The 57,222-nt window shown below is 69.7% G+C and carries 51 protein-coding genes and 1 tRNA gene (1 of these 52 only partly in view); 30 read left to right on the top strand and 22 right to left on the bottom strand.

The window, feature by feature from the left end; all coding sequences use genetic code 11:
- A protein-coding gene (locus ACFVKT_RS33015) for an acyl-CoA dehydrogenase family protein (protein WP_385738399.1) crosses the window boundary here: on the bottom strand, positions 1–391 show its beginning. The gene continues 755 nt to the left of window position 1, outside the view; only the first 391 of its 1,146 coding nucleotides appear in the window; the start codon lies at positions 389–391; the stop codon falls past the left edge of the window.
- Positions 392–464: 73 nt separating this feature from the next.
- Here ACFVKT_RS33015 and ACFVKT_RS33010 point away from each other — a divergent pair, with 73 nt between their 5' ends.
- From ACFVKT_RS33010 to ACFVKT_RS33000, 3 genes are read left to right on the top strand one after another with little or no spacing between them, the layout of a single operon-like run.
- The gene (locus tag ACFVKT_RS33010; protein WP_385738396.1) at positions 465–1,256 is read left to right on the top strand and encodes an SDR family oxidoreductase; all 792 of its coding nucleotides are present in this window, start codon (positions 465–467) and stop codon (positions 1,254–1,256) included.
- Positions 1,257–1,311: 55 nt separating this feature from the next.
- Positions 1,312–1,938: a TetR/AcrR family transcriptional regulator gene (locus ACFVKT_RS33005; RefSeq protein ID WP_385738394.1), complete on the top strand. Its 627-nt coding sequence runs from the start codon at positions 1,312–1,314 to the stop codon at positions 1,936–1,938.
- A gap of 32 nt (positions 1,939–1,970) precedes the next feature.
- Positions 1,971–3,128: an acetyl-CoA C-acetyltransferase gene (locus tag ACFVKT_RS33000; RefSeq protein ID WP_385738392.1), complete on the top strand. Its 1,158-nt coding sequence runs from the start codon at positions 1,971–1,973 to the stop codon at positions 3,126–3,128.
- Here ACFVKT_RS33000 and ACFVKT_RS32995 read toward each other — a convergent pair.
- Genes ACFVKT_RS32995 through ACFVKT_RS32980 form a run of 4 tightly spaced genes read right to left on the bottom strand, consistent with a single transcriptional unit; the run spans position 3,112 to position 6,609 of the window.
- Positions 3,112–4,170: an NAD(P)H-dependent flavin oxidoreductase gene (locus ACFVKT_RS32995; protein ID WP_385738390.1), complete on the bottom strand. Its 1,059-nt coding sequence runs from the start codon at positions 4,168–4,170 to the stop codon at positions 3,112–3,114. The genes ACFVKT_RS33000 and ACFVKT_RS32995 overlap by 17 nt on opposite strands.
- Complete coding sequence (locus tag ACFVKT_RS32990) at positions 4,170–4,922, bottom strand: CoA-transferase subunit beta (RefSeq protein WP_385738388.1); 753 nt, start codon at positions 4,920–4,922, stop codon at positions 4,170–4,172. Before ACFVKT_RS32990 ends, ACFVKT_RS32995 begins: the two co-directional genes overlap by 1 nt.
- Positions 4,919–5,785 (bottom strand): CoA transferase subunit A, encoded by an 867-nt coding sequence (locus ACFVKT_RS32985; RefSeq protein WP_385738386.1) that lies wholly within the window; start codon positions 5,783–5,785, stop codon positions 4,919–4,921. Before ACFVKT_RS32985 ends, ACFVKT_RS32990 begins: the two co-directional genes overlap by 4 nt.
- On the bottom strand, positions 5,782–6,609 hold the full coding sequence (locus tag ACFVKT_RS32980; protein WP_385738384.1) for an enoyl-CoA hydratase family protein: 828 nt from the start codon (positions 6,607–6,609) through the stop codon (positions 5,782–5,784). The genes ACFVKT_RS32985 and ACFVKT_RS32980 overlap by 4 nt, the downstream gene beginning before the upstream one ends.
- A 92-nt stretch (positions 6,610–6,701) precedes the next feature.
- Between ACFVKT_RS32980 and ACFVKT_RS32975 the strand changes: the two genes are divergently transcribed.
- Positions 6,702–7,457, top strand: a complete 756-nt coding sequence (locus tag ACFVKT_RS32975; protein ID WP_385738382.1) for an SDR family oxidoreductase — start codon at positions 6,702–6,704, stop codon at positions 7,455–7,457.
- A gap of 1 nt (position 7,458) precedes the next feature.
- Positions 7,459–8,385 carry an SDR family oxidoreductase gene (locus tag ACFVKT_RS32970; protein ID WP_385738380.1) on the top strand — a complete coding sequence of 309 codons (927 nt, stop codon included), beginning with the start codon at positions 7,459–7,461 and terminating at the stop codon, positions 8,383–8,385.
- Between the two features lie 91 nt (positions 8,386–8,476).
- Here ACFVKT_RS32970 and ACFVKT_RS32965 read toward each other — a convergent pair whose 3' ends face one another.
- Complete coding sequence (locus ACFVKT_RS32965) at positions 8,477–9,223, bottom strand: ankyrin repeat domain-containing protein (protein ID WP_385738378.1); 747 nt, start codon at positions 9,221–9,223, stop codon at positions 8,477–8,479.
- Positions 9,224–9,305: 82 nt separating this feature from the next.
- Positions 9,306–10,202 carry a hypothetical protein gene (locus ACFVKT_RS32960; protein ID WP_385738376.1) on the bottom strand — a complete coding sequence of 299 codons (897 nt, stop codon included), beginning with the start codon at positions 10,200–10,202 and terminating at the stop codon, positions 9,306–9,308.
- A gap of 276 nt (positions 10,203–10,478) precedes the next feature.
- Here ACFVKT_RS32960 and ACFVKT_RS32955 point away from each other — a divergent pair, with 276 nt between their 5' ends.
- From ACFVKT_RS32955 to ACFVKT_RS32925, 7 genes are all read left to right on the top strand, one after another.
- The gene (locus ACFVKT_RS32955; protein ID WP_385738723.1) at positions 10,479–11,261 is read left to right on the top strand and encodes a S1 family peptidase; all 783 of its coding nucleotides are present in this window, start codon (positions 10,479–10,481) and stop codon (positions 11,259–11,261) included.
- A gap of 324 nt (positions 11,262–11,585) precedes the next feature.
- On the top strand, positions 11,586–12,038 hold the full coding sequence (locus ACFVKT_RS32950) for a GNAT family N-acetyltransferase (protein ID WP_385738374.1): 453 nt from the start codon (positions 11,586–11,588) through the stop codon (positions 12,036–12,038).
- A gap of 135 nt (positions 12,039–12,173) precedes the next feature.
- Positions 12,174–12,542, top strand: coding sequence for a chorismate mutase (locus ACFVKT_RS32945; RefSeq protein ID WP_385738372.1), 369 nt, complete (start codon positions 12,174–12,176; stop codon positions 12,540–12,542).
- A gap of 139 nt (positions 12,543–12,681) precedes the next feature.
- Positions 12,682–13,212: a two-component system response regulator gene (locus tag ACFVKT_RS32940; protein ID WP_385738370.1), complete on the top strand. Its 531-nt coding sequence runs from the start codon at positions 12,682–12,684 to the stop codon at positions 13,210–13,212.
- Between the two features lie 79 nt (positions 13,213–13,291).
- Positions 13,292–15,784: an aminopeptidase N gene (gene pepN, locus ACFVKT_RS32935; protein ID WP_385738368.1), complete on the top strand. Its 2,493-nt coding sequence runs from the start codon at positions 13,292–13,294 to the stop codon at positions 15,782–15,784.
- 376 nt (positions 15,785–16,160) lie between these two features.
- Positions 16,161–17,549, top strand: coding sequence for a pyridoxal phosphate-dependent decarboxylase family protein (locus ACFVKT_RS32930; protein WP_385738366.1), 1,389 nt, complete (start codon positions 16,161–16,163; stop codon positions 17,547–17,549).
- Positions 17,546–18,964 (top strand): lysine N(6)-hydroxylase/L-ornithine N(5)-oxygenase family protein, encoded by a 1,419-nt coding sequence (locus ACFVKT_RS32925; protein WP_385738364.1) that lies wholly within the window; start codon positions 17,546–17,548, stop codon positions 18,962–18,964. The genes ACFVKT_RS32930 and ACFVKT_RS32925 overlap by 4 nt, the downstream gene beginning before the upstream one ends.
- A 13-nt stretch (positions 18,965–18,977) precedes the next feature.
- On the opposite strand, the gene ACFVKT_RS32920 is transcribed toward ACFVKT_RS32925, so the two are convergent.
- Positions 18,978–20,801, bottom strand: coding sequence for a bifunctional metallophosphatase/5'-nucleotidase (locus ACFVKT_RS32920; protein WP_385738362.1), 1,824 nt, complete (start codon positions 20,799–20,801; stop codon positions 18,978–18,980).
- 139 nt (positions 20,802–20,940) lie between these two features.
- On the opposite strand from ACFVKT_RS32920, the gene ACFVKT_RS32915 reads away from it, so the two are divergent.
- Both ACFVKT_RS32915 and pyk read left to right on the top strand, forming a co-directional pair.
- Positions 20,941–21,657, top strand: coding sequence for an SIMPL domain-containing protein (locus ACFVKT_RS32915; protein WP_385738360.1), 717 nt, complete (start codon positions 20,941–20,943; stop codon positions 21,655–21,657).
- A gap of 174 nt (positions 21,658–21,831) precedes the next feature.
- A complete protein-coding gene (pyk, locus tag ACFVKT_RS32910) occupies positions 21,832–23,268 on the top strand; it encodes a pyruvate kinase (protein WP_385738358.1) in 1,437 nt (478 codons plus the stop codon).
- Positions 23,269–23,278: 10 nt separating this feature from the next.
- Here pyk and ACFVKT_RS32905 read toward each other — a convergent pair whose 3' ends face one another.
- The gene (locus ACFVKT_RS32905) at positions 23,279–24,025 is read right to left on the bottom strand and encodes a helix-turn-helix domain-containing protein (protein WP_385738356.1); all 747 of its coding nucleotides are present in this window, start codon (positions 24,023–24,025) and stop codon (positions 23,279–23,281) included.
- A gap of 106 nt (positions 24,026–24,131) precedes the next feature.
- A tRNA-Leu gene (locus ACFVKT_RS32900) sits at positions 24,132–24,206 on the bottom strand.
- Between the two features lie 97 nt (positions 24,207–24,303).
- Between ACFVKT_RS32900 and ACFVKT_RS32895 the strand changes: the two genes are divergently transcribed.
- Positions 24,304–24,960 carry an ANTAR domain-containing response regulator gene (locus tag ACFVKT_RS32895; protein ID WP_385738354.1) on the top strand — a complete coding sequence of 219 codons (657 nt, stop codon included), beginning with the start codon at positions 24,304–24,306 and terminating at the stop codon, positions 24,958–24,960.
- A 75-nt stretch (positions 24,961–25,035) separates the two neighbouring features.
- Here the strand turns inward: ACFVKT_RS32895 and ACFVKT_RS32890 are convergent, their stop codons facing one another.
- From ACFVKT_RS32890 to ACFVKT_RS32865, 6 genes are all read right to left on the bottom strand, one after another.
- Positions 25,036–25,752, bottom strand: a complete 717-nt coding sequence (locus ACFVKT_RS32890) for an ABC transporter ATP-binding protein (protein ID WP_385738352.1) — start codon at positions 25,750–25,752, stop codon at positions 25,036–25,038.
- Positions 25,749–26,660 carry an ABC transporter ATP-binding protein gene (locus ACFVKT_RS32885; protein WP_385738350.1) on the bottom strand — a complete coding sequence of 304 codons (912 nt, stop codon included), beginning with the start codon at positions 26,658–26,660 and terminating at the stop codon, positions 25,749–25,751. The genes ACFVKT_RS32890 and ACFVKT_RS32885 overlap by 4 nt, the downstream gene beginning before the upstream one ends.
- Positions 26,661–26,665: 5 nt before the next feature.
- Positions 26,666–28,492: a branched-chain amino acid ABC transporter permease gene (locus ACFVKT_RS32880; RefSeq protein WP_385738348.1), complete on the bottom strand. Its 1,827-nt coding sequence runs from the start codon at positions 28,490–28,492 to the stop codon at positions 26,666–26,668.
- A gap of 5 nt (positions 28,493–28,497) precedes the next feature.
- A complete protein-coding gene (locus ACFVKT_RS32875) occupies positions 28,498–29,430 on the bottom strand; it encodes a branched-chain amino acid ABC transporter permease (protein ID WP_385738346.1) in 933 nt (310 codons plus the stop codon).
- Positions 29,431–29,550: 120 nt separating this feature from the next.
- Entirely contained in the window at positions 29,551–30,780 is a 1,230-nt protein-coding gene (locus ACFVKT_RS32870; protein ID WP_385738344.1) for a branched-chain amino acid ABC transporter substrate-binding protein, read from the bottom strand.
- 895 nt (positions 30,781–31,675) lie between these two features.
- Positions 31,676–32,083 (bottom strand): hypothetical protein, encoded by a 408-nt coding sequence (locus ACFVKT_RS32865; protein WP_385738342.1) that lies wholly within the window; start codon positions 32,081–32,083, stop codon positions 31,676–31,678.
- Between the two features lie 64 nt (positions 32,084–32,147).
- Here ACFVKT_RS32865 and ACFVKT_RS32860 point away from each other — a divergent pair, with 64 nt between their 5' ends.
- Positions 32,148–32,873: a ceramidase domain-containing protein gene (locus tag ACFVKT_RS32860; protein WP_385738340.1), complete on the top strand. Its 726-nt coding sequence runs from the start codon at positions 32,148–32,150 to the stop codon at positions 32,871–32,873.
- Between the two features lie 72 nt (positions 32,874–32,945).
- Here ACFVKT_RS32860 and ACFVKT_RS32855 read toward each other — a convergent pair whose 3' ends face one another.
- A complete protein-coding gene (locus ACFVKT_RS32855) occupies positions 32,946–33,407 on the bottom strand; it encodes a hotdog fold thioesterase (RefSeq protein WP_385738339.1) in 462 nt (153 codons plus the stop codon).
- A 94-nt stretch (positions 33,408–33,501) separates the two neighbouring features.
- On the bottom strand, positions 33,502–35,781 hold the full coding sequence (locus tag ACFVKT_RS32850) for an FdhF/YdeP family oxidoreductase (RefSeq protein WP_385738337.1): 2,280 nt from the start codon (positions 35,779–35,781) through the stop codon (positions 33,502–33,504).
- 166 nt (positions 35,782–35,947) lie between these two features.
- On the opposite strand from ACFVKT_RS32850, the gene polA reads away from it, so the two are divergent.
- Complete coding sequence (gene polA / locus ACFVKT_RS32845; protein ID WP_385738335.1) at positions 35,948–38,674, top strand: DNA polymerase I; 2,727 nt, start codon at positions 35,948–35,950, stop codon at positions 38,672–38,674.
- Between the two features lie 394 nt (positions 38,675–39,068).
- On the top strand, positions 39,069–40,031 hold the full coding sequence (locus ACFVKT_RS32840) for a serine hydrolase (protein WP_385738333.1): 963 nt from the start codon (positions 39,069–39,071) through the stop codon (positions 40,029–40,031).
- Here the strand turns inward: ACFVKT_RS32840 and ACFVKT_RS32835 are convergent.
- Positions 39,952–40,806, bottom strand: a complete 855-nt coding sequence (locus ACFVKT_RS32835) for a DUF4184 family protein (RefSeq protein WP_385738331.1) — start codon at positions 40,804–40,806, stop codon at positions 39,952–39,954. The genes ACFVKT_RS32840 and ACFVKT_RS32835 overlap by 80 nt on opposite strands.
- Positions 40,807–41,205: 399 nt before the next feature.
- On the opposite strand from ACFVKT_RS32835, the gene ACFVKT_RS32830 reads away from it, so the two are divergent.
- The 3 genes from ACFVKT_RS32830 (at position 41,206) to ACFVKT_RS32820 (ending at position 44,252) form a co-directional block, all read left to right on the top strand.
- Positions 41,206–42,909 carry a lytic murein transglycosylase gene (locus tag ACFVKT_RS32830; protein ID WP_385738329.1) on the top strand — a complete coding sequence of 568 codons (1,704 nt, stop codon included), beginning with the start codon at positions 41,206–41,208 and terminating at the stop codon, positions 42,907–42,909.
- Positions 42,910–43,087: 178 nt separating this feature from the next.
- Complete coding sequence (locus ACFVKT_RS32825; protein ID WP_385738721.1) at positions 43,088–43,222, top strand: SPW_0924 family protein; 135 nt, start codon at positions 43,088–43,090, stop codon at positions 43,220–43,222.
- A gap of 37 nt (positions 43,223–43,259) precedes the next feature.
- Positions 43,260–44,252: a DUF3068 domain-containing protein gene (locus ACFVKT_RS32820; RefSeq protein ID WP_385738327.1), complete on the top strand. Its 993-nt coding sequence runs from the start codon at positions 43,260–43,262 to the stop codon at positions 44,250–44,252.
- On the opposite strand, the gene hrpB is transcribed toward ACFVKT_RS32820, so the two are convergent.
- Together hrpB and ACFVKT_RS32810 are read right to left on the bottom strand one after the other, a co-directional pair.
- Positions 44,242–46,746: an ATP-dependent helicase HrpB gene (hrpB, locus tag ACFVKT_RS32815; RefSeq protein WP_385738326.1), complete on the bottom strand. Its 2,505-nt coding sequence runs from the start codon at positions 46,744–46,746 to the stop codon at positions 44,242–44,244. The two genes, ACFVKT_RS32820 and hrpB, sit on opposite strands and share 11 nt — an antisense overlap.
- 4 nt (positions 46,747–46,750) lie before the next feature.
- Complete coding sequence (locus ACFVKT_RS32810; protein ID WP_385738719.1) at positions 46,751–47,563, bottom strand: class I SAM-dependent methyltransferase; 813 nt, start codon at positions 47,561–47,563, stop codon at positions 46,751–46,753.
- Positions 47,564–47,957: 394 nt separating this feature from the next.
- On the opposite strand from ACFVKT_RS32810, the gene rpsA reads away from it, so the two are divergent.
- From rpsA to ACFVKT_RS32780, 6 genes are all read left to right on the top strand, one after another.
- Positions 47,958–49,463: a 30S ribosomal protein S1 gene (gene rpsA / locus ACFVKT_RS32805; RefSeq protein ID WP_385738324.1), complete on the top strand. Its 1,506-nt coding sequence runs from the start codon at positions 47,958–47,960 to the stop codon at positions 49,461–49,463.
- 211 nt (positions 49,464–49,674) lie between these two features.
- On the top strand, positions 49,675–51,282 hold the full coding sequence (locus tag ACFVKT_RS32800; RefSeq protein WP_385738322.1) for a flavin monoamine oxidase family protein: 1,608 nt from the start codon (positions 49,675–49,677) through the stop codon (positions 51,280–51,282).
- Positions 51,283–51,440: 158 nt separating this feature from the next.
- Complete coding sequence (locus tag ACFVKT_RS32795) at positions 51,441–52,379, top strand: PAC2 family protein (RefSeq protein WP_385738320.1); 939 nt, start codon at positions 51,441–51,443, stop codon at positions 52,377–52,379.
- Positions 52,380–52,434: 55 nt separating this feature from the next.
- Positions 52,435–53,040, top strand: coding sequence for a dephospho-CoA kinase (coaE, locus tag ACFVKT_RS32790; protein WP_385738318.1), 606 nt, complete (start codon positions 52,435–52,437; stop codon positions 53,038–53,040).
- Between the two features lie 12 nt (positions 53,041–53,052).
- Positions 53,053–53,436, top strand: coding sequence for a DUF3592 domain-containing protein (locus ACFVKT_RS32785; RefSeq protein ID WP_385738316.1), 384 nt, complete (start codon positions 53,053–53,055; stop codon positions 53,434–53,436).
- A gap of 291 nt (positions 53,437–53,727) precedes the next feature.
- Positions 53,728–54,108, top strand: coding sequence for a tetratricopeptide repeat protein (locus ACFVKT_RS32780; RefSeq protein ID WP_385738314.1), 381 nt, complete (start codon positions 53,728–53,730; stop codon positions 54,106–54,108).
- A gap of 102 nt (positions 54,109–54,210) precedes the next feature.
- Here ACFVKT_RS32780 and ACFVKT_RS32775 read toward each other — a convergent pair whose 3' ends face one another.
- The gene (locus ACFVKT_RS32775; RefSeq protein WP_385738312.1) at positions 54,211–54,477 is read right to left on the bottom strand and encodes a DUF6343 family protein; all 267 of its coding nucleotides are present in this window, start codon (positions 54,475–54,477) and stop codon (positions 54,211–54,213) included.
- Positions 54,478–54,529: 52 nt separating this feature from the next.
- On the opposite strand from ACFVKT_RS32775, the gene ACFVKT_RS32770 reads away from it, so the two are divergent.
- The 3 genes from ACFVKT_RS32770 (at position 54,530) to ACFVKT_RS32760 (ending at position 57,161) form a co-directional block, all read left to right on the top strand.
- The gene (locus ACFVKT_RS32770; RefSeq protein WP_385738310.1) at positions 54,530–55,561 is read left to right on the top strand and encodes an acyltransferase domain-containing protein; all 1,032 of its coding nucleotides are present in this window, start codon (positions 54,530–54,532) and stop codon (positions 55,559–55,561) included.
- Between the two features lie 221 nt (positions 55,562–55,782).
- The gene (locus ACFVKT_RS32765; protein WP_385738308.1) at positions 55,783–56,472 is read left to right on the top strand and encodes a class I SAM-dependent methyltransferase; all 690 of its coding nucleotides are present in this window, start codon (positions 55,783–55,785) and stop codon (positions 56,470–56,472) included.
- A gap of 224 nt (positions 56,473–56,696) precedes the next feature.
- On the top strand, positions 56,697–57,161 hold the full coding sequence (locus ACFVKT_RS32760) for a DoxX family protein (RefSeq protein ID WP_385738307.1): 465 nt from the start codon (positions 56,697–56,699) through the stop codon (positions 57,159–57,161).
- Positions 57,162–57,222 lie beyond the last annotated feature (61 nt).

Raw genomic sequence — 57,222 nt, 5'->3', positions numbered from 1 at the left:
CGGGCTCGGACCACACCTGTGCCCAGATGGTCTCGCCCGTGGCCATCGACGGCAGCACGCGCGCGCGTTGCTCCTGCGTTCCGTGGTCGAAGAGGGTGGGGGCCAGCAGGTTGATGCCGTTCTGGCCGACCCGGCCCGGCGCGCCCGCCGCGTAGTACTCCTCCTCGAACACCAGCCACCGCACGATGTCGACGCCCCGGCCGCCGTACTGCGTCGGCCACGACACCACCGACCAGCGGTCCGCGGCGAGTTCGGCCTCCCACGCGCGGTGGGCGGCGAAGCCCTCCTCCGTCTCCAGGGAGGGGAGGGGGACGGGCGGCACGTGGGCCGCGAGCCAGGTCCTGGCCTCGGCGCGGAAGGCCTCGTCGGCGGGGCAGTGGTCGAGATCCATCGGCAGCACCCTTCGGGGGAACCCTGCGGCGACAACCTTCCCTAACAAGTGTTTGGTAGGTTAGCGTGGCGTCATGAGCGACGTCGAGAGTCCGGCGTACGTATCCGGGCACGGGCTGTTGAAGGGGCGTACGGCTGTCATCACCGCCGCCGCGGGTGCCGGCATAGGCGGGGCGACCGTGCGCAGGTTCCTCGAAGAGGGGGCCAGGGTGCTGATCGGTGACGCACACGCGCGGCGGCTCAAGGAGAGCGCCGAGGCCCTCGCGGCGGAGTTCGGCGCCGGGAGTGTCGCCTCGCTGCCCTGCGACGTCACCGACGAGGACCAGGTTCAAGCCCTCTTCGACACGGCCCAAGAACTGCACGGAGGCTTGGACATAGTCGTCAACAACGCCGGTCTCGGCGGGACTTCGGACCTCGTGGACATGGCGGACGAGCAGTGGTCGAGGGTGCTCGACGTGACCCTGGGCGGCACCTTCCGGTGCACCCGCGCGGCCCTGCGGGCGTTCAAGGCGCAGGGCGGTGGCGGAGTCGTCGTGAACAACGCCTCCGTCGTCGGCTGGCGCGCCCAGGCCGGGCAGGCCCATTACGCCGCCGCGAAGGCCGGGGTCATGGCGCTCACCCGGTGCGCGGCGATCGAGGCCGCCGCGTACGGGGTGCGGGTCAACGCCGTCTCCCCGAGCCTCGCCATGCACCCGCACCTCGCGAAGGTGACCACGCCGGAGCTGCTCGAGGAGCTGACGGCGCGCGAGGCGTACGGGCGGTACGCCGAGCCGTGGGAGGTGGCCAACGTGATCGTTTTCCTGGCGTCCGGCTACTCCTCGTACCTGACCGGGGAAGTCGTCTCCGTCAGCAGCCAGCACGCGTAGGGGCGGGGGCGGCCGGCATGCGGGGATACGAGGAGCGCAGGACCACAATGGGCCCGTGCCTACCAAGAAGAAGCCACCGGTGACCGCCTCGCCCGAGCGGCGCCGCGAACTGCTCGACACGGCCGCCGAGGTCTTCGCCGAGCAGGGCTACAACGCCACCACCGTCCGCAAGATCGCGGACCAGGCCGGAATGCTCGCGGGCAGTCTCTACTACCACTTCGACTCCAAGGAATCGATGCTGGAGGAGATCCTGCGGACCTTCCTCGACGAGCTCTGGGACGGGTACGACACCGTCCTGGACGCCGAACTGGGCCCCCGGGAAACCCTGGAGGCCCTGGTCACCGAGTCCTTCCGGGAGATCGACCGGCACCGCGCGGCCGTCGCGATCTACCAGAAGGAGTCCAGACACCTCGCCGCACAGCAGCGGTTCGCCTTCCTCGCCGAGTCGCAGCGCAACTTCGAGAAGGCGTGGCTGAGCACGCTGGAGCGCGGTGTGGCCGCCGAGGTCTTCCGGGCCGACCTCGACATCCGGCTCACCTACCGGTTCGTGCGCGACACCGTGTGGGTCGCCGCGTCCTGGTACCGGCCCGGCGGGCACCACAGCCCGGAGGAGATCGCCCGGCAGTACCTGTCGATGGTCCTGGACGGGATCTCCGTACGCGAACAGCCACCACCGCGCTGACCCCATGTCCGTGAGTCCCTGAGGGAGTTGTCATGGCCGAGGCCTACATCGTCGAAGCGGTCCGTACGCCTGTCGGGCGGCGCAGGGGAGGCCTGAGCGGCGTCCACCCGGCCGACCTCGGCGCGCATGTCCTGGGCGCTCTGGTCGAGCGGTCGGGCGTGGACCCGGCCGCCGTCGAGGACGTCGTCTTCGGGTGCCTCGACGCGGTCGGGCCGCAGGCCGGGGACATCGCCCGCACCGCCTGGCTGGCGGCCGGGCTGCCCGAGGAGGTGCCGGGAGTCACCGTCGACCGGCAGTGCGGGTCCTCCCAGCAGGCCGTGCACTTCGCCGCCCAGGGCGTACTGTCCGGCACCCAGGACCTGGTGGTCGCGGGCGGCGTCCAGAACATGAGCCAGATACCCATCGCCTTCGCCTCCCGCCAGGCCGCCGAACCCCTCGGCCTGACCCAGGGCCCCTTCGCGGGCAGCGAGGGCTGGCGGGCGCGCTACGGCGACCGGCCCGTCAACCAGTTCCACGGCGCCGAGCTGATCGCCGCCAAGTGGGGCATCAGCCGCCTCGACCAGGAGGAGTTCGCCCTCCGCTCCCACCAGCGGGCGGTCCGCGCCATCGACGAGGGCCGCTTCGCCCGCGAGACCGTGGCGTACGGAGAGGTCACGGTCGACGAGGGGCCGCGCCGGGACACCTCGCTGGAGAAGATGGCGGCCCTGAACCCCGTCATCGAGGGCGGTACCGTCACCGCCGCCTGTTCCTCCCAGGTCTCCGACGGCGCCGCCGCCATGCTCCTCGCCTCCGAGCGGGCCGTACGGGAGCACGGACTGACGCCCCGCGCCCGCGTGCACCATCTCTCCGTCCGCGGCGACGACCCCATCCGCATGCTGACCGCCCCCATCCCGGCCACCGCCCACGCCCTCAAGAAGACCGGCATGTCCATTGGCGACATCGACCTCGTCGAGATCAACGAGGCCTTCGCCCCGGTCGTCCTCGCCTGGCTCAAGGAGACCGGCGCCGACCCGGCGAAGGTCAACGTCAACGGCGGCGCGATCTCTCTCGGTCACCCACTGGGCGCCACCGGCGTGAAGCTGATGACGACCCTGCTGCACGAACTGGAGCGCACCGGGGGCCGGTTCGGACTCCAGACCATGTGCGAGGGCGGCGGCCAGGCGAACGTGACGATCATCGAACGGCTCTGAGCAGCTCCAAGCACTTCAACGTCTCCGCCGCCTCCGCCATCACCCGGTCCACCAGCTCCGCGCAGGACGGCAGGTCGTCCAGCACCCCGGCGACCTGCCCGGAGGACATCACCCCGAGGTCGGTCCGGCCGTCCACCATCGCGGATCTGAGCAGCATGGGGGTGTTGGCGGCGAGCAGCACCTGGCTCCAGGACAGGTCTCTGCCGTGCTTCATCGCGAGACCGTCGCGGATCATGGCGGGCCAGGAGAGGCCGGATATTTTGCGGAAGGCGGTGGCCCTGCGGACGGCTTGGACGAGCGCTCTCGTACGGCCGGACCTCTCCAGGGAGTTGACGAGGTCCGTACGCAGCATGCGGTGCGGAAGGCCGTCGACGGCCGTCGTGACTGTGACGTCCCTGACGGTCGCCGCCAGGTACCGCGCCTTCACCGCATCGGGGACCGTCGAGTCGGAGGTCAACAGGAACCGCGTGCCCATGGCGACGCCCGCGGCGCCGAACGCCAGCGCGGCCACCAGGCCCCGCCCGTCATGGAAGCCACCCGCCGCCACGACCGGGATTTCGACCGCGTCCACCACCTGCGGCAGCAGCACCGTCGTCGCCACCTCGCCGGTGTGCCCGCCGCCCTCGCCGCCCTGCACGATCACCGCGTCGGCGCCCCAGGCGGCCACCTTCTCCGCGTGCCGGCGCGCCCCGACGGAGGGGATGACGACCACGCCCGCGTCCTTCAGCTCGGTGATCAGCTCGCGGGAAGGGGCGAGCGCGAAGGACGCCACACGTACGCCTTCATCGACGATGATCCGCACCCGGTCGCCCGCGTCCCCCGCGTCGGCCCGCAGATTCACGCCGAACGGCGCGTCCGTGCGGGACCCGACCTCCCGTACGGCATCCCGCAGTTGGTCCAGGGTCATCGTCGCGGAGGCCAGAATGCCCAGCGCGCCCGAGTTCGCCGTCGCGGAGACCAGCCGGGGGCCCGCCACCCAGCCCATGCCGGTCTGCACGACCGGGTGGCGGACGCCGACCAGCCGGGTGAGCGCCGTGTCCATCAGCGGCTCCCTGTCCTGGCGGCCCCGGGGACCTCACGGTCCCGCGTGCCCTTGGGGTCGATGACCTCACGGACCAACTCCAGCTCCGCCGGGGTCGGTTCGCGGGTGAACGGCACCTCGGCGGGCACGTTCAGCTCGAAGCCCGTCGCTTCCCGGACCTGTTCGAGGGTGACGCCGGGGTGCAGGGAGGCCAGGCGCATCGAGTGGTCGGGGGTGGCGAAGTCGAAGACACCGAGGTCGGTCACCACGCGCGGGATGCGGTGGAAACGGGTGGCGCTCGGACCCGCCGCGGCGGCACGGTCGTACCCCACTCCGCACACCATGTCGACCTTCCCGACGAACACGCGCCGGGAGTGCTTCGGGATCCAGTAACTGGTCGGGTTGTTCAGGGTGTTGACCGGTGCGCCGCGCACGCCGAGCAGCTGGCGCCTGGGCCTGTCCCAGTCGCCGACGCACGAGATGTTCTGGTTGCCGAAGCGGTCGATCTGGCTCGCGCCCATCATCACGTGCCGGCGCCCGCCGGTCACCATCGCCAGATGCTGTCGGTACGGCAGCCAGCCCTCCGGTGTCCCGTCGAGCCCGACGAGCATCGCCTCGCCGTCGGTCAGCAGCAACTCGGGGGAGAAGGTGCGCTTGGCGAGACGGGCGCCGATGGACGGGATCAGGCCCATGGGACTGGCGAGCACCTCGCCGTTGCCCCGCCAGGCCTCGGCGCAGGCGATCACGCAGTACTCCGCCGGGGTCGGGCTCACTGGTCCTGCTCCTTCTGCCAGGCCTGGACGGCGCTCTGGTAGGCATGTTCGTCGCCGCCGAGGAACCGCTCGGCGAACTCGGCGTACGGCATGGTCGCGTACAGCTTCTGGAAGGCTTCGTCGCGGCCGTGGTCCGGGGCGCAGGACGTGAAATGCGCGCCGTTCGGCGCCTCGACGACGCCCGTCACGCCCGACCGCTTGAGCAGCAGGGTCTGCGGCGCGGCCTCCTTGGTCAGCTCCGCCGTGTCGACGACTCGCTCGCAGGAGACGTACGCCGCGTCCGCCGCCTCGCAGAACAGGTCGTCGAAGTACGGGTCCGGGCCCAGGTACTGGCCGTTGCCCAGCCGGTCCGCGCGGTTCATGTGGACCAGGGCCGCGTCCAGCCGCAGGGCGGGCATGGCGACGAACTCCTCTCTGACACCGGAGAGTTCATCGGCGTAGGGCGAAGTGACTGTCCGCAGGCCGGGGTTGACCCGCATCACGTCCGAGCCGAGCCCGGCGCGCACCGGCAGGAACGGCAGCCGGTTCGCGGCGGCGTGCAGTCCCCACATGAACATCGCCTCGTCGACCTCCATCAGCTCGAAGGCCCCGCTCTCGCGCGCCGCGCGGTAGTGCGGTTCGAGCGGGATCGAGTCGAGGGTCACGAACGCGGTCACGAGCTTGCGAATCCGTCCGGCGGCGGCGAGCAGGCCCACGTCCGGGCCGCCGTACGAGACGACTGTGAGATCGGTGATCTCGGAGCGGAGCAGTGCTCTCACCAGGGCCATCGGTTTGCGGCGTGAGCCCCAGCCGCCGATGCCGAGTGTCATCCCGCTCTCCAGACGGCCCACGGCTTCCTGGGCCGACATGGTCTTGTCGCTCACTGGGTGGCCTCCTTGGCGGACTCACGGGACTCACCGGACTTCCCGAGCTCGCGGGACTTGTCGAACTCGCCGGACTTGCCGAAGGTGTCGCGAACGTCGTCGGCCACTCCGCTGAGGCCGGCCTCGAAGGTGAAGCCCTGCTCGAAGCGGTAGCTGCGGCGCACGTCCACGGGATCGATTCCGTTGATGGCTGCCTTGGCGAGCCGCAGCAGACGGCCGTCCTTCGCGGCGATCTCACGGGCCAGCTCCAGGGCGGCCGCGCGCAGTTCGGCGCGCGGCACCACCTTCCACACCGAGCCGTGCGCGTGCAGCTCGGCCGCGGTCACGGTGCGCGAGGTGTAGTACAGGACGCGCATCAGGTGCTGCGGGACCAGACGGGCCAGATGCGTGGCCGCGCCGAGCGCCCCGCGGTCCAGCTCGGGCAGCCCGAAGGTGGCGTCCACGCTCGCCACGATCGCGTCCGCGTTGCCGACGAGACCTATCCCGCCGCCCAGACAGAAGCCCTGCACCGCGGCCACCACCGGCACCTCGCACTCGTACACCGCCGCGAACGCCTCGAAGCAGCCACGGTTCGCGCCGATGAGCGCGCCATGACCTTGCGTAGGGCCGGTGGTGTCCCGCTGTATCTCCTTGATGTCCACGCCCGCGTTGAAACCGCGGCCCTCGGCCGTCAGCACGACACAGTGGGTCCCGGGGTCGCGGCCCGCCGCGCGGACGGCGTCGGCCAGGTCGAACCAGCCCCGCACCGGCAGCGCGTTCACCGGCGGGAAGTCGGCCGTGACGACGGCGATCCCCTTTTCCGGGTTCGAAGTGGAGACACCCATGGGCACATCAGCTACCTTCGGCTATCTTTCCACCAAACGTTTGTTAGGTGAGATTCGAAGCTAGCAGCGAATGCATCCCAGCGGGAGGCCCTGTGGACAACGTGGATCCCGGCGACTCGGGCAGGACCGTCGTCGTCACCGGCGGCACCCGTGGGGTCGGTGCCGGGATCGCACGGGCCTTCGTCGCAGCTGGCGCGAAGGTCGTGGTCTGTGCGCGCCGGCCGCCCGAAGTGCCGGTCGAGGGCGCCGCGTTCACGGCCGTGGACCTGCGGGACCCGTCCGCCGTCCGCGACTTCTTCGACGCCCTGCCCCGGCTCGACGTCCTGGTCAACAACGCGGGGGGCTCCCCCTACCGGCCGCTCGCGGAGTCGGAAGCCGAACGCCACGCGCGCGTGATCGAGCTCAACCTCACCGCGCCGCTGACCGCCTCCCTGGCTGCGCACCGCCAACTCCAGCAGGCCAAAGGGTCGATCGTGATGATCGGCAGCGTGAGCGGGACCCGGCCCTCGCCCGGCACGGCGGCGTACGGCGCGGCCAAGGCGGGACTGGAGAACCTGGCCCGTTCGATGGCCGTCGAGTGGGCCCCCGACGTCCGGGTCAACACCCTCGTCGTCGGCATGGTCCGCACCGAACGCTCGTACCTGCACTACGGCGACGAGGACGCCGTCGCCGCCGTCGCCCGGACCGTGCCGCTGGGCCGCCTCGCCGAGCCGTACGACGTCGGGGAGGCCGCCGTCTTCCTCGCCTCGGCCGCCGCCTCGTACATCAGCGGGGCGAGCCTGCTGGTCCACGGAGGGGGCGAACGGCCCGCCTTCCTCGGTGCCGCAACCGCCAACAAGGAGAGCTGAGATGAGTGGACCGCTGCTGTGCGAGGGGCGTGTCGTCGTCGTCACGGGTGCGGGGCGCGGGCTCGGCCGGGCGCACGCGCTCGCGTACGCCGCCGAGGGTGCGCGTGTCGTCGTGAACGACCTCGGGGTCGGTCTGGACGGCACGCCCGGTGCCGGGTCTCCCGCCGGGCAGGTCGTGGAGGAGATCCGCTCGGCCGGCGGGGCAGCGGTGGCCCACGGCGGTGACGTCGCGACCACCGAGGGCGCCGCGTCCCTCGTCCGCACCGCTCTGGAGACGTACGGGCGCCTCGACACCCTCGTCAACAACGCCGGTTTCCTGCGGGACCGGATGCTGGTCAACATCGAGGAGGACGACTGGGATGCCGTGATGCGGGTGCATCTGAAGGGGCATTTTCTTCCGTTGAAGCACGCCGCCGCGTACTGGCGGGCGGAGGCCAAGGCCGGGCGGCCGCCCCGGGCCCGGGTGGTGAACACCAGCAGCGGCGCGGGCCTGTTGGGGTCCGTCGGGCAGGGGAACTACAGCGCCGCCAAGGCCGGGATCGTCGGGCTGACGCTGGTCGCCGCCGCCGAGTTGGGGCGGTACGGCGTTCAGGTCAACGCGGTCGCTCCCGCGGCGCGGACGCGCATGACCGAGGGGGTGTTCGCGTCGGCGATGGCCGCGCCTGGAGGCGACGGATCCTTCGATGTGATGGCTCCCGAGAACGTGTCGCCGTTGGTGGTGTGGCTCGGGTCCGCCGCGAGTGCCGGTGTCTCCGGGCGGGTCTTCGAGGCCGAGGGTGGGCGGATCACTGTGATGGAGGGGTGGCGGGCGGGGCCCGGGGTGGACAAGGGGGCGCGGTGGACTCCGTCGGAGGCGGGGGATGCCGCGTTGAAGCTGTTGGCGGGGGCGGAGGTTCCTGGGGTGGTGTACGGGGGTGGAATGACGTGAGTTTTTTCGCCCCCTCCGCCCCTGCCCATTCCCGTCACCTGGGGGCTCCGCCCCCCAACCCCCGCTCCCCAAACGCCGGAGGGGCTGAAAATCAGGAACCCGTGCCGCGCAGGACCGCTTCCAGCAGGGTCGCTATCTCCAGGTGCCCCGTCTGCTGGTCGTTCCCCGCTACTGGGCGGCCTTGAGGGTCGAGGAGTTGGACCTCGATGATGTCGCCGCCGGCGTCCGGGTAGCGGTGGGTGACGAAGCGGCAGCCGGGGTCGTAGGCCTGCTCCAGGCCCGCGCGGAGTTCGGCCTCCACGTCGAGGGCCAGCCAGCGGCGGGCCTCCGCAAGGGCCTCGGACCGGGACTGCGCGCCATGCGTGAGGAGAGCGCGTACACAGCCGGGGGAGCCTCGGCGCGCGGCCGCCACCAGCGGGGGTTCGCCGGTCGGACCGGGACGGCCCGGGTCCGCGCCACCCGCGAGGAGGGCCTCCGTCACCGCGACATGACCGCACCGCAGCGCCCACGCCAGCGCCGTGAACCCGTGCTCCTCCACCGTGTCGGGCCCGGCCCCGGCAGACAGCAGGGCCCGTACGACCTCCGTGTGCCCGCCGCACGCCGCCCCGCACAGCGGAGCGTCGGAGCCCGCGCTGAGCCGGTCGGGCGCGGCGCCGGCCGCAAGCAGCAGTCGTACGATGTCGGGCTGGTCGCTGACCGCCGCCAGGTACAGCACCGTCTGGCCGTCCTCGTCGACGGACTCCGGATCCGCGCCGGAACGCAGCAGCCGTACGACCGCGTCCTCGTCACCCTCGTACACAGCGGTGAAGACGAGCGCCGCGGGGTCGTTCTTGCTCATCCTTCGACCCTCGCTCTCGAAGGGCGCCCGAGGCAAAGGCTTTTGGGGTGTTCCGCCTCACTCCTCCCACCCCTCCCGGCGTCTACGTGTCGCACTCCAGCACCGTCCGGCACAGCGCGCAGCGGGCCCGTATCCGGCCGCGCACCGGCACCCTGATCCGCTGGTGGCAGGTCGGGCAGGGGAAGGACACGCGCAGCGGGCCGCGGCCGTCGGGGCTGAAGGTGTAGGGGACGCCGGGTGGTGAGCCGTGGTCGGGATGGTCCTGGGCGTAGCGGCGGTCCTTGGCGTAGCGGCGGCGGCCCGTCCAGCCGGCCGCGGTCAGCGGCGGCTGCTGCTCGTCGCGGCGGGCCTGGGCCATGCCCTTGGTGTACGCCGTGTACGCCTGCGGGCTGGTGAACCAGATCGAGGGGTCCTCGCCGAAGACCAGGGCACGCTTGGCGAGGACGTAGCCGAACTCCTCCGGCGTCAGATAGCCGAGCTTCTGCGAGGAGGCCGCGTCCTCGCGGTAGGCGTCGAGAAGGAGCCAGCCCGCGCCGAGGTAGGCCGCCGCGGTGTCCGTGAGGATCTCGGTGTCCCGGGTACCGGGGAAGGCGAGGTCCAGGCGGTGCAGGTAGACGTGCATGACCTCGTGGGCGAGGGCGGCGCCGATGTCCCGGCGGTGGGTGCGGAACCGGTCGTTGAGCTCGATGAAGTACTCGGGGCCCGCGGCGAGTTCGACGTTCGCCGCGTGGGTCATCTCGCGGAAGCCGATGATCATCCGGGCGTCCGGCAGCCGGTAGTGCCGCACCATCTCGCGGGCCACGCGCTGCGCGCCCAGATGCAGGTCGTCGATGTCGCCGAAGGCCACGTCGGCGGGGGCCACGCTGGTCGCGAAGGTGTGGATGGTGTCGTACGAGAGCCGTCTGTAGAGCGCGGTGATCGAGGCCCGCACCGTGTCGAGGTGCGGGAAGCCGTGCTCGACGGGTCCGCCGTTCGCCACGTCCGCACCCCCTGAAGACGCCGGAACTCACCTCCACTGTAGGCCGGGGTTCCGTCGGGCGGCGGGGCACGGACAGGCGCGGCCAACCGGACATGGCCGGAATGAACCCCTTGCCGGGGTCGTGGCGTGCTCTCCATAATCCGCAACAGCTTGGCAGGAACATGCCATGCGCCCCGGGTCGGTCGGCGCCATCGGTGCCTCGGCCCAGTGCTGTGCGTGACGTGCGGCTACCCGCCGCACGTTCAACCCCCCACGAAGGGAAGCACGTTGAAGTTCCTGAAGAAGTTCACCGGCGTCAAGAGATCGCTCGCCATCGGAGCCGTCCTCCTCGCGGCAGTATCCCTCCAGCCCCTCTCCACCGCACAGGCCGCACCCGCGCCCGTCATCGGTGGAACCCGGGCCGCACAGGGCGAGTTCCCGTTCATGGTCCGCCTCTCCATGGGCTGCGGCGGCGCGCTCTACACCCAGCAGATCGTGCTCACCGCCGCGCACTGCGTGAGCGGCACCGGCGCCAACACCAGCATCACCGCCACCGCGGGCGTCGTCGACCTCCAGTCCACCACCGGCCGCGTCCAGGTCAAGTCCACCTACGTCTACCGGGCCCCCGGCTACAACGGCACCGGCAAGGACTGGGCGCTCATCAAGCTCGCCTCGCCCATCACCACCCAGTCCACCCTGAAGATCGCCACCACCACGGCGTACAACACCGGCACCTTCACCGTCGCCGGCTGGGGATCGGCCAGCGAGGGCGGCGCCCAGCAGCGCTACCTGCTGAAGGCCACCGTGCCGTTCATCAGTGACGCCACCTGTCGCACCTACAGCGGCTACAGCGGTCTCGTCGCCAGCGACGAGATCTGCGCCGGCTACGCCGCGGGCGGCGTCGACACCTGCCAGGGCGACTCCGGCGGCCCGATGTTCCGCCGGGACAGCGCCAACGCCTGGATCCAGGTCGGCATCGTCAGCTGGGGCATAGGCTGCGCCCGGCCCAACGCCCCCGGCGTCTACTCCGAGGTCTCGACCTTCGCGTCGGCCATCGCCAGCGCCGCGGCGACTCTCTGATCCCTGGCTCTTCTGCCGGCACACGTCTGTTCGTGGGCGTCCGCGACCTGTTCTGGTGTCGCGGGCGCCCTGGCGGGCGTATCCGGCCGTGTGTATCGGGCTGTGCACCCGGCACCCGCCGCCTGGCACCCGGCACCCGCCGCCTGGCACCCGGCACCCGCCGCCTGGCACCCGGCACCCGCCGCCTGGCACCCGCCGCCTGGCACCCGCGCACCCGCCGCCTGGCACCCGCGCACCCGCCGCCTGGCGCCGCGCACCTGCCGCCGTGCGGGCCGCAGGAAAAGCGTTCGGACCCTGGGCGCCGGCGCTGACATACTCCGCGCCATGAGTAACGGACATCAGCCGCCCGTCCCCGCGTCGTTGCAGGTCGGCGGCAAGGACGAGGCCCTGCAGCAGCGCCTCGACGACGAGCTGACCGCCTTCAACAGCCGTGCCACCGGCGCCGGGGAGCCGGTCCCGCTGTCCGTACGGGTGACCGACTCCGAGGGCGAACTCGTCGCAGGCCTCACCGCCTGGGCCTGGGGCAGCCTCTGCGCGATCGGCATGGTGTGGGTGCGCGAGGACCAACGGCACGCGGGCTGGGGGAGCAAGCTGCTGCGGGCGGCCGAGGAGGAGGGCGCCCGGCAGGGCTGCACCGAGGTGATCGTCTCCTCCTTCACCTTCCAGGCCCCCGGTTTCTACCAAGGGCACGGATACCGCGAGACGGGCCGCACGGAGGGCATCCCGGGCGGTCATCAGGACGTGCACTTCCACAAGGTGCTGAAGACCGAGCACTGATCCGCGGTACGGGGCCACAGGCGCCGTACCGGTCCCGGCGGGCCCCCCGCCCGCGACGGGTTCCGGTCACGTCCCTCGCCGAACGCAGGGAGCGCGCGCATGCCCTGCGGGAACCTCCCCTTAGGGTTGATCCCTATGAGCACCAGTCACACCAACGAGACGGCGGCCGGCGCGGACAGCCAGGTCGACCCGGCCGTCCGAGCCGAACTGGCCCGGCTGCGCGACAGCATCGACAACATCGACGCCGCCGTCGTGCACATGCTCGCCGAGCGCTTCAAGTGCACCCAGCAGGTCGGCCACCTCAAGGCCGCCCACCAACTGCCGCCCGCCGACCCGGCCCGCGAATCCCTCCAGATCGCCCGACTGCGCCGGCTCGCCGAGAACGCCAAACTGGATCCGGCCTTCGCCGAAAAATTGCTCAATTTCATCATCGCCGAGGTCATTCGCCACCACGAGAGCATCGCGGACGGCGTCGAGGGCCCCACAGCCGCCACGGGGGAGTGACACCGGGCGGTCCGACCGGGCATCCTGCGCTGAGCACTCTGCGCCGCCTTCGAGTCGAGCACTCCTTGTCAACCACGGGCACATGTCTTGAGTCCGGACGGGCATAAGCTGGTATGTCCAAACGAGGGGACGTCGGGCCATGCCTTCGGACGCCAAGATCCTCATCGTCGACGACCACGAGGACACGCTGTACGCCCTGGAGAGCGCCCTGGCGCCGCTGGGCTACCTCCTGTCACGGGCGACCAGCGGCGACGAGGCACTCAAGGAAGTCCTCCGCGGCCAGGTCGGACTGCTCGTCCTCGACGTGCGCATGCCCGGCGTCAGCGGCCTCGACGTCGTGCGCTACATGCGACGCCTGGAACAGACCCAGCACATCCCCGTCCTCCTGGTCACCGGTTTCGGCACCGACGCCGAACTGACCTCCGCCGCCTTCGGCCTCGGCGTCGCCGACCTCGTCATGAAACCCATCGACCCCTGGACGCTGCGCACCAAGGTCCGCTACCTGTACGACACCCACCAGCGCTACCTGAGCCTGGAACGCGAAGTGCGCGAACTGCGCGCCCTGGTCAAGGAGCACACCCCGGCCCCCACCCCCACGCACCCCGACACCCGCGTGCCCCTCCAGCGCGAGGCCCGCCACGGGAAGCTGCAGCAGGACCAGACCTCGTAGTCCTCCGGAAACCAGGGGGCAAAAGCCGTATACCGGTCCACCCCTGTGCGCTGTCAGACGCATCAGGCAGCATGTCCTCATGTCCGTACTGACGCGCGACGAAGCGCAGACCCGTGCCAAGCTCCTCGACGTCCACCACTACGGGATCGACCTCGACCTGACCGGCGGGGACGAGACCTTCGACTCCAGGACCGTCATCCGCTTCACCGCCCGCGCCGACGCGGACACCTTCGTCGAGCTGAAGCCCGCCGAGCTGCGCTCCGTCACCCTGGACGGGCAGCCCCTCGCCCCCGAGACCCTCGACGAGAACCGGCTGCCGCTCAAGGGCCTGACCGCCGGCGAGCACGAACTGCGCGTCGACGCGGCGATGCGCTACTCCCGCACCGGCGAGGGCATGCACCGCTTCACCGACCCCACCGACGGCGAGACCTACCTCTACACCCAGCTGTTCATGGAAGACGTCCAGCGCGTCTTCGCCGCCTTCGACCAGCCCGACCTGAAGGCCGTCTTCGAACTGACCGTCACCGCCCCCGAGGGCTGGACCGTCCTCGCCAACGGCGTCACCGAACACCTCGGAGAGGGCCGCTGGGAAGCCGCCGCCACCCCCCTCATCTCCACCTACCTCGTGGCCGTCGCCGCCGGACCCTGGCACTCCGTACGCACCGAGCACCGCGGCCTCCCCTTCGGCATCCACTGCCGCCGCTCACTGGCCCCCCACCTGGACGCCGACGCCGACGAGATCCTCGAGGTCACCCGCGCCTGCTTCGACCGCTACCACGAGAAGTTCGACGAGCCCTACCCCTTCGACTCCTACGACCAGGCGTTCGTCCCCGAGTTCAACGCCGGAGCCATGGAGAACCCCGGACTCGTCACCTTCCGCGACGAGTTCATCTACCGCTCCGCCGTCACCGACACCGAACGCCAGACCCGCGCCATGGTCATCGCCCACGAAATGGCCCACATGTGGTTCGGCGACCTCGTCACCCTGCGTTGGTGGGACGACATCTGGCTGAACGAGTCCTTCGCCGAGTACATGGGCTACCAGACCCTCACCGAAGCGACCCGATTCACCGAGACCTGGACCGACTTCGGCGTCACCCGCAAACCCTGGGGCTACGACGCCGACCAGCGGCCCTCCACCCACCCCGTCGCCCCCGACCCGGACGCCGTCCCCGACACCGCCTCCGCCATGCTCAACTTCGACGGCATCTCCTACGCCAAGGGCGCCTCCGCACTACGCCAACTCGTCGCCTGGCTCGGCGAGAAGGACTTCCTCGCCGGCATCAACATCCACTTCGCCCGCCACAAGTTCGGCAACGCCACCCTCGCCGACTTCATCGACTCCCTCGCCGGAGCGACCGAACGGGACGTACACGCCTGGGCGGAGGCCTGGCTGCGCACCACAGGCGTCGACACACTGACCCCCTCGATCAGCGAGGCCGAGGGCCATTGGCACCTCACCGTCGCCCATGACGGCAGCCGCCCCCACCGAATCGCCGTCGGCGCCTACGACACCCTCCCGGCCGACGAGAACAACCTGGTCCTGCGCGACCGCTTCGAACTCGACGTACCCCAGGGCGAATCCATCAAGCTCGGCCCCGGCCGCCGCCCCGACCTGCTGCTCCTCAACGACGGCGACCTGTCGTACGCCAAGATCCGGTTCGACCCGACATCCTTCACGACCATCCACACGGCCCTGTCCGGCCTGCCCGACCCGCTCACCCGCGCCGTCGTCTGGAACGCCCTGCGCGACGCCGTACGCGACGGCGAACTCCCCGCCATGGCCTACGTGGACGCCGCCCGCGCCCACCTTCCGCACGAAACCGACCTCGCCCTCGTCCAAGGCGTCCTGTCCTTCGCCACCGCCCAGGTCGCCGACCGCTTCCTGTCCGCCGAGGACCGGCCCACCGCCCTCGCCACCCTCACCTCCCTGTGCCGCGACCTGATCCGCCGCACCGAGGACGGCACCAACCCCGGCCTGCGCCTCACCGCCGTACGCCACTTCATCGACGTCGCCGCCCACCCCGACACCATCAGCGCCTGGTTCTCCGAAGGCACCGTCCCCGGCGGACCCGAACTCGACCCCGAGCTGCGCTGGCGCATCCTGGGCCGCCTCGCCGTCCACGGCGCGATCGACGACGCCGTCATCGACGCCGAACTCGTCCAGGACCCCAGCGCCACCGGGCAGGAAGGCGCCGCCCGCTGCCGCGCCGCGCTGCCCGACCCGCAGGCCAAACGCGCCGCCTGGGAGGCGATGTTCGCCACCGACGACCTCTCCAACTACCTCTTCACCGCCACCGCCCAGGGCTTCTGGCAGCCCGAACAGGCCGACCTCGTCAGGGAGTACGTCGAGCGCTACTGGCCCGACGCCGTCGCGCTCGCCGCGCGCCGCGGTCCCGCCATCGCCGACGCCGCCGGCCGCTGGGCCTTCCCCGCGTACGCCGTCACCCCGCACACCCTCGCCCTCGGCGAAGCCTGCCTCCGCGACGCCGACCCCATCCCGGCCCTGCGCCGCAAACTCGCCGACCAACTCGACGACCTGGGGCGGGCGTTGCGGGTCAGGGGGGCGTAGGTTCCGCGACTCACGGCCCGGTTGCCGGGCCGTGAGTTTTTTCGCCCCCTCCGCCCCTTCCCGTCCTGTTTCTGGGGGCTGCCACCCCCAGACCCCCGCTTCGCGCTGAACGCGCTCGTCCTCAACCGCCGTACGGGCTGAGACGGGGCGTAGCCCCGGATGCACGGGACGGGGAGGGGCGGATGTACGGGACGGGTAGGGGCGGAGGGGGCGGAAGGGGCGAGAAAACACCCTTAGCACCACCCCCGCTCCAACACATTTCCTCCGCACGGCAGTACCCCCTTTCGGGTCGGATCGTTGTCCTTCGCGGGCGCGCCGACCCGAACTGCGTACAGGCTTGGACTCCACCCTGCCGCGCGCCCACCGGAGGACCCCCATGAGCACGCCGCGCACGCCGCCCCTGGCCTCAGGTCCCCAAGGCCCCAGCGCACTGCGGCCGTTGCTCGACACCGTGCTCGACGCGCTGCGCGAGGGCGCCGAGGCAAGGGGAGGACCGCTGCCCGCCGGGGGACCGGAGGCGGTGGCGCGACGAATGCGGGACGCCGTCGGGGACGTACTGCCCGAGCAGGGAACCGAAAACGCCCTGCACACCCTCGTACGGGCCCTCGCCGAAGGCTCCGCGGACCCCGCGCACCCCCTGTGCGCCGCCCACCTGCACTGCCCGCCCCTCGCCGTCGCCACCGCCGCAGACCTCGCCGCCTCCGCCCTCAACCCCTCCCTGGACTCCTGGGACCAGGCCCCCGCCGCCTCCGCACTGGAAGCACTGGTGACACGGGCGCTGGCGAGCGAAGCCGGCGCGGCCGACGCACTCGTCACCACCGGCGGCACCGAGTCCAACCAACTCGCCCTCCTCCTCGCCCGAGAAGCCCACGCCGGCGCCCACGGCTACGCACACGGCGGCCTGCGCCTCGTCCACGGCGCCAACGCCCACCACTCCCTGTACCGCGCCGCCTGGCTCCTCGGCCTGCCCGAGCCCGTCGTCGTCCCCGCGCCCGCCGGCACCATGGACCCCGCCGCCCTCGACGAAGCACTCAACAAGCTGTGCGGCCCCCTGATCGTCGCCGCCACCGCAGGCACCACCGACGCCGGCCTCATCGACCCGCTCCCCGAGATCGCCGACCTCTGCGCCACCCGCGGCGCCCGCCTCCACATCGACGCCGCCTACGGCGGAGGCCTCCTCTTCAGCAACCGGCACCGCCACAAACTCGACGGACTCCACCGCGCCGACACCGTCACCCTCGACCTGCACAAACTCGGCTGGCAGCCCGTCGCCGCCGGCCTCCTCACCATCCGCGACGAACACGACCTCACCGCACTCCAACACCGCGCCGACTACCTCAACGCCGACGACGACACCGAAGCAGGCCTCCCCGACCTCCTCGGCCGCTCCCTGCGCACCACCCGACGCCCCGACATCCTCAAAATCGCCGTCACCCTCAAAACACTGGGAAGGGAAGGCATCGGCGCGCTCGTCGACCAAGTCTGCGCCCACGCCGAAGAGTTCGCCGACCTCATCGCCACCCACCCCGGCTTCGAGCTCTACGACCGGCCGGCCATCAGCACCGTCCTGTTCCGGCCCACCCAAGCCACCGACGACGACATCGCCGCCGTACGCCGCACCCTCCTGCACCAAGGGAGCGCCGTCCTCGGACGCGCCACCCTCGACGGCCGCCGCTGGCTCAAAGCCACCCTCCTCAACCCCCACACCCAGCCAGGCGACCTGGCCACGCTCCTGAAACTGGTGGAAGGACACACCCCCCGATGAGCCCGACGCCCAACCCCCCACACCCCGCCACCGAAGCACCCCGCGACCTGGTGGGCATCGGCATCGGCCCCTTCAACCTCTCCCTCGCCGCCCTCGCCCAGCCCCTCGCCGAACTCGACACCGTCTTCTACGAACAACGCCCCGGCTTCGACTGGCACCCCGGCCTCCTCATCGACGGCGCAACCCTCCAAGTCCCCTTCCTCGCCGACCTGGTGACCCTCGCCGACCCCACCAGCCCCTGGTCCTTCCTCAACTACCTCAAGGCCCGCGACCGGCTCTTCCCCTTCTACTTCGCCGAGCGCTTCCACATCCAGCGCGTCGAATACGACGCCTACTGCCGCTGGGTCGCCGACAGCCTCCCCGCACTCCACTTCGGCCACCAGGTCGACGCCGTCCGCTGGAACCCCGAACGCGCCCTCTTCGAAGTCGACTTCACCCAACTCGACACCGACGGAGAAGCCGAATCCCTCGGCCGCACCTACACCCGCAACATCGTCCTCGGCGTCGGCACCGCCCCCAACATCCCCGAAGCCCTCAAACCCCTCGTCGCAGCCCCCGGCGTACCCGTCATCCACGCCGCGGACTACCTCAAACACCGCGAACAGTTCCTCACCGCCGAACACATCACCGTCATCGGCGCCGGACAATCAGGCGCCGAAGTCTTCCTCGACCTGCTCCGCAACCGCCCCGCAGGCCGCGAGAAAATCCACTGGCTCGCCCGCACCGAAGCCTTCGCACCCATGGAGTACTCCAAGCTCGGCCTCGAACACTTCACCCCCGACTACACCCGCTACTTCCACCACCTCACCGAACCCGTACGCGACCGGCTCGTCGCCGCCCAATGGCAACTCCACAAAGGCATCGACGCCGACACCATCGCCGCCATCCACGACGAGCTCTACCGCCGCACCCTGCACGGCGGCTGGCCCGACGCCGTCCTCACCCCCGCCGTCACCGTCCGCACCGCAGGCCGCGTCGCCACCACCAAAGTCGAACTCCACCTCGAACACACCCAACAAGGCGCCCGCTCCCGCCTCACCACCGACGCCGTCGTCCTCGCCACCGGCTACCGCGAACGCCCCCTCGGCCGCATCCTCGCCGGACTCGACCCCTACCTCCGCCGCGACAGCTCCGAACGCCCCCGCATCGACGACCAGTTCCGCCTCATCCTCGACCCCTCCGTCACCGGCCACGTCCACGTCCAGAACGCCGAACTCCACACCCACGGCGTCGGCGCCCCCGACCTCGGACTCGCCGCCTGGCGCAGCGCCACCATCCTCAACTCCCTCACCGGGAAAGACCCCTACCCACTCCCCGACCGAACCGCCTTCACCACCTTCGGACTCAACCCACAACCACAGATCCCGTCCGCCCGCCAGGAACGAGTCCTGACACCCCTGGCAGACGGGATCTGAAACGAACAAGGGATCAGAAGACCGGCGTGCCGTCCCGCGTCAACTTCCAGTCCACCGAAGCGAACTCCGCCGGATCCAGCGAACCCTTCGCCGTCACCCACTCCGCGATCCGCGTACGGATCTCCGTCGACTCCGACCACACCTCCGTCGCCGACGCCACGAACGGGAACGCGCCACCGCCGTTCGCCCGGTAGTTGTTCACCGCCAGCACGAACCGCTGCGCGTCATCCAACGCCGCCCCGTTGTACGCCAGGTTCTTGATCCGCGAACCCTCCGCCTGCGCGATGTCGATGTCATACGTCAGACCCGACACATAGTCGTAGTTGTAGTCCGGACGGTTGTTCGCGTTCGTCAGCTTCTCCACGTCGACCACCGCGCCCGCCGCCGTCCGCACAAAATAGTTCGCCGAGTACTCCAGGTACGCCCGCACCTGAGCACCCGTCATCACCTTCGCGACCAGCGTGTTGTCGTACACATACAGGCTCGACAGATCCCGGATCGTCACATTCCCCGCCGGGATCTCCGACGTACGCGAGAACGGCGACGCCTGCGCGATCACCGGCAGCGACGCATACTCCGTACCCACCAGCGCCGCCCTGACCACGTCCTCCTGCACCTTGGTGATCAGATCGATGATCGGAGCGTCCTTGTACCGCGCCTCGACCGTCGTCAGTGTCTCAGTCGCCGTACCGACCACCTGGTTCACATACGCCACGACCACATCGTGCTCGGCCTTCAGCAGCTTCGTGATCTTCGGGTCGTCAGCGACCGAGTTCGAGTTACGGACCGACGCCGCCACCGACTCGACCGACCACTTCCCCTTCTCGAAAACCAGCTCGATGTCGAAGAGGGACAACCGCTCCGCATACGCCAGCGGCTCCGACAGCACCACCGTCTTACCCGTCGCCGTGTTCGTGACCTTCAGCTCCGGGATCTCCACATGCGCGTGCCCGACCAGAATCGCGTCGATGCCAGGAACCTGCTGCGCCACCAGCGCCGCCGAGTTCTCGACGTACGGCAACTGATCACCGTACGACGACGTACCCGACGAACCCGAGTGCGCCGACACGACAACCACATCCGCACCCATCGACCGCAGCTTCGGCACCCACTTCGCCGCCTGCTCCTCCAGACCCGGGAACGTCAACTTCCCCTGGACGTAGGCCTTGTCCCAGATCGCGATCCCCGGATTCGTCAGACCCAGCACCGCTACCTTCACCGGCGGCGCACCCTTCACCTGGAACTTCTTGATGAAGTACGGCGGGAAAGCCGGCTTCAGCGTCTTCGCGTCCAGCGCGTTCGCACCCAACAGCGGAAAACGGCACTGCTCCTCGAACTTCCGCAGCGTCTCGATGCCGTAGTTGAACTCGTGGTTGCCGAGCGCCACCGCGTCATACCCGATCGCGTTCATCGCCTGCGCCATCGGATGAACCGGACCACCCTTCGCCGTGATCGGGTCGACCTTCGCGTAGTAATACGTCAGCGGAGTGCCCTGAATCGTGTCACCCGCATCCAGAAGCAGCGTGTTCGCACGGCCCTTCTCCTTACGGACCGCGTTCACCAGCGTCGAAATCCGCGCCAGACCCTGCGCGTTACCCGCCGTGTCCTTGTACTCCGCGTCCTTGAAGTAGTCCCAGTTGAAAACATGACCGTGCAAGTCGGTCGTGCCCAGCACCGTCAGCGAATACCGCTTCACCGGCTTCCCGCCCTTCCCCGCCGCGACAGGCCCAGCAGCCTCGGCCGCCTCAGCCGTGGGAGCCGCCACCGCCCCGGCGAACGCGACCCCCGCCCCCGTCGCAGCGGACTTCTTCAGGAACTTCCGGCGGTTCAACGACATCTCAGCGACTCCTCAGGAAACAGGCCAACAACGCGCGTAGATTCTGGCCCACCAGCCACCACCACAACAGGTCCAGGAGGTTTCAATCTGGTGACCTGCGGCCACCACAACCGACCCCACCAGTGACAGAGTGGGACGTATGACGCCCACCGCAGAGGAACCGCAACCCGCCCTCCCCTACGGCACCCCCGACTCACCCCGCATCGCCGTCCGCGGCGAAGCCCACCTCGAAGTCGACCCCGAAATAGCCCGCATCGGCATCACCGTCAGCGCCCGCGGCACCGACCGACAAGGCGCCCTCACCGACCTCACCCGCCGCAACACCACCGCACTCGACCTCGTCAAAACCTACGGCGACGCCGTCGAACGCCTAGAAACCGGCGCCTTCTCCATCAGCCCCGAACTCACCAGACACGGCCGCGGCGAACGCATCCGCGCCTACCACGGCCGCGTCCACATCACCGCCGAACTCACCGACTTCACGGCCCTGGGCGAACTGACGACCCGGCTCGCCGACCTCGACCTCACCCGCGTCGACGGCCCCTGGTGGGCACTGCGCCCCACCTCACCCAGCCACCGCAAAGCCCGCCAACAAGCCGTCCTCGAAGCCGTCCAGCGCGCCCGCGAATACGCCGACGCCCTCGGCACCACCCTCACCGCCCTCGTCGAACTAGCCGACATCGGCGCCGAGAACACCCACCAGTACCCCCAGAACCCCGGCCGCGCCATGCGCTCCATGTCCTACGCCGCAGACGCCGCCGACACCGAAATCGCCGCCCTCGACCTCGAACCCCAACGCCAGCACGTCTACGCCCAGGTCAACGCCCGATTCACCATGGCACCACCCCAGCTGTAGCCCAGCCGCACAAATTCGGAATTGTGCCCGAGGGGGCACACAAAGCAACCGCCCGCGCTCATCAGAGCACCCCCGCGCACAATTCAACGCTTGTCAATAACCCTTCACGCAAAGGTTGTTGAGTAGTCATGCGGTACCAATTCCCTACCCGCCGGTAAGGCCTACGCTTGAAACATGCGCCGAGCAAAAATCGTCTGTACATTGGGCCCCGCCACCGACTCGTACGACCAGATCAAAGCACTGGTCGACGCCGGAATGGACGTAGCCCGCTTCAACCTCAGCCACGGCACCTACGCCGACCACGAGGAGCGCTACCAGCGCGTACGCAAGGCCTCCGACGAGTCCGGCCGCAGCGTCGGCATCCTCGCCGACCTTCAAGGCCCGAAGATCCGACTCGGCCGCTTCACCGAAGGCCCCGTACTCCTTGAACGCGGAGACACCTTCACCATCACCGTCGAAGAAGGCGTCCAAGGCGACCGCCAGACCTGCGGAACCACCTACGACGGCCTCGCCGCCGACGTCACCACCGGCGAACGCATCCTCGTCGACGACGGCAAAGTCACCCTCGAAGTCACCTCCGTCGACGGCCCCCGCGTCCACACCACCGTCATCGAAGGCGGCATGGTCTCCGACAACAAGGGCCTCAACCTCCCCGGCGTCGCCGTCTCCGTTCCCGCACTCTCCGACAAGGACGAAGCAGACCTCCGCTGGGCCCTCCGCACCGGCTGCGACGTCATCGCCCTCTCCTTCGTCAGGAGCGGCAAGGACATCGACGATGTCCACCGCATCATGGACGAAGAAGGCCGCCGCCTCCCCGTCATCGCCAAGATCGAGAAGCCCCAGGCCGTCGACAACATCGACGACATCGTCGCCGCCTTCGACGGCATCATGGTCGCCCGCGGCGACCTCGGCGTCGAAATGCCCCTGGAACAGGTCCCGATCGTCCAAAAGCGAGCCATCAAGCTGGCGAAGCGCAACGCCAAGCCCGTCATCGTCGCCACCCAGATGCTCGACTCGATGATCGAGAACTCCCGCCCAACCCGCGCCGAAGCCTCCGACGTCGCCAACGCCGTCATCGACGGCACCGACGCCGTGATGCTCTCCGGCGAAACCAGCGTCGGCAAGTACGCCATCGAGACCGTCCGCACCATGGGCCGCATCGTCGAAGCCGCAGAAGAGGACATCCTCGACAAGGGCCTCCCGCCCCTCACCGAGCGCAACAAACCCCGCACCCAGGGCGGCGCCGTCGCCCGCGCCGCCGCCGAAATGGGCGACTTCCTCGGCGCCAAGTTCCTCGTCGCCTTCACCCAGTCCGGCGACACCGTCCGCCGCCTGTCGCGGTACCGGTCGCCGATCCCGCTCCTGGCCTTCACCCCGGCGCCGGAGACCCGCTCCCAGCTGAACCTCACCTGGGGCGTCGAAACCTTCCTCGGCCCCCACGTCGACTCCACCGACGCCATGGTCCAGCAGGTCGATGAGCTGCTTCTGAAGTACGGCCGCTGCGAGAAGGGCGACATTGTTGTGATCACGGCCGGCTCGCCGCCCGGGGTCTCCGGCTCGACCAACCTGGTGCGCATCCACCACATCGGTGAGGATGACAGTCCCAAGTAGCTTTCCCTAGTCAGTATTTGGGGCCTACGTGGGTGTCCATGAGGGCGACGGAGGCGCGGCGGGCTACGGAGATGTTCTGTGAGTTCGCCTGCTTCCAGTCGACGCCGAGTGTGTCGAGGGTGTTCGTGTAGAGGCGGATGATGTCGGGCGACTTGTTGGTGAAGAAGTACCGGGGGTACTCGTAGCGCTTGGGTTCGCCGGCAACGAGGCGAGTCGTCCAATTGGTGATGCGGCAGCCGTCGGAGTGGATGAGGCCTCGGATGAACTCCCAGGGGTGGGCATCGATGATGTCCCGCTGCCAGGGTTCGAGGACGATGTGGCGGTCGTGCTTCTTGCCGGGGCCGTGCTGGGGGAAGAGGCAGGGCCAGTGTCGGCCGTAGCTGGTGATCATGACGCAGCCCTGCTTCTGGAGGGTGTAGACGCCGACTCCGGGGGAGACGCTTGTGATGGCCTCGCGGCATTGCTGGATGAGCCCGGGCCACGCATCGGCACAGGCGATCCTCAGGTAATAGCCGGTGCCACGCGGGTGAGGGCTGATGCAGCCGTCGCCGAGATAGAGCCCCAGCAAGTAGGCGTACGCACTCTGATTCGCAACTGGTCTGGGGTCGGGAGCGGCCATCCGAGGCAGCGGCTCAACTCGTTCCTGCCAGGAGCGGATCGCGGCGCGTGAGATGCCTGTCTCTTTGCTGACGGAGTTCAGGCTGCGTCCCTGGTCGACCAGCGCGAGTGCTCGCTTACGGGTGCCCACGTCGTACATGTGGCCACCCTGCGCGACTGATCGTCGCGGTGCGCAGCAAAAGGCGGATGTTCACGAGAACGGGAACATCCGCTTCTGGGTGGCGACCTTGGAATGTAAGGAAAAGTGCCCCAGGTGGGATTCGAACCCACACTGTCCGCTGTTTGAGAGCGGCCTCTCTAACCAGTTGGAGTACTGGGGCCTTAGAAAGGAAGGAGAAGTGCAACCCCTCGGGGCACCACCCTACCGCAGCTAGGTAGGCTCTTGTAGGCAGTACCCCGCCCGAACGAGGAGCCCCCGTGACCGCCCCCGAGTCGCCCCAGCCCGTAGACGCGCCCGACGACGACAAGTCGCACGTGCCTCCGCTGACGACCCGTGTCGTCATCGCCGAGGACGAGGCGCTGATTCGTCTCGACCTCAAAGAGATGCTGGAGGAAGAGGGCTACAGCGTCGTGGGCGAGGCGGGCGACGGTGAGCAGGCCGTCGAGCTGGCCAGGGAGCACAAGCCCGACCTGGTGATCCTCGACGTGAAGATGCCCAAGCTCGATGGGATCTCCGCCGCCGAGAAGATCGCCGAGGAGGGCATCGCCCCCGTGCTGATGCTGACGGCGTTCTCGCAGCGCGACCTGGTCGAGCGGGCTCGTGACGCCGGCGCGATGGCGTACCTCGTGAAGCCCTTCAGTAAGAGTGACGTGGTGCCCGCGATCGAGATGGCGGTGTCGCGGTTCACGGAGCTGAAGCAGCTGGAGCGGGAGGTCGCGGACCTCAGTCAGCGGCTGGAGACGCGGAAGCTGGTGGACCGGGCGAAGTCGGTTCTGCAGACGCAGTACGGGCTGACGGAGCCGGCGGCGTTCCGGTGGATTCAGAAGACGTCGATGGACCGGCGGATGTCGATGCAGCAGGTTGCTGAGGCGGTTATTCAGGACGCCGAGGAGAAGAAGTCCGCGAAGGGCTAGCCCGACCCGTAGGACGGAAGAGGCCCGCACCCCTGACGACAGGGATGCGGGCCTTCTCGTATGCGCGCAGGAGTGTCAGTCCTCGCCCAGGTATGCCTTCCGGACGGACTCGTCGTGCAGGAGGTCCTGTCCCGCGCCGGAGAGGACGATGCTGCCGACCTCCATGACGTGGCCGTGGTCCGCGAGGGAGAGTGCTGCTTGGGCGTTCTGTTCGACGAGGAGGATCGTCGTGCCCTGGGACTTGAGTTCGGCGATGGTGGACATGATCTTCTGCATCATGATCGGCGAGAGGCCCATGGAGGGTTCGTCGAGCATGAGGAGTTTGGGCTGGGACATGAGGGCCCGGCCCATGGCGAGCATCTGCTGCTCACCGCCGGAGAGGGTTCCCGCGGCCTGCTTCCTGCGTTCTCCGAGGATGGGGAAGAGGTCGTAGGCGCGCTGGATGTCCTTCTCGATGGCCTGCTTGTCGTCGCGGAGGAAGGCGCCGAGTCGCAGGTTGTCCTCGATGGTCATGCGGGGGAAGATGTGCCGGCCCTCGGGGGAGTGGGCGAGTCCCAGCGAGACGATCTGGTGGGCGGGGGTCTTCTTCAGTGACTTGCCCTGGAACTTGATCTGGCCGCCGACGGGCTTGAGGAGGCCGGAGAGGGTGCGCAGGGTGGTGGTTTTGCCGGCGCCGTTGGTGCCGATGAGGGTGACCACCTCGCCGGCTTCGACCTTGAAGGAGATGCCTTTGACGGCTTCGATTTTGCCGTAGGCGACTCGGAGGTCCTCGACTTCGAGCAGTGCGGTCATCGGTCGGTCTCCTTGCCGGGCGAGGCGTCCTTCGTGGTGTCGGCGTTTGCCTCGGCGGCTTCGACTTCGGCGATTTCTTCGTCGCCGGGGGCGTCTTCGAAGGGTTCGCCGAGGTAGGCGGCGATGACGCGTTCGTCGCCCTGGACGGTGGCGCTGTCGCCTTCGACGAGTTTTTCGCCTTGGACGAGGACGGCGACGCGGTCGCAGAGGTTGAAGATGAACCGCATGTCGTGCTCGATGACGAGGATGGCGATGCCCATGTCCCGGATGGCGAAGACGAGTTCCTCGGTGGCCCGGGTCTCCTGGGGGTTCATGCCTGCGGTGGGCTCGTCGAGGAGCAGGAGGCCGGGCTCGCTGGCGAGGGCTCGTGCGATCTCCAGCTTGCGCTGTTCGCCGTAGGGGAGGTTCCTGGCGAGGTGGTCGCGCTTGGCGGCGAGGCCGATGAACTCCAGGAGTTCCATGGCGCGTTCTTCGGAGGCCTTCTCGGCCTTCTTGAAGCCGGGGCCGCGCAGGAGGGCCGACCAGAGGCCTTCCTTGGTGCGGGTGTGGCGGCCGACGAGGACGTTTTCCAGGACCGTCATGTTGGCGAAGAGACGGATGTTCTGGAAGGTGCGGGCGACGCCGGCGGCGGTGACCTTGAAGGATTTGGGCGGGAGGAGGGTGCCTTTGTAGCGGACCTCTCCCTCGGTGGGGATGTAGAGGCCGGTGAGGCAGTTGAAGAAGGTCGTCTTGCCGGCGCCGTTGGGGCCGATCAGTCCGACGATTTCGCCGCTGTTGACGGTGAGGTCGACGTTGCGTACGGCGGTGAGGCCGCCGAAGCGCATGGTGACGCCGCGGGCGTCGAGTACGACTTCGCCGGGGGCGTTGGCGCCGGAGGGGGCGTCTTTGGTGGTGGTGTCGGTTGTCATGGTGGTCAGGCCCCTGCCTTGCTGAGGACTGTGGGCGCTTCGGCCTCTTCGTGGAATTCGAGCTGGCGGCGCCGGTTGGGGATGAGGCCCTCCGGGCGGAAGCGCATCAGCAGGACGAGCGCGAGGCCGAAGGCGAGGAGCTGGTAGTCGTCGAGGAACTGGAGCTTGGCCGGGATGAGGTAGAGCAGTGCGGCGCCGACGAGGGGTCCGCTGATGGTGCCCATGCCGCCGAGGACGACTGCCGCGAGCAGGAACGCCGAGTTGGGGGGGACGACGTTGGCGAAGGTGTACTGCTCGGGGGTCACGGTGTAGGTGACGTGTGCCTGGACGGTGCCGGCGAGTCCGGCGAGGGTGGCGCCGAGGGCGAAGGCGATGAGTTTGACGCGGAAGCCGTTGATGCCCATGGCGAGGGCGGCGGTCTCGTCTTCGCGGATGGCTACCCAGGCGCGGCCGATGCGGGAGTCGCCGCTGCGCCGGAAGACGACCACGACGATGAGCGTGATGAGGAGCATCAGCAGGAAGTAGTTGGCGAATCGCGCGATGGTGAATCCGGCGAAGGTGTGTTCGGCGCCGAAGTCGAAGCCGAGGATGTTGAGGTTCGGGATCGACGCGATGCCGTTGGAGCCGTTGGTGATGTCGGGGCCCGAGGTGCCGTCCATGTTGAGGACGCCGATGCGGAAGATCTCACCGAAGCCGAGGGTGACGATGGCGAGGTAGTCGCCGCGGAGTCGCAGGGTGGGGGCGCCGATGAGGACGCCGAAGACCATGGCGACGGCGGCTCCGAGGAGGGCGGCGGCCCAGAACGGGAAGTGGACGTCGAACGGCGAGGACGGCGAGCCGGAGACCATGGCCGCGGTGTAGGCGCCGACGCCGAGGAAGGCGACGTATCCGAGGTCGAGGAGGCCGGCGAGGCCGACGACGATGTTGAGGCCGAGGGCGACGGTGGCGAAGATCAGGATGTAGACGCCGATGGTCGCGTACTGGTCGTCGGACTGGGTGAAGGGGAAGGCGGCGGCGGCGAGGAAGGCGCCGAGCATCGTCACGTTGCGGTGCTTGGCGGTGAGGGTGGAGATCCTGTTGACGAGGCCGGCCTTGGCGGCGGCGGCGAAGCTGCAGCCGGTGATGATGAGGAAGCCGACGAAGAGTTCGTCGTATTCGGTGCCGATGCCGTAGGTGAAGACGACCAGGCCGAGGGCGAGTACCGCGACGATGATGAGGATCTCGGCGTACGCGGGCAGCTTGCGGGCCGGGGTGGGGGTGCCGGAGGCGAAGGCGGCCTTGATGACGCTGACGTTGTTGCGTACGTCGAGGAGGAGCCGTTCGCGGGGGGTGTCCTCGGGGTCGGCGATGTCGGGTTCCGGCCGCTGGAACGGCAGGGAGAGTGCGCCGAGGAGGGCGGCGAGGGTGGCGACGGCGACGATGTAGCCGCCGGGTTCGAGGTTGACGACGCCGCCGAGCTGGACGGTGATCGCGATGACCGTGAACCAGGCGGTGAGGAAGGCGCCGAGTGCGGCGAGCTTGAGGGCGCTGGAGGCGCCTGCGGGTACCAGCCAGCCCAGGCCCTTGATGCCGTAGGAGGCGAGGCCGAAGAGGGTGGTGAGGGCGCCGCCGATGAGGACGAGGACCTGGAGGCCGCCCGGGTAGCCGTAGACGGTGAGGTCGCCGGGGAAGTCGGCGGTCCAGGTCCAGGCGAGGAAGGCGGAGACGACGGTGAGGGCGCCGCCGCCGGTGGCGAGCGCGCGGCCGATGGTGGGGGGGATGGCGACGAGGCCCGTGGGCGTTCCCGGGTTCGGGGTGCTGGGCGTCTCGGGTGCGGTGGTCTGTGTGGTCATCGGTGTCACGCCCTGTCCGCCACGCGCTCACCGAGCAGGCCCTGTGGCCTGAACAGGAGTACGAGGATGAGGAGTACGAAGGCCCAGACGTTGGCCCAGGACTGGCCGCCGAGCTGCGACATGCCGGGGACGTCGGCGATGTAGGCGGTGGCCAGGGTTTCGGCGAGGCCGAGGACGAGGCCGCCGATCATGGCTCCGTAGATGTTGCCGATGCCGCCGAGGACGGCGGCGGTGAAGGCCTTGAGGCCGAGGAGGAAGCCCATGCGGAAGTTGATCTCGCCGTACTTGAATCCGTAGGCCACACCGCCGATGGCGGCGAAGGCGGCGCCGAGGGCGAAGGCGACCACGATGATGCGGTCGGTGTTGATGCCCATGAGCTTGGCGGTGTCCGGGTCCTGGGCGGTGGCCTGCATGCCGCGTCCGGTGCGGGTCTTCATCACGAAGTAGGCGAGGATCGCCATGCTGATGGGGGCGGCGACGAAGAGGAAGATGTCGCCGGTCTGGATGGTGACGCTGCCGATCTTGAAGGGGCCGCCGGGGATGCTCGGGAAGATGATGGCGGACTTGGCGTCCGGGTACCAGGCCCATACCGCCTGCTGGAGGGCGAGGGAGAGGCCGATGGCGGTGATGAGGGGGGCGAGGCGTGGCGCGGTGCGCAGCGGGCGGTAGGCGAACCGTTCCGCTCCTACGGCGACGGTGGTGGAGACCACGATGGCGCCGATGAGCATGAGGGGCAGGGCGACCCACATGGTGGTGCCGTCGGGCAGGATGTACAGGTAGACCGTGAGGGCGCCGAAGGCCCCGGTCATGAAGATCTCGCCGTGGGCGAAGTTGATGAGCTGGACGATGCCGTAGACCATTGTGTAGCCGATGGCGACGAGCCCGTACATGGATCCCAGTAGCAGGCCGTTGACCAGCTGCTGCGGCAGTTCGTTCACCGCATGTCCTCCGAGACGTTCGGACGTCGGATGTTCGACGAGTGGGGGCCGGATGCGAGTCCGCGCGGGGCGCCTGTGGTGCAGCGCCCCGCGCGGCTCGTGGGTGGTGCGGGTGGAGGGTCAGCCTGTGTAGGTACCGGACTTCACGGGCTTCCAGGCACCGTTCTCGACCGCGTAGACGGTGAGCTGCTTGTTGGTCGCGTCACCGTATTCGTCGAAGGAGACCTTGCCGGTCACGCCGTCGAAGGAGACGTTCTGCATGGCCGCGGTGACCTGGGCGCGGGCGTCGTCCGGGAGCTTGCCGTCGTTGTCGTCGACGACCTTCTTCACGGCTTCGATGATCGCCCAGGCGGAGTCGTAGGAGTAGCCGCCGTACGCCTCGTAGGCCTCCTTGTAGCCGGCCGCCTTGTAGTTGGCGACGAACTCCTTGGCGGAGGGGAGGTCCTCGACCGGTGCGCCGACGGAGGTGGCGAGGTCGCCGGTGGCGGTGGCGCCGGCCAGCTTGATGAAGTCGGCGCTGTAGATGCCGTCACCGCCGACGACGGGGATCTCGGCGCCCGCGGCCTTGATCTGCTTGCTGAGCGGGCCTGCCTGCGGGTACTCGCCGCCGTAGTAGACGACGTCCGCGCCGGAGCTCTTCACCTGGGTGGCGATGGCGGAGAAGTCCTTGGTGTCCGGGTCGATGTGCTGGGTGCCGGCCACGGTGCCGCCGAGCTTCTTGAACTCCTCGGTGAAGGTGGCGGCCAGGCCGGCGCCGTAGGTCTTCTTGTCGTCGATGACGAAGACCTTCTTCTTCTTGGAGTCGTTGTAGACGTACTGCGCGGCGAAGGGGCCCTGGATGGCGTCCGTGGTCGCGGTGCGGAAGTACGACTTGTACGGGCGGGTCTTGGTGCCGGTGTTCCAGTCCGTGCCCTGGGTGAGGGCCGGGTTGGTGTTGGCGGGGGAGACCTCGACGAGCTTGGCGTCGTCGAAGACCTTCTGCATGGACTCCGCGACGGAGGAGTTCAGCGGGCCGACCACGCCGAGGACGGCGTCGTCGGCGACGAGCTTGGTGGCGTTCTGCTGGCCCGAGGAGGGCTGTGCCTGGTCGTCGAGGGCTTCGATCTTGAAGGTGACGCCGTCGACGTACTTCTGCTCGTTGGCCTGCTTGGTGGCGAGGTCCACGGAGTTCTTGATGCCCAGGCCCAGAGCGGACAGGTCGCCGGTCAGCGGGGCGTCGATACCGATGGTGACGGTGGTGCCACTGTCGGAGCTCGAGCCGCCGTCGTCGTCGCGTGAGCCGCAGGCGGTAAGGGTGAGTGCTCCCGCCGCCAGCGCGGCGGTGATGGCGATGAACGAACGTTGACGCACGGTCAGTCCTTTCCCTGGCGCGGCCCTCCCCCATGGAAGGCGCCGAGTCGAGCGCTGCGCTGAGCCGAAATAGTTTCGAATCCTTGGAGCGGTGACTGGGCGTGACTCTAAGCGGGTGCGGGGAACATCGAGGAGGGTCTGGGGAAGGCTGTGACGCTCTTGTTATGACACGAGGTAATGCAGAGCGGTACTGAGTGGGTGGAACCGTGGAATTCAGGCTGATTCGCCCTGTCCGCATGTTGAGAACGCGCAGGACTCGGAGGGGTGCGTTCAGGAGTGTTCTAGGACTTTGGTGATGACCCGGAATTGTTGCCGCAGGCTACTTGGAGGGCTTCTGAGAGGTCATGGGCGTATCGCTCACCAAGGATGTAGCTGTGCACTTGTATTACCTGCGTATTACGTAGAGTTACATCGAGGAAAGGGAGTCCGGCGTTCCGGGGCACTTTTGCGCATTCACCGACGTGCACGGTGATCGTGATCCGGTGTGGAAATCCCGTCCCTGTGCGGAACGGTGGGCGTGGTGCGGAGGTGAGGGAGAGGCCGGCGGAGGGCTGTCCGATCCGCGTCACGGTGACGGGCGGGCCGGAACGCACGGTGACTTCCACGGCGAAGGTGAATGCCCCGCTCGACCCGTCCGCGGGTGGGTCCGTACGGCCGGCGTAGGCGACGTCGGTCACCTGGGAGGGGTACGGCGGGGCGGGCGGCGGCGGTTGCCGGGGACGGGTGGCGTAGAGAGAGCCGCCGACGACGAGGACGGCGACGGACGTGGCGGTGGCGAGTGCGGCGCGGCGGTGCCGGTCGTACCAGTGAGTGAGCGGGCCCCGCGGAATCTTGGCAGGCAGAAGGGTGTCCTGTGCGTGGGTGCCCTCGCCCGGCTCGACGGGACCGATGCCGCTCACTGCCAGGGACCTCCGCTCGGGGAGCCGTCGCGATAGCGCTGCTCGCACAGTTCGCGTGCCTGACGGTCGATCAACTGCTCGGCTGCTTCGGTGCCCTGGCGTTTTTCCTCGGCCCGCGCGGCGTCGACGACCTTCATCAGGATCTCGTACTGCCCGTTGGACAGGCCCATCGACTGGTAGTCCCCGTAGGTGTCCTGGTCCAGTGCCTCTCGGGACCAGTGCGCGACGAGCTGCGTGCACAGGTCCTCGGGTGGCGTGGAAGACGGTGACGGGGTGGCGGAGGCCGGTGTTTCACGTGCCGTCGCTCCGGTTTCCGCGCAGCCGGTGACCAGGAGGCCGCCGGTCAGGAGTGTCAGGCCGAACGCGAGCGCCGTCCTCGTCAAGGGGGTTCCCGCGGTTCGCATAGGTTGACGCTAAGCCGCCGGGTGCCGGGGATCAACGGATGGGGACCGGCCAGGATGGGGGACCGTGAACTGGAGCGAGCACCTCGACGAGTACTGCGAGCGCGGGTCGGCGGCCTTCTGGGCCGAGCCCGTCAACGCGGTCAGCAATCTGGCCTTCGTCATGGCGGCGTTCGCGCTCTGGCGCATCCTCAGGCCCTACCGGCAGGTGCCCGCCGGCATCGGGCCCTGCCGGCCTGTGCCCGTCGACATCGCGATGCTGGCCCCGTTCATGGCGCTCATCGGCATCGGCAGCTTCGCCTTCCACACGCTGGCGACGCGGTGGTCCCAGATGCTGGACGTCGCGCCGATCACCCTGTTCGTGCTCTTCTGCCTCGGGTGCTTCCTGCGCTGGTTCTACGGCCTCGCGTGGCGGCGGTGTGTGCTCGGGGTGGCCGGTTTCGTGGTCTTCACCGCCGTGTTCGGTGTGCTGGCCGGCGGCCTTATCCCCAACCGCTCCGGTATGTATGTGCCCGTACTGCTGTTGATGACGGGCCTGGCGGTGACGTTGCGCGGGTCGCGGGAGGCGGGCAGGGCCGCTCAGTGGCGGCAGTTCGCGGCGGCGGCCGTGGTGTTCGCGGTCGCGCTGTCCGCTCGCACGGTCGACGAGGAGATCTGCGGAGCGTTCCCGCTGGGCACGCACTTCCTGTGGCACACCCTCGACGGCGTACTGGTCTTCCTGGTGTCCCGCGCCCTGGTCCGCCGCTGGCGGTATCTCGCGGACCGGGACCGTCTTGCGGTGCCCGCTCCGTGACGGCCGTAGGAGTCGCGCGCCGTACGGCTGACTCGCGGCGGTCAGCCGTACGCGCCTCTTCGGGCGTGCGGGTCAGCCGGTGGGGACGTCCTTGAGCATGCAGGTCAGCCGGGCGGTGCAGACGCGCTTGTCGGCCTCGTCCGTGATGACGATCTCGTACGTCGCCGAGGACCTGCCCCGGTGTACGGGGGTGGCCACGCCCGTGACCAGGCCGGAGCGCACTCCGCGGTGGTGGGTGCAGTTCAGGTCGACGCCCACGGCGATCTTGGAGCTGCCGCCGTGCAGCATCGCGCCGACGGAGCCGATGGTCTCGGCGAGGACGGCGGAGGCGCCGCCGTGCAGGAGGCCGTAGGGCTGGGTGTTGCCCTCCACCGGCATCGTGGCGACGACGCGCTCGGCGGAGGCCTCGATGAGCTGAACGCCCATGCGGGTGCCGAGGTGGCCTGCCGAGAAGAGGGCGGGCAGGTCGACGCCGAGCGACGCGTACTCGTCGATGACCTCTTGCGGGAACTTCACGGTGCGCTGCTCGCCCATCGGGCCCGACTCCGTCCGTCGTGGATCACTGTGTGGATCAATGGCTGGGATCAGTGTGTGGTGGATCGATCTCACTGACTCACTGAGCAAACGCTCAGTCGGTTCCCGATTGTTCCAGACGTACCACGACGGATTTGCTGGCAGGGGTGTTGCTGGTGTCCGCGGTCGCGTCCAGCGGGACCAGGACGTTGGTCTCCGGGTAGTAGGCGGCCGCGCAGCCGCGGGCGGTGGGGTAGTGCACGACGCGGAAACCGCGGGCGCGGCGCTCGACGCCGTCCTTCCACTCGCCGACGAGGTCGACGTACGAGCCGTCCGCGAGGCTCAGCTCCCGGGCGTCCTCCGGGTTCACGAGCACCACCCGGCGGCCGTTCCTGATCCCCCGGTAGCGGTCGTCCAGGCCGTAGATCGTGGTGTTGTACTGGTCGTGCGAACGCAGGGTCTGCAGCAGCAGGCGCCCCTCGGGGAGCTTTGGGTACTCGACGGGCGCGGCCGTGAAGTTGGCCTTGCCGGTGGCCGTCGGGAAGCGGCGCTCGTCGCGCGGGGCGTGTGGGAGCGCGAAGCCCGAAGGGTGCGCCACGCGCGCGTTGAAGTCGTCGAAGCCGGGGACCACGCGCGCGATGCGGTCACGGACGGTCGCGTAGTCCTTCTCGAACTCCTCCCAGGGCGTACGGGATTCATGGCCGAGGACGCGGCGTGCGAGGCGGGCGACGACGGCCGGCTCGGACAGCAGGTGTTCGCTCGCGGGTTCCAGGCGGCCGCGTGAGGCGTGCACCATGCCCATGGAGTCCTCGACGGTCACGAACTGCTCGCCGCTGCCCTGGAGATCGCGCTCGGTACGGCCGAGGGTCGGCAGGATCAGGGCACGCGCGCCGGTGACCGCGTGTGAGCGGTTCAGTTTCGTCGACACGTGGACGGTGAGGCGGGCGCGGCGCATGGCGGCCTCGGTCACCTCGGTGTCGGGGGATGCCGACACGAAGTTGCCGCCCATCGCGAAGAAGACCTTGGCGTCGCCGTCGCGCAGTGCGCGGATGGCCCGTACGACGTCGTAGCCGTGCTTGCGCGGCGGAGCGAACCCGAACTCCCGCTCCAGAGCGTCGAGGAAGGCGGGGGCGGGCCGTTCGAAGATGCCCATCGTGCGGTCACCCTGCACGTTCGAGTGGCCGCGCACCGGGCAGACGCCCGCGCCGGGGCGGCCGATGTTGCCGCGCAGCAGAAGGAAGTTGACGACTTCGCGGATCGTCGGCACGGCGTGCTTGTGCTGGGTGAGGCCCATGGCCCAGCAGACGATGGTGCGCTCGGAGTCGAGGATCAGGCGTAGGGCTTCGTCGATCCTGTCCCGGGTGAGGCCGGTCGCGGTGAGGGTCTCGTCCCAGTCGGCGGCGCGGGCGGCGGCGGCGAAGTCCTCGTAGCCGTGGGTGTGTTCGCCGATGAACTCCTCGTCGACCGCGCCCTCGGTCTCCAGAACGAGTTTGTTGAGGAGGCGGAAGAGGGCCTGGTCGCCGCCGAGGCGGATCTGCAGGAACAGGTCGGTGAGGGCGGCGCCCTTGAGCATGCCCTGGGCGGTCTGGGGGTTCTTGAAGCGCTCGAGTCCCGCCTCGGGCAGCGGGTTGACCGTGATGATCTTCGCGCCGTTCGCCTTGGCCTTCTCCAGCGCGGAGAGCATGCGGGGGTGGTTCGTGCCGGGGTTCTGCCCGGCGACGATGATCAGGTCCGCCCTGTAGAGGTCCTCCAGCAGGACGCTGCCCTTGCCGATGCCGATGGTCTCGGAGAGGGCGGAACCCGAGGACTCGTGGCACATGTTGGAGCAGTCCGGCAGGTTGTTCGTGCCCAGTTCGCGGGCGAACAGTTGGTAGAGGAAGGCCGCTTCGTTGCTGGTGCGTCCGGAGGTGTAGAACAGGGCCTCGTCGGGGGAGCCGAGTGCGGCGAGTTCCTCGGCGACGATGTCGAAGGCCCGCTCCCAGGGCACCGGTTCGTAGTGGTCGGCGCCCTCGGCCAGGTACATGGGGTGGGTGAGGCGGCCCTGCTGGCCCAGCCAGTAGCCGCTGCGGCCGGCGAGGTCGGCCACGGTGTGCGCGGCGAAGAAGTCCGGGGTGACCCGGCGCAGGGTGGCCTCCTCGGCGACCGCCTTCGCGCCGTTCTCACAGAACTCCGCCGCGTGCCGGTGCTCGGGCTCGGGCCAGGCGCAGCCCGGGCAGTCGAAGCCGTCCTTCTGGTTGACGCGCAGGAGGGTGAGAGCGGTGCGGCGTACGCCCATCTGCTGCTGGGCGATGCGCAGGGTGTGCCCGACGGCGGGGAGCCCGGCTGCCGCGTGCTTCGGCTCGGCTACCTGCGGCGCGTCCTGGACCGGATCGCTCTTGGGCGGCTTGCTGGCCATCGCTGGGGACCCCTTCGCGTGCATGTGTGCTGCGTATTTCCGGGGCCGGCCGCCGCCGCGGACCCCGGCCCTCGTACCCTTCCGAATCCTCGCACGGGGCGGCGACAACGACCGTGCCGGGCCGCGAGGGCTCTCACTGTCAGTGGGGCGTGGCAGGATCGGGGTCGTGGCAGAAACAGCATCGAAGAAGACCGACAGCACCTCCGGCGAGACGCGTCCGCGGCTGATGCTCATGGACGGGCACTCGCTGGCGTACCGCGCGTTCTTCGCGCTGCCCGCGGAGAACTTCACCACCGCGACGGGCCAGCCGACGAACGCGATCTACGGCTTCGCGTCGATGCTGGCGAACACGCTGCGCGACGAGGCGCCCACGCACTTCGCGGTGGCGTTCGACGTCTCCCGCAAGACGTGGCGCTCCGAGGAGTTCACCGAGTACAAGGCGAACAGGTCGAAGACCCCGGACGAGTTCAAGGGGCAGGTCGAGCTGATCGGCGAGTTGCTCGACGCGATGCACGCGGAGCGGTTCGCGGTCGACGGCTTCGAGGCGGACGACGTCATCGCGACGCTCGCCACGCAGGCCGAGGCCGCGGGTTTCGACGTGCTCATCGTCACCGGCGACCGCGACTCCTTCCAGCTCGTCTCCGAGCACACGACAGTGCTGTATCCGACGAAGGGTGTCTCGGAACTGACCCGCTTCACTCCGGAGAAGGTCTTCGAGAAGTACGGGCTGACGCCGGCGCAGTACCCCGACTTCGCGGCGCTGCGCGGCGACCCGTCCGACAACCTGCCGGGCATCCCCGGTGTCGGTGAGAAGACGGCGGCGAAGTGGATCAACCAGTTCGGTTCGTTCGCGGAGCTGGTCGAGCGAGTCGACGAGGTCAAGGGCAAGGCCGGGCAGAATCTCCGCGACCACCTGGAGGCGGTGAAGCTCAACCGCCGTCTCACCGAGATGGTGAAGGACGTGGAGCTGCCCAGGACGGTCACCGAGCTGGAGCGCGCCCCGTACGACCGCAAGGCGGTGGCGATGGTTCTCGACACCCTGGAGATCCGCAACCCCTCGCTGCGCGAGCGGCTCCTCGCCGTCGACCCGGGCGCGGAGGAGACCGAGGACACTCACCCGGTCACCGCGGGCGTCGAACTCGACGGCACGGTGCTGGGCGCGGGCGAGCTGAAGCCCTGGCTGGCCGAGCACGGCGGGGCGGTCCTGGGTCTGGCCACGGTCGACTCCTGGGCGCTGGGCACGGGCGCGGTGGCCGAGGTCGCGCTCGCGACCGCCGGCGGCAAGGCCGCGTGGTTCGACCCGGCACAGCTGGACGAGGCCGACGAGAACGCGTTCGCGAAGTGGCTCGCCGACCCCGAGAAGCCCAAGGTCATGCACAACGCCAAGGGTGCGATGCGGGTCTTCCCCGAGCACGGCTGGACCGTCGAGGGTGTGTCCATGGACACCGCGCTCGCCGCCTACCTGGTGAAGCCGGGGCGCCGCTCCTTCGCCCTTGACGCACTGTCCCTGGAGTACCTCGGCCGGGAGCTGGGGCCCACTGCGGCGGCCGACGGGCAGCTCGCCTTCGGCAGCGACGACCAGGCCGAGGCCGACGCGCTGATGGTGCAGGCCCGCACGATTCTCGACCTGGGCGAGGCGTTCGGCGAGAAGCTGGAGGAGGTCGGCGCGGCCGGCCTGCTGCGCGACATCGAGCTGCCGACGTCCGCGCTGCTGGCCCGCCTGGAGCGGCACGGCATCGCCGCGGACCGGACCCACCTCGAAGCCATGGAGCAGATGTTCGGGGCCGCCGTGCAGCAGGCGGTGAAGGAGGCACACGCCTCCGTGGGCCATGTGTTCAACCTCGGCTCGCCCAAGCAGCTCCAGGAGGTCTTCTTCGGCGAACTCGACCTGCCCAAGACGAAGAAGACGAAGACGGGCTTCACGACGGACGCGGACGCCCTGGCCTGGCTGGCCGGGCAGACCGACCACGAACTGCCGGTGATCATGCTCCGGCACCGCGAGCAGGCGCGGCTCCGGTCGACGGTCGAGGGTCTGATCAAGACGATCGCGGCGGACGGCCGTATCCACACCACCTTCAACCAGACGGTGGCCGCGACGGGCCGCCTGTCGTCGACGGACCCGAACCTCCAGAACATCCCGGTCCGCACCGACGAGGGCCGTGCGATCCGCCGCGGCTTCGTGGTCGGCGAGGGCTTCGAGTCGCTCATGACCGCCGACTACAGCCAGATCGAACTGCGCGTGATGGCCCACCTGTCCGAGGACGAGGGCCTGTTGGAGGCCTTCACCTCCGGCGAGGACCTGCACACCACAGTCGCCTCGCAGGTGTTCTCCGTGGAGCGGTCCGGGGTCGACGCGGAGATGCGGCGCAAGATCAAGGCGATGTCGTACGGCCTGGCGTACGGGCTGTCGGCCTTCGGTCTCTCCCAGCAGCTGAACATCGACGCGGGGGAGGCGCGCGGGCTGATGGACACGTACTTCGAGCGTTTCGGCGGCGTACGCGACTATCTGCGCCGCGCGGTCGACGAAGCCCGTGCCACGGGCTACACGGAGACGCTCTTCGGCCGCCGCAGGCACCTCCCCGACCTCAACAGCGACAACCGCCAGCGGCGCGAGACGGCCGAGCGGATGGCTCTCAACGCGCCCATCCAGGGCACGGCCGCCGACATCGTCAAGATCGCCATGCTGAACGTGGACCGTGCCCTGCGGGAAGCCGGCCTTCAGTCCCGCATGCTGCTCCAGGTCCACGACGAAATCGTCCTGGAGATCGCCCCCGGTGAGCGCGCCAGGACCGAGGAACTGGTCCGCCGCGAGATGGCGTCCGCCGTCCAGCTCCAGGCCCCGCTGGACGTCTCCATCGGCTCGGGGGACGACTGGGAATCGGCGGCGCACTAGCGCTCCGCTGGGTTTGCGGTTCGTTCGGTGGAGGTCGGTCGCGAAGTCGCCCCCGTCCCTTTGGGACGGGGTGCACCGGAGCTGGTACGGGGTTCGTTCAGCACGGACCGGTGGGGGCTGGCGTGCTGTTCCCCCGCCCCTTTGGGACGCGGGCGAATCGCACCGGACCCGGTATGCAGTTCGTTCGCTGCGGGCCGGTGGGGGCTGGTCGCGCAGTTCCCCGCGCCCCTTTGGGGGCGCTGCCGAACCGCACCCGCTTCCTCGGCCCCGCTCCGCCTATTCGGCGGACGGGCCGGTGCTGGACCCCTGAGGGAGGCCCGCCGACCCGGTCGGCGTCACTCGCGTGGCCCCCGCAAAGGGGCCTCGCGGCCGAGGCGCCCGTAAGGATGCGGGCATGGGTATACGCATGCTCAACCGTCGTACGGTCATAGCCACGGCCGTCGTCTCGGCGCTCCTCGCGCCGATACCCGCGGTGGCCGCGCACGCGAGCACCGCCCAGGTGCCCGCGGCCTGCCGCTCCGCCCGTGACCCCGACCTCGCCGCCCGGATGTCCCGCGACATCCGGGCGGCGCTGTCGTCCCGCCAGGGCACCGTCTCCGTGGCGGTCCACGACGACGACACCGGGCTGACCTGCGCACTCGCGAGCTCGCGGCAGTACGACTCGGCGAGCGTCGCCAAGGTCGTGATCATGGAGGGCGCGCTGCGCCGGGCGGAGGAGCTCGGGCGCAGACTCACCAAGTGGGAACAGACCAACCTGCGCCCGATGATCATCAGGTCCGACAACACCGCCGCCGTACGCCTGTGGGCCGACCTGGGCCACGCCCGCCTGAGCCGCCTGCTGACCCGCGCCGGGACGACAGGCACCGCGCTCGGTCCCAACGGCTACTGGGGCCTGACCCGCACCACGGCGGCCGACCAGATGCGGCTGCTGGCGGTGCTCACCAATTCCCGCTCGTTCCTGAAGAGCCGCGCCTACGGTCTGAAACTGCTCAGCCAGGTCCGCCGCGACCAGCGCTGGGGGGTGCCCGCGGGCATGCCGAGCGGCCTCAAGGCCCACGTCAAGAACGGCTGGCTGCCGCGCGCCACGCACGGCTGGCGTGTGCACAGTGTCGGCGCGTTCACCGGCCCCCACCGCACCTACCGCATCGTCGTCCTGTCGCACGACAACCCGACGATGGCGTACGGAGTGCGCACCATCGAGCGCATCGCCCAGGCGGTCCACCGCGGCCTGCGCCATAAGCGCGGCCTGGTGCAGGGGCCCACCCCGGAGAACGCGATCAGCGAGGAGCCGGACGGCTCGGCTCCGTACGGACCGCTGCCGGGCTGGGACGAGCCGGAGCAGGACGCCACACCCTGACCCCGACCGCGTACAGCGCGAGGCCGAGCACGAGACCGGCGCCCGCGCCGAAGCACAGTGTCGGGATCCACTCCCAGGCCTTCGCGTCCGAGCCCCGGTCGGCCAGCCACTGCGAGGCCCGCTGCACCGCGCCCACCAGCGCGCACCCCCCGATCACCGCACCGGCCGCCCACCGGTCGGAACCGGACAGCACGGGCACCCCCACGGGCTCGCCCGAGGGTGTCCGCCGTACCGCGACCACCACGAAGAGTGCGATGGCTACGGCCGCCACCGCCGAACTGCCGTACTGCGCATACCAGTACAGCGGCGAGCCTGCCATCTCCCGCCCCAGAACGGGCAACAGCTCCACGCCCCACCGGTCGTGATGCGTGAACGCGTCCCACACGACATGCGTCAGCGCGCCGAACGCCGCCGAGGCGTACCACCACCACACCGTCGACGGCCGAACCCGGCTCCGTGCGGCCCCGCAGCGCAACAGACCCGCGGCCCGGCCCTGCCGGGCCCGCGGCAGCAGCGCCACCAGCGGCTCGCGCAGCACCAGCCAGGCGCCCGCGAGCGCCCAGGCGACGAGTACGTCGAAGGTGAGGACACCGGTGAAGGAGTGGGTGAAGGAGCCGAACTCCATCGCTCCGGGCAGCACACTTGCCGCGTAGTAGGTCATGTCGGGAGCGAACGAACCGGCCACCAGGACCGTCGGCACCAGCCGGCCACGGCCGCTTCCGTCGGCGCGCACGGCGGGCAGTACGGCCGCCGCATGGCTGAGAGTGAAGGGCAAGTCGGCTCCCTGTGGCTTACGTTGGCCGGGTACGCCGGTCGCGGCGATCCCCGGTGCCCGGCGAACGCCCATTATGAGGGACGCGTGAGAACTCTCCGGCAGAGCACACGGTGAGCTGCCTACCGCACAACCAGACGTGGCCAACTGGTGAAAATCGGGCACGAACGGGTGCCCGGGCGACAGGAGTTGTCGTAGGGTCGCCTGGGTCGCCGTGGCGGGGAACACGATCGAACTCCAGGACAGAAAACAGCAGGACAGAAAACAGCAGAGATCTCAGCAGAGAACTCGGCAGACAACACAGTAGAGAAGACGGAAGAAAACGCACCAGAAGCGCGCGCACGGGAACAAACTGCGCGGCAAAAGGCGCGTAAGTGGTCGTCCACGGGAGGGACTCACTCAATGGTGGCGCATTTCGGTACGAGGCTGCGCAAGGGAGCGATGACGACGGCTGTGGCCGCGGTCGCTGTCGCGGCTCTGTCCGCCTCCCAGGCCCCGGGAGTGGCCACCGACGACCAGGGCAGACAGACCACCGGCGCCGACGCCGAGTCCACGCCCGACGGCAGCGCGACCGGTAACTCGCCGTACTACACGGACCTTCCGCCGCTGAACACGCCCAGCCCGACGCCGACCATCGGCACGCCCGCCGTCAGCGGTGAGGCCGAGGCCGGTATACCCGCGACCGTTCTCGACGCCTACAAGCAGGCCGCGGCCTCACTGAGCGCGTCCAAGCCGGGCTGCAACCTGCCCTGGGAACTCCTCGCCGCCATCGGCAAGGTCGAGTCGGGCCAGGCCCGCGGCGGTAACGTCACCGCCGACGGCACCACGATCACGCCGATCCTCGGCCCGGTCCTCGACGGCAACGGCTTCGCGAACATCAGCGACACCGACAACGGCGCGTACGACGGCGACAGCACGTACGACCGCGCGGTCGGCCCGATGCAGTTCATCCCGTCCACCTGGGAGTGGGCGGGCGAGGACGGCAACGGCGACGGCAAGAAGGACCCCAACAACATCTACGACGCCGCGCTCGCGGCGGGCAACTACCTGTGCCGGTTCAGCTGGGACCTGTCCGACCAGTCAGACCTCGACAGCGCGATCCTCAGCTACAACAACTCGACCGAGTACCTCAACACGGTCCTGTCGTGGCTGGAGTACTACCGCAAGGGCACCCACGAGGTACCGGACGGCACGGGCACGCTGCCGGCGAACCGCAGCGACGACTCCGACGGGGCCGTCGTCTCGCCGAGCCCGAGCCCGACCCCGCCGAGCACGCCCCCGAGTACCCCGCCGGCCCCTCCCACCCAGACCCCGCCTCCCTCCACCCCGCCGAGCACGCCGCCGCCCACCACGCCACCCGTTCCGCCCACGCCCACCGAGACCGTGGACCACCTGGAGGACGCGGGCACCGGGACGCTCAGCGCGGCGGCCGGCGACACGTTCGGTGAGCAGGTCGCGGTGCGGACCGAGACCTCGGCGGGCAAGACGGTCGCCAAGGTCCGCGTGCGGTTCACGATCGTCGGTACCACCGACGCCACCTTCACCGGCGGCGAGACCGTCGCCACGGTCGTCACCGACAGCACGGGCACGGCCACCGCGCCCGCACTGGTCGCGGGCGAGCAGACCGGCGACTTCATCGTCCGGACCACCGTCGTGGGCCGCACGCTGACCGGCCTCGACTACACGGCGAGCGTCACCGCACGCCAGGCCGACACCCTCGTCCGCACCACCGACACCGCACTGACCTGCGTGCCGGGCGGCGAGTTCGCGGACCAGGTCGGGGTGAAGGCCACCTACAACGGCGCCGTCGCGGACAAGGTCGCCGCCACCGCCACGCTCATCAAGTCGACGGACGACGCGACCGAGAACGACAAGGGCCCGTACTTCAAGGACGCGGACGGCAACACCGTACGCACCCTCACGGACCTCACCACGGACGCCGACGGAGTACTGACACTCCCGAAGCTGTACGCCGACGACACCACCGGCACCTTCCTGCTCCGCATCACCACCACGGGCGGCGCGACGCTGACCGTCGAGCTGACGGTGGCCGCCGCGGCCACGACGGAGCCGGAGCCCGAGCCGGAGCCGACTGCCACGGCGTAGTCCTCACCCGCACGGTCAGGGCGCCCCTCCGCTTCCGGCGGAGGGGCGCCCTCGTCTGTCTGTGTGCAACGTGTTCTCATCTCACCCCGCCGTTGCTACGGTGCCGGACCTGACGATGCATCATCTCTGGTTCCAGCTCCAGCTCCAGCTCCAGCTCCCGGCCTCGGGGAGGCCCCGCATGCGTGCCCTCATCGCCGCCGCGATCGGTCTAGCCGTCGCGCTCGCCCTGGTGTTCACCATCACGGCCATGGGCTCACCGGCCGGCAAGACCTCGCCGAAGCCGCTGCTCACCACCGTGCCCGAGCACCCATAACGCCCAGGCACCCATAACGCACAGGGAGGACGCCGAAATGCGCCGCAAGGTCAGCCTCATCCTGCTCGCCTTCGCCGTGTTCTTCGCGGCGCTGTCCCCTTTGCTGCGCTGGTACGCCTTCCCGCGCCTGGCCAAGGTCCCCGCCGGCCAGTACCAGGACATGGTCCTTGAGGCGAAGGACGCCACCCTCCTCGACTACGGCACCATGACGGCCAAGAAGGTCCCCAAGGTCACCATCGTGCAGACCCTCAAGGGCAACGTCGAAGCCTCGGAGAAGATCGAGAAGACCGCCGGCCGGGATGTCGTCGTCTGGGACTCCCTCTCCTATGTAGAGGGCCCCGACGGGGAGATGGTCTCCAAGCTCCCCGAGCGCTACATCTTCGACGCACACACCCAGGAGCCCGTCCACGCCACCGGCGAGTCCGTCGACGGCGAGCCCGTCACCCGGGAGGGCATCGAGTTCAAGTGGCCCTTCATGACGGAGAAGAGGGACTACGAGTACTTCGACGCGCAGACCCGCACCTCCGCCCCCATCCACTACGAGGGCACCCGCGACTTCCGGGGCGTAGACGTCTACTACTTCGAGCAGACCATCCCCTGGACCAAGGTCGCGTTCCCGAACGTCCTGCCCGTCGACGGCATCACCCCGGAGTCGCTCGCCGAGACGGGCACCACCCGCTGGTACACCACGGTCCGCAAGTTCTGGGTGGAGCCGGTCACCGGAGCGCCCGTCTACGGCGAGGAGATCCACCAGGAGGAGCTGCGCGGCGGCACCCTCCTGGGGGACCGCGACAAGGTGACCGCCTTCTCCGGGCACGTGAAAATGCGCGAGGACTACACCCAGTACACCGTCGACCTGGTCAAGTCGAACCGCACGTTGGTCGTGCTGATGACGACGTACCTCCCCTGGGGCTTCCTCATCCTGGGCGCCGGACTCCTGTCGCTCTCCCTCTACCTGGAGGCCCGCAGCCGCCGCCCGGGCGATCCCGCGCCCACGGACGCCGCGGAACCGGAACCGGTCAGCGCCTGAGCCGCGCGTTCGTGTACCGCGTCGGCTCGGCGGTCGCCGGGTCCTCGGGCCACGGATGCTTGGGATAGCGCCCGCGCAGTTCGGCCCGTACGGCCTTGTAGCCCTCTTTCCAGAAGGAGGCCAGGTCGGCGGTGACGGCGGCGGGCCGCCCCGCGGGCGAGAGCAGATGTACGAGCACGGGCACCCCGGCGACTGACGGGGACTTCTGGAGGCCGAACATCTCCTGCAACTTGACGGCGAGGACCGGCTGTTCGGGGTCGGCGTAGTCGATCCGGATCCTGGACCCACTGGGTACCTCGAACCGCTCGGGGGCGAGTTCGTCGAGGCGGGCCGCCTCGCCCGTAGCCCAGGGCAGCAGGCGGTGGAGGGCCTGCCCGGCGTCGATGCGCGCCAGATCGGCTCGTCGCCGGGCGCGGCTCAGCTCCGGCTCCAGCCACTCGTCCACGCGCGCGTGGAGCGCGTCGTCGGACACGTCGGGCCACGGGGCGCCCAGGTGCAGATACAGAAACGCGAGCCGCCGCCGCAGCACCTCGGCGTCAGGCGACCACCGCAACAGCCCGAGCCCGTCTTCCCGCAACCCTTCCAGCAGCGCATTCCGTACGAGTCCGCTGTCGGCCTTCTTGAGCGGCCGCACCGTCAACTCCACGGCCCCGAGCCGGTCGACCCGCCGCGCGACGACGTCACCGTCGGCCCAGTGGACCTCGTCGCCCTCGGAGCGCAGGCTCACCGCCGCCCGCATCGCCGTCTCCTCGTCGATGACCGCCGCGAGCCGCACGCGCGCGTGCCCGGCGCCGACGGGGCGGTCCGCGACAGCCACGGCGAGCCAGGACGCCCCGCGCAACCCCGAACCGTCCCCGACCTCGGCCCGCGTCCCGGACACCATCAGGTAGGAGCCGCCCTGAGCCCGCGCGACCCGCTCGGGGAACGCCAGGGCGGCGACGAGTCCGGCCACCCTGTCGTCCCCCGCCTCGGAGCGGGAGCCGGGGGCGGATGAGGGGGAGGATGTGCGCAGCCGGCGGGACTCCGTGCGCCAGCGGGCCGCGTAGGCATCGCCCCCGCGCCGGGCCGTCCGCCAGGCCGCCGCCAGATCGGCGCCGTACTCCCGGGGCGGTTCCTCGCTCAGCAGGGCGACCACTTCGGCGGCCCGGTCGGCGCCGACCTCGGGTGCCGCGTCGAGCAGGGCCCGGGCCAGTCGCGGGTGCAACCCGAGCCGGGACATCCGCACACCCCGCTCGGTCGCCCGCCCCGCGGCGTCGACGGCGCCCACGGCCGTCAGCACCGCCCGCGCCGCGGCCATCGCGCCGCCCGGCGGCGGGTCCAGGAGCGCGAGCCCCGTCGCGTCCGGATCGCCCCAGCAGGCCGCCTGGAGGGCGAACGCCGTCAGGTCGGCCACCTTGATCTCCGGCGCGGGAAAGCGGGTGAGACGCGCGTCCTCCGCCTCGGACCAGCAGCGGTACACCCGCCCCGGTGCCTCACGCCCGGCCCGCCCCGCCCGCTGCCGTCCGGCCGCCTGCGAGGCCCGTACGGTCGCCAGCGCGCTCAGGCCGCGCGCGTGGTCCACCCGCGGCTCCCGCGCGAGCCCGGAGTCGACGACCACCCGCACCCCGGGAACCGTCAGCGAGGACTCGGCGACGGCGGTGGCCAGGACCACCCGGCGCCCCGCCCCGCCCGACAGCACCGCGTCCTGCACGGCGGCCGGCGCCCGGCCGTGCACCTGGAGTACCTCGACAGCGCCGAGATCCCCCAACTGCCCGGCGACGCGCGCGATCTCGCCGACCCCGGGCAGGAAGCACAGCACGTCCCCCTCGTGCTCGGCCAGGGCCCGGCGCACCACCGACGCCACATGGGTGAGCAGCACCGGGTCCACACGCATCCCATGGGGTGGCCGCACAGGGCGCGCGGGCGGCGCCCACACCACCTCGACCGGATACGAGATCCCCTGCGCCTCGACCACCGGCGCTCCGCCAAGGAGCCGGGCCCAGCCCCCGGCATCGGTGGTCGCGGACGCGGCCACCAGCCGCAACTCCGGGCGGAGCGCGGCCCGTACGTCCACCAGGAAGGCGGCCACCGTGTCGGCGTCCAGATGCCGTTCATGGCACTCGTCGAGCACGACCACGTCGACGCCCGCCAACTCCTGGTCCCGCTGGAGGCGTTGCAGCAGCACACCGGTCGTGACGACCTCCACGCGCCCGCGTGGACCCACCACCCGCTCACCGCGCACGGTGAAGCCGACGCTCTCGCCGACCTTCTCCCCTAGCAGCCAGGCCATCCGCCGCGCGGCCGCCCGGGCGGCGATACGGCGCGGCTCGGCGACGACGACCCGGCGGGCCGGGCCCTCGTCCAGCAGCCCGGCGAGGGCCAGCGGCACGAGGGTCGTCTTGCCGGTGCCGGGCGGCGCGACGAGGACCGCCGTGCCGTGCGCCTCCAGGGAGTCGTTCAGGCCGGGCAGCGCGCCGCGTACGGGCAGCGGGTCCAGAGCGTCGTAGCGGATCACCCGCTCAGTCTCGTACGCACACGAAGATCGCCGTGCCCGGGATCAGGTTCCCGCGCAGCGGAGACCAGCCGCCCCACTCCTGGGTGTTCCAGGCGGGCCACTCCGGCTCCACGACGTCCAGGAGGCGGAAGCCGCCGCCCACGACGTCGCGGACGCGGTCGCCGATCGTCCTGTGGTGCTCGACGTACACCGCGTTGCCCTCCTCGTCCTGCTCCACGTACGGAGTGCGGTCGAAGTAGGAGGAGGCGACCGACAGTCCGTCCGGGCCAGGCTCGTCCGGGAAGGCCCAGCGCACCGGGTGCGTCACCGAGAAGACGAAACGGCCGCCGGGGCGCAGCACCCGGTGCACCTCGCGCAGGACGCGGACCGGTTCGGCGACGAACGGCAGTGCGCCGTACGCCGAGCAGGCCAGGTCGAAGGAGCCGTCCGCGAACGGCAGGGCGCACGCGTCCGCCTCCACCAGGGGCACGGTGCCGCCGATGCGCAGGGCGTGCTGGAGCTGGCGGTGGGAGAGGTCCAGGGCCACCGGACGCGCGCCCTGCCCGGCCAGCCAGCGCGAGCACTGGGCGGCGCCGGCGCCGATCTCCAGGATGTCCTTGCCCTTGAGATCCTCGGGCGGGCCGAGCAGTTCGGCCTCCACCTCGTCGAGCCCCTCGGGGCACCACACGAAGCGGTCGTCCCCGAGGAAGGTGCCGTGCTCGGTCTGGTAGTCGTCCGCGTTCCGGTCCCACCAGCCGCGATTGGCGCGGGAACTCTCCGTGCCGTCCGCGTCGCGTCGGGTGGCTTCGGGCTCGAACGGTTCGGGCTCTTGGATGATCGGCTCCCTCGTATTAGTCTTCGGGCTCTTCCGTCCCGAACGGTCTCGGGAACGTCACGGCAGGGGCCAACTACGGCCCGCGTGGCCTCGTGTGACAGGTCTTGTGCCGGGTATGCGGCGTTCCGCCCCGGGTGTGCGCCTTCGCGCATTGACCCTGTCCGGCTGCCCCCGTATGCTACAAGTTGCGCTGCGGGCCTGCGCACCTCAGACGTAGCAGGTCGCGCTCGCATCTGTATGTATGACCCCTCGGTTGTCGAGGCGCCACCGGCGGTGTTTTCACAAACACCATCCGGATTCGGCGCTTCCTTGGCTGTCCGGCCTTCTGCAGAGCGAAACGGGCTCCCGGCGTAAGCAGTACCTACGACTCACTGTCCGTACCGGAGCCCTTACCCACATGACGAGCAGCACCGAGACCACCGCCACCACTCCGCAGGTTGCGGTCAACGACATCGGTGACGAGGAAGCATTCCTCGCCGCGATCGACGAGACGATCAAGTACTTCAACGATGGCGACATCGTCGATGGCGTCATCGTCAAGGTTGACCGGGACGAGGTTCTCCTCGATATCGGTTACAAGACCGAAGGTGTCATCCCGAGCCGCGAGCTCTCGATCAAGCACGACGTCGACCCGAACGAGGTCGTCAAGGTCGGCGACGAGATCGAAGCCCTTGTTCTCCAGAAGGAGGACAAAGAAGGCCGCCTGATCCTCTCGAAGAAGCGCGCCCAGTACGAGCGCGCCTGGGGCACCATCGAGAAGATCAAGGAAGAGGACGGCATCGTCACCGGCACCGTCATCGAGGTGGTCAAGGGTGGTCTCATCCTCGACATCGGCCTCCGTGGCTTCCTGCCGGCCTCCCTCGTCGAGATGCGCCGCGTTCGCGACCTTCAGCCGTACGTGGGCAAGGAGCTCGAGGCCAAGATCATCGAGCTGGACAAGAACCGCAACAACGTGGTCCTGTCCCGCCGTGCCTGGCTCGAGCAGACCCAGTCCGAGGTCCGCCAGACGTTCCTCACGACCCTGCAGAAGGGTCAGGTCCGCTCCGGCGTCGTCTCCTCGATCGTCAACTTCGGTGCGTTCGTGGACCTGGGTGGCGTCGACGGTCTGGTTCACGTCTCCGAGCTTTCCTGGAAGCACATCGACCACCCCTCCGAGGTTGTCGAGGTCGGCCAGGAAGTCACCGTCGAGGTTCTCGACGTCGACATGGACCGCGAGCGTGTCTCCCTGTCGCTCAAGGCGACGCAGGAAGACCCGTGGCAGCAGTTCGCCCGTACGCACCAGATCGGTCAGGTCGTCCCGGGCAAGGTCACGAAGCTCGTTCCGTTCGGTGCGTTCGTCCGCGTGGACGAGGGCATCGAGGGTCTGGTCCACATCTCCGAGCTGGCCGAGCGCCACGTGGAGATCCCGGAGCAGGTTGTCCAGGTCAACGACGAGATCTTCGTCAAGGTCATCGACATCGACCTCGAGCGCCGTCGCATCAGCCTCTCGCTGAAGCAGGCCAACGAGGCCTTCGGTGCCGACCCGGCTTCGGTCGACTTCGACCCGACGCTGTACGGCATGGCCGCGTCGTACGACGACCAGGGCAACTACATCTACCCCGAGGGCTTCGACCCCGAGACCAACGACTGGCTCGAGGGCTTCGAGGCTCAGCGCGAGGTGTGGGAGACCCAGTACGCCGAGGCGCAGCAGCGCTTCGAGCAGCACCAGGCGCAGGTCATCAAGTCCCGCGAGGCGGACGCGCAGGCCGAGGCCGAGGGCGCTGCCGCCCCCGTCGCCGGTCCTGCCGCGGCCGGTGTCTCGGGTGGTTCGTACTCCTCGGAGTCGGACGACACCTCCGGCGCCTTGGCGTCGGACGAGGCTCTGGCGGCCCTCCGCGAGAAGCTGGCCGGAGGCCAGAGCTGATCGCTCGGGTCGGCTTTTAGCCGGTAGTCGTCTGCGGGCCCGCACCCTTCTGGGTGCGGGCCCGCAGTGCGTTTCCGGCGTCCGAGCGGGTGTCCGCCGTACTGCTGAGATTGCAGAAACGTGAGGGATACACGAGTAACGGACGGGTCGTAACGGGGTGTTGGGAGGCTTCCTCGACAGATCGATCAAGATCGACAGAGGAGCCGAAGCCATGACAGAGCTTCAGAGTGGACCGGGCGCGAGCCGTCGTTCGTTCCTGCGCAACGTGGGTCTCACCGGCGGTGCGGGCGCCATGTTCGCCACCATGGGCGCCCTCGGCCTCGCGCCCACCGCGCAGGCCGCACAGCGTGAACAGCCCTTCCGCGCCCTGAAGTCGAGCGACTTCACCCTTACCGGGCGCGGCGCCGCCAAGGTCGTCATCGTCGGCGGCGGTATCGCCGGACTCGCCGCAGCGTACGAACTGGGGAAAGCCGGCTACGACTGTACGGTCCTGGAGGCCAGGGACCGCACCGGCGGCCGTAACTTCACCGTCCGCGGGGGCGACTCGACCACCGACCTCTACGGCAACACCCAGAAGGCCCGCTTCACCGAGGGCCATTACATGAACGCCGGCCCCGCCCGGCTCCCGCAGTGGATGGTCACCCTCGACTACTGCCGCGAACTCGGCGTCCCCATCGAGGTGTTCACCAACACGAACGCCGACGCGTACATCTACAACGAGTCGAGCGGCATGACCAAGCCGATGCGGTACCGGACCGCGAAGGCCGATGTCTACGGCTATGTCTCCGAGTTGCTCGCCAAGGCCACCGACAAGGGCGCCCTCGACAAGGAGCTCACCGCCACCGACCAGGAGCGGCTCGTCGAGTTCCTCAAGGACTTCGGGGAGTTGGGCGACAAGCTGACGTACGAGGGCGGTGAGCGCCGCGGCTACACCACGGTCCCGGCCGCCGCCGGAACCCCCGGCGTGCTCCTCGGCGATGTACCCTCCGCCTCCGAGATCTTCGCCACCGGGGTGGGCCGCTACTTCTCCTTCGAGTTCGGCTTCGACCAGGCGATGCTGATGTTCCAGCCGGTGGGCGGCATGGACCAGATACCGCGCGCGCTCACGAAGGCGATCGGGGCCCAGCGCATCCGTACCGGGGCGGCCGTCTCGAAAATCACCGACAAGGGGAGCGGCGTCACGGTCACCTACACCCAGGGCGGCCGCATCAAGTCCCTCGACGCCGACTACTGCATCGGCGCCCTGCCGCCCAACATCCTCGCCAAGATCCCGCACAACCTCGGCTCCGGTGTGCAGACGGCTCTGGAGGCGATCACTCCCTCGTCGGCGGCCAAGATCGGCCTTGAGTACCGTTCACGCTGGTGGGAGCTTGATCACAAGATCTACGGCGGCATCACCGAGACCGACCAGGACGTCACCCACATCTGGCATCCCTCGTACGGCTTCCACGGCGAGCGCGGCGTGATGATCGGCTACTACAACTACGGAGGCGACGCCGACGCGTACGCGAAGCTCACGCCCAAGGAGCGGGAGACACGGGCGGTGGCCGCGGGCGTGAAGATCTACGGCGAGAAGTACCGCACCGAACTCGCGTCCTCCTTCTCCCACCACTGGCGCCAGACGCCCCACCTGGAGGCCGCCTGGCACAGCACCCCCGGCGGTCCCGACGACGCCCGCTACAAGCCCCTGAACGAGCCCACCGGACGCGTCTACTTCGCGGGCGACTGGCTCAGCTACACCGATGCCTGGCAGCATGGCGCCTTCACCTCCGCCCGCAAGGCGGTCACCGCGCTCCACGCGCGCGTGCTGTCCGCGTGACGACTCCCGCAGCCGTCTCGGGGCCTCTCGTGGAGGTTTTCGGGGCCTCTCCCGGAGGCTGAGAAGTGGGTAAGAGGTTTCCCGTGGGGAGCGCCGGTGGGGAATGCCCGCGCCCCACACCACGTTGTGCAGTACGAACACAAGGAGGAGCGGTCACAGTGCTTGATCCGCAGGGTTTGTACGCATGGGAGCCGAAGGGCTTGGCTGTTGTCGACATGGCGCTCGCCCAGGAGTCGGCAGGACTGGTCATGCTCTACCACTTCGACGGATACATCGACGCGGGCGAAACCGGCGACCAGATCGTCGACCGGCTGCTCGACACGCTGCCCCACCAAGTCGTGGCCCGCTTCGACCACGACCGGCTCGTTGACTACCGGGCCCGGCGTCCGCTGCTGACGTTCAAGCGCGACCGCTGGACCGACTACGAAGAGCCGACCCTTGATGTACGGCTCGTACAGGACGCCACCGGCGCGCCCTTCCTGCTCCTCTCCGGCCCCGAGCCGGATGTCGAGTGGGAGCGCTTCGCCGCTGCCGTCCAGCAGATCGTGGAGCGCCTCGGCGTCCGCCTTTCGGTGAACTTCCACGGCATCCCCATGGGGGTTCCGCACACGCGTCCGGTGGGCCTCACCCCGCACGGCAACCGCACCGACCTGGTACCCGGCCACCGCAGCCCCTTCGACGAGGCGCAGGTACCCGGAAGCGCCGAGGCACTCGTCGAGTTCCGGCTCATGGAGGCCGGGCACGACATCCTCGGGGTCGGCGCGCATGTGCCGCACTACATCGCCCGCTCTCCGTACCCCGACGCAGCGCTGACCGTCCTGGAGTCGATCACCGCCGCGACCGGCCTGGTGCTCCCCACGATCGCGCACGCCCTGCGCACCGAGGCGCACCGCACACAGACCGAGATCGACCGGCAGATCCAGGAAGGCGACGAGGAGCTCGTCGCTCTTGTCCAGGGCCTTGAGCACCAGTACGACGCCGCCGCGGGCGCCGAGACGCGCGGCAACATGCTCGCCGAGCCGGTGGACATCCCCTCGGCGGACGAGATCGGGCTGGAGTTCGAGCGGTTCCTCGCGGAGCGGGAGGGCGAGGGCTGAGCCCCGCCCGGGGGCTCGCGGGCGACTGTCAGAGGCGGGGCCTAAGCTTCTGGTCATGCTGAAGGTGGGCCTGACCGGTGGAATCGGCGCCGGCAAGAGCGAGGTGTCGCGGCTCCTCGTCGAGCAGGGCGCGGTGCTGATCGACGCGGACAGGATCGCGCGTGAGGTCGTCGAGCCCGGAACTCCCGGGCTCGCGGCGGTCGTCGAAGCCTTCGGAGAGGACGTGCTCGCTCCCGACGGCAGCCTGGACCGCCCCAAGCTGGGCTCGATCGTCTTCGCCGACCCGGAGAAGCTCGCCGTCCTCAACTCGATCGTGCACCCCCTGGTGGGCGCCCGCTCCCGAGACCTGGAGACCGCCGCCTCCGAGGACGCCGTCGTCGTGCACGACGTGCCCCTGCTCGCGGAGAACGGCCTCGCGGCCCTGTACGACCTCGTGATCGTCGTCGACGCCAGTCCCAGCACCCAGCTCGACCGCCTCATACGGCTGCGCGGCATGCCCGAGGCGGACGCCCGCGCGCGCATGGCCGCCCAGGCCACCCGCGACAAGCGCCTGGAGATCGCGGACGTCGTCATCGACAACGACGTACCCCTCCAGGACCTGGAGCGCCGCGTACGGGAGGTATGGGCGGACCTCGCGGAGCGGGCGTCCAGGGCGACCTGAGAGGGGGAGGCAGTGGTCGTACTCGCTGCTCTGACAGCTCTGGGCGGCCTGGTGGCGCTGCTGGCGGGAGCCTACGGACTGCGGCAGACGCGACGCATCAGCGCGGCGGGGCAGGTGACCGTGGCGTTGGTCAAACCTCCGCAGCCGGGGCTGGAGCGGCCGTTGCTGCAGTTCGAGACGGCGGACGGACGCGTCGTCGAGGTCGTCTCGCCGGTGCCGCGCAGCCGGCGTCGGCCGCTGCCCGAAGGCGGTCACATACGGATCGCGTACGACATGGACGACCCGCGGGAGACGGTGCTGCTCGGAAGCGAGCGGGCCGGAGTGGACTGGGCCTTCGTGGTGGCGGGCGGGGCGGTGATCGTGCTGAGGTTGGTGCTTGGGGGGCTCGCGCTGTGACGGTCGATGACTGACGGTTGATGGCCGGCAGTGGGTGGGTGGTGGGTGGTCGGCGACCGGACGGCGTGGGAGCTGGGTGACGGCGGATGCGGGCGCCCTGCGGTGGCGGCGGATGGGGTGCCGCGTGCGGGCGAGGACGTGTCACGGCTTCTGACCACGGACGATGAGCGGTGCGTGACGTCTCCGGCTGGTGCTCTGCGCCGATTGTGAGGGAACCCCCGTGGCGACGACCATGGAATACGGGTCGCCGGTCGGGGCGTTGAACCCCTTCAGCGAGGGAAGGAATCAGCCGTGCCCGAGACCAGCGGATCGACCGGACGTACTCCGGAGACGCATGTCATCGACTTCCGTGCCGCCGAGCAACTGCTCGCCGCCCGCGACCCGCGGGGCGCGGTGAAGTTGCTCGACTCCGTCATCGCCGCGCATCCGGAGAACACGGCCGCACGGCTGCTGCGCGCGCGTGCCTTCTTCGCCGCCGCGCAACTGCGCCCCGCCGAGCTGGAGTTCACGATCGTCCTGGAGCGCGAGCCGGACAACGCGTTCGCGCACTTCGCGCTCGCCCGCACCTATGAGCGGCTGCTCCGCCCCGAGCAGGCGAAGCGGCACTTCAGGCTGGCGGCGGCGCTCGATCCGAACCCGCAGTATCTGGAAGCAGCGCGCTTCGACTCGTAGGCCAAGCCCCTCGTACGGCTGTCGTGGCTGTTGATCCGGTCAAGGGTGGCGGCGATCCGGTCAAGAGTGGCGGCGATCCGGTCAAGGGTCGCGGTGATCCGGTCAGGGGTGGCGGTGATCCGGCGGGAGGTACGGCGGGATGTCGCGGCCCGGCTGGAAGTGCGGGCCCTGGCGGATGTGCCGCAGGATCACGACCATGTCGGCGGTGACGACCAGCCACAGCACACCGCACGCGGCAGCCCATCCGGGCCGCCCGGCCAGAGCGAACCCGGCCGTCCCGGCGGTCGCCCAGATCAGGCCCCAGGCGCTCAGCCAGAAACGCATCCGCAGAGCACTGCGCGCTGTCGTCGGTTCACTGCCTGTACGCATCCCGATCACCACTCCTACCGAGAAAACGTACTCTTCGTGGTGCACGTTCACCATGGGACAACGGTCGGACGAAGTGGGGGCGACGGTGTTGCTGGAGGCGCTGCGGGCTGACGCGAGGCTCGCCGACTGGCTGAGGGACCTGGAGAGCGAGAGCGCGCCGCGGGGAGTGGCGCGGGGGGCGCTGCTCCCGGAAGCCGACGAGCTGGTGGACGTCCTGCTCGACCTGACCGTGGCCCATGAGCACATCAACGAACTCGTCGCGCTGCGCGCCCGGTTGGTGGCGGACGCGGAGGCGATGACGCTCCTCGCGCGGTGCGTCCGCCGCTTCGTACGGGACATGGGGGAGATCGGCAAGGGGTGGGAGCCGCCGCCGTTCCCGGCGTCGACGGGGGCTCTTGGGCGCTGCTTTCACGTGTATGTGTTCATCGCGGCGCTCCCGTTCGTGCGCGCCTATCACCGGTCGCGCGGTATCCCGGACGAGGTGTCCCGGCGCACGCTCGCCGACCTCGGACGGCATGTGGCCGTGCACCACAGGCGGCTCGGTACGCCTGGGCTGCTGTTCCCGTGGTGGATCTCCCTGCACTTCCACGGTGAGCTGTTCCAGCTCGGGCGTCTGCAGTTCCAGCGGACGCGGCTGGGGCAGCGGATGGGACGAGCCGTCGCGGCGGCGGGTCACCCCGGATCCGGGCCGGGCGACCCCTGCCTGAACCTGCACATCACCGACTTCCACGGCCCTTTGTCTCCTGCCGCCTGTGAGCGTTCGCTCGCCCTGGCAAGGGAGTTCTTCGCGCTGCACTTTCCCGACGAGCGCTACGACGTCGCCGTCTGCCACTCGTGGCTGCTCGATCCGCAGCTCAAGCGGTATCTGCCGGCGGCCTCCAACATCGTCCGCTTCCAGGACCGGTTCGAGGTCGCCTACGAGGAGACGACCCCGGACGACGGGGTGCCCGTCGGCTTCGTCTTCGGGGATCCGGAGCTGCCGGTGGCGGAGCTGCCGCGGCGCAACAGCGTCGAGCGGGCGGTGGGGGACCATCTGCGGGCGGGTCGGCACTGGTACGGGGGGCATGGCTGGTTCGCGCTGTGATCGGGACGGGTGCGATCCGGGTGCGCGTCGGCTGGTTCGATCCGGCGGTGTGAGCCGGTTGCTGTCCTCCGGCCGCTGTGCTGTGGCCGTTGCGCTTTGACCGTTGTCCTTTGGCCGTTGTGCCTTGACCGTTGTGATCCGGACTGGCGGGCTTCGAACGGTTCACTCGAACGAGTGGTGGGGGTGGGAACGGGCCGGCGAGGGGCGCCCGTTGGAGGGGTATGAGGATTGAGATGCGTGAAGGTTACGAGGGGACCGGACCCGGTGCGATCACTCCGGACGGCTGCGCGGTCGAGCTCTATTCGCGGCTGACCGTCGGAGACGAACCGGACATCATCAGCGCGGCGGTGCCTGCCGGCGCACACATTCTGGAACTGGGCAGCGGGGTGGGGCGGATGACCCATCCGCTCCTGGAGCGCGGCTTCACGGTCACGGCCGTGGACGAGTCGGCCGAGATGCTGGAGCGCGTCCGAGGGGCACGTACGATATGCGGCCCGATCGAGGGCCTGGACCTGGGCGAGACCTTCGACGTGGTGATGCTCGCGTCGTTCCTCGTGCACAGCGGCGACGTCGAGGTGCGGCGCGGATTGCTGAACGCGTGCGCCCGCCATGTCGCGGACGGCGGCTGCGTGTTGATCCAGCGCGAGGCGGCGGACTCCCACACGGACGTGCCTCGCGAGCGGGTCGACCCCACCGGCTTCACCATACGGATCGTGTCGGCGGAGCCGGTCGGCGACGGGGTCGACTCGGTACACGTGGAGTACCTGTTCCCGGACGCCACCTGGACCCAGACGTTCCTGGCCCGGCCGTTGACGAAGGAGCAGTTCGAGGAGGTGCTGGGGGAGGCCGGGTTGAGGGTGGACAGGTATCTGACGGAGGACGAGGTGTGGGTGAGGGTGGTGAAGGGCTGAGCTGTCCGGCTGGGGCAGGGATCTTCAGCCCGTCCGGCGTTTGAGGACGAGCACCTCGGGCGGAACGGGGGGCTGGGGCGGAGCCCCCAGGTACGGGACGGGCAGGGGCCGCGGGGGCGAATCAGATCGGGAACTCAAATCCCCTCCCACCCCGATGAGTTCCGGGCGCCCACCCGGTCTACCTCTGTGAAAACAACGGCTACCGCTTCACACAGGAGACCCCGATGTCCGAGACCACCATCCCCGCCATCCCCGTCACCTCCGTCACCCGCGCCCCTGCCGCCACCGCCGCCGGAGCCCCGCGCAGCCGGGGCGCCCGGATCTCCCTCGGCGCCCTGCAGATCACGCTCGGCCTCTTCTACGCCTTCGCGAGCGCCCTGCCCAAGCTGATCGCACACCCCTCCGCGGCCGAGGGCTTCGACAAGCTCGGATGGGGCAGCACGGGGATGTACATCATCGGCGCCCTCGAACTCGCCGGAGGTATCGCGTTGTTGATCCCGCTGCTGTCCTCGGTGGCCGCGGTGTCGCTCAGCGCGCTGATGGTCGGTGCCTTCATCGTGAACGTCACCGTCCTGCACGGGCCGTACGTCGCGACGCCGCTCATCCTGATCCTGCCGCTCGCGCTGATCGCCTGGGCCCGCAGGAGTCGCACCACAGAGCTACTCCGCCTGGTGCGCCGGCGGGCATGACCGGGCCCACGTGCCGGTACGACGTCGAGGGCGCCCGAGTCTTCCGGGGCGCCCTCGACGT

The sequence above is a fragment of the Streptomyces sp. NPDC127595 genome, assembly GCF_042671685.1.
Lineage (GTDB): Bacteria > Actinomycetota > Actinomycetes > Streptomycetales > Streptomycetaceae > Streptomyces.
The sequence above is the reverse complement of the archived record's forward strand: the minus strand, read 5'-3'. Positions and strand labels throughout refer to the sequence as shown.

Coding starts and splice junctions, on each gene's coding strand:
- ACFVKT_RS32920 (WP_385738362.1), bottom strand. CDS start 20,801: ATGTCGTTGAACCGCCGGAAGTTCCTGAAGAAGTCCGCTGCGACGGGG.
- ACFVKT_RS32760 (WP_385738307.1), top strand. CDS start 56,697: ATGTCCGAGACCACCATCCCCGCCATCCCCGTCACCTCCGTCACCCGC.
- ACFVKT_RS32945 (WP_385738372.1), top strand. CDS start 12,174: ATGAGCACCAGTCACACCAACGAGACGGCGGCCGGCGCGGACAGCCAG.
- ACFVKT_RS33010 (WP_385738396.1), top strand. CDS start 465: ATGAGCGACGTCGAGAGTCCGGCGTACGTATCCGGGCACGGGCTGTTG.
- ACFVKT_RS32890 (WP_385738352.1), bottom strand. CDS start 25,752: ATGACCGCACTGCTCGAAGTCGAGGACCTCCGAGTCGCCTACGGCAAA.
- ACFVKT_RS33000 (WP_385738392.1), top strand. CDS start 1,971: ATGGCCGAGGCCTACATCGTCGAAGCGGTCCGTACGCCTGTCGGGCGG.
- ACFVKT_RS32840 (WP_385738333.1), top strand. CDS start 39,069: ATGGGTATACGCATGCTCAACCGTCGTACGGTCATAGCCACGGCCGTC.
- ACFVKT_RS32940 (WP_385738370.1), top strand. CDS start 12,682: ATGCCTTCGGACGCCAAGATCCTCATCGTCGACGACCACGAGGACACG.
- ACFVKT_RS32825 (WP_385738721.1), top strand. CDS start 43,088: ATGCGTGCCCTCATCGCCGCCGCGATCGGTCTAGCCGTCGCGCTCGCC.
- ACFVKT_RS32800 (WP_385738322.1), top strand. CDS start 49,675: ATGACAGAGCTTCAGAGTGGACCGGGCGCGAGCCGTCGTTCGTTCCTG.
- ACFVKT_RS32970 (WP_385738380.1), top strand. CDS start 7,459: ATGAGTGGACCGCTGCTGTGCGAGGGGCGTGTCGTCGTCGTCACGGGT.
- ACFVKT_RS32850 (WP_385738337.1), bottom strand. CDS start 35,781: ATGGCCAGCAAGCCGCCCAAGAGCGATCCGGTCCAGGACGCGCCGCAG.
- ACFVKT_RS32950 (WP_385738374.1), top strand. CDS start 11,586: ATGAGTAACGGACATCAGCCGCCCGTCCCCGCGTCGTTGCAGGTCGGC.
- ACFVKT_RS32855 (WP_385738339.1), bottom strand. CDS start 33,407: ATGGGCGAGCAGCGCACCGTGAAGTTCCCGCAAGAGGTCATCGACGAG.
- rpsA (WP_385738324.1), top strand. CDS start 47,958: ATGACGAGCAGCACCGAGACCACCGCCACCACTCCGCAGGTTGCGGTC.
- ACFVKT_RS32925 (WP_385738364.1), top strand. CDS start 17,546: ATGAGCCCGACGCCCAACCCCCCACACCCCGCCACCGAAGCACCCCGC.
- coaE (WP_385738318.1), top strand. CDS start 52,435: ATGCTGAAGGTGGGCCTGACCGGTGGAATCGGCGCCGGCAAGAGCGAG.
- ACFVKT_RS32865 (WP_385738342.1), bottom strand. CDS start 32,083: ATGCGAACCGCGGGAACCCCCTTGACGAGGACGGCGCTCGCGTTCGGC.
- pepN (WP_385738368.1), top strand. CDS start 13,292: ATGTCCGTACTGACGCGCGACGAAGCGCAGACCCGTGCCAAGCTCCTC.
- ACFVKT_RS32770 (WP_385738310.1), top strand. CDS start 54,530: ATGGGACAACGGTCGGACGAAGTGGGGGCGACGGTGTTGCTGGAGGCG.
- ACFVKT_RS32765 (WP_385738308.1), top strand. CDS start 55,783: ATGAGGATTGAGATGCGTGAAGGTTACGAGGGGACCGGACCCGGTGCG.
- ACFVKT_RS32980 (WP_385738384.1), bottom strand. CDS start 6,609: ATGGGTGTCTCCACTTCGAACCCGGAAAAGGGGATCGCCGTCGTCACG.
- ACFVKT_RS32880 (WP_385738348.1), bottom strand. CDS start 28,492: ATGACCACACAGACCACCGCACCCGAGACGCCCAGCACCCCGAACCCG.
- ACFVKT_RS32820 (WP_385738327.1), top strand. CDS start 43,260: ATGCGCCGCAAGGTCAGCCTCATCCTGCTCGCCTTCGCCGTGTTCTTC.
- ACFVKT_RS32965 (WP_385738378.1), bottom strand. CDS start 9,223: ATGAGCAAGAACGACCCCGCGGCGCTCGTCTTCACCGCTGTGTACGAG.
- ACFVKT_RS32885 (WP_385738350.1), bottom strand. CDS start 26,660: ATGACAACCGACACCACCACCAAAGACGCCCCCTCCGGCGCCAACGCC.
- ACFVKT_RS32915 (WP_385738360.1), top strand. CDS start 20,941: ATGACGCCCACCGCAGAGGAACCGCAACCCGCCCTCCCCTACGGCACC.
- ACFVKT_RS32905 (WP_385738356.1), bottom strand. CDS start 24,025: ATGTACGACGTGGGCACCCGTAAGCGAGCACTCGCGCTGGTCGACCAG.
- ACFVKT_RS32775 (WP_385738312.1), bottom strand. CDS start 54,477: ATGCGTACAGGCAGTGAACCGACGACAGCGCGCAGTGCTCTGCGGATG.
- pyk (WP_385738358.1), top strand. CDS start 21,832: ATGCGCCGAGCAAAAATCGTCTGTACATTGGGCCCCGCCACCGACTCG.
- ACFVKT_RS32995 (WP_385738390.1), bottom strand. CDS start 4,170: ATGGACACGGCGCTCACCCGGCTGGTCGGCGTCCGCCACCCGGTCGTG.
- ACFVKT_RS32830 (WP_385738329.1), top strand. CDS start 41,206: ATGGTGGCGCATTTCGGTACGAGGCTGCGCAAGGGAGCGATGACGACG.
- ACFVKT_RS32930 (WP_385738366.1), top strand. CDS start 16,161: ATGAGCACGCCGCGCACGCCGCCCCTGGCCTCAGGTCCCCAAGGCCCC.